This is a genomic window from Streptomyces cellostaticus, from assembly GCF_001513965.1.
GTDB classification, from domain to species: domain Bacteria; phylum Actinomycetota; class Actinomycetes; order Streptomycetales; family Streptomycetaceae; genus Streptomyces; species Streptomyces cellostaticus.
Genome location: NZ_KQ948054.1, coordinates 8,439 through 50,547, shown reverse-complemented (window position 1 = coordinate 50,547; position 42,109 = coordinate 8,439). Strand labels below are relative to the sequence as shown.

The 42,109-nt window shown below is 67.5% G+C and carries 38 protein-coding genes and 5 pseudogenes; 25 read left to right on the top strand and 18 right to left on the bottom strand.

All coding sequences use genetic code 11. From position 1 onward, the window contains the following. Window positions 1-285 (top strand): hypothetical protein (locus AQI88_RS38960; protein WP_067009662.1); only part of this gene is annotated, 285 nt, incomplete at its 5' end. A 38-nt stretch (window positions 286-323) separates the two neighbouring features. Beyond that, window positions 324-1,201, top strand: a protein-coding gene (locus tag AQI88_RS44305; RefSeq protein ID WP_398697566.1) for an IS5 family transposase whose coding sequence is annotated in 2 segments (ribosomal slippage) — window positions 324-671 and window positions 674-1,201 — 876 coding nt in all. Because the reading frame shifts where the segments join, the coding sequence is not laid out codon by codon here. 7 nt (window positions 1,202-1,208) lie between these two features. Here the strand turns inward: AQI88_RS44305 and fxsT (AQI88_RS38945) are convergent. Both fxsT (AQI88_RS38945) and AQI88_RS38940 read right to left on the bottom strand, forming a co-directional pair. Then, complete coding sequence (gene fxsT / locus AQI88_RS38945) at window positions 1,209-3,605, bottom strand: FxSxx-COOH system tetratricopeptide repeat protein (protein ID WP_244184550.1); 2,397 nt, start codon at window positions 3,603-3,605, stop codon at window positions 1,209-1,211. Between the two features lie 66 nt (window positions 3,606-3,671). Further along, a pseudogene (locus tag AQI88_RS38940) lies at window positions 3,672-4,061 on the bottom strand (LexA family protein); the annotation flags it as partial. On the opposite strand from AQI88_RS38940, the gene nrdR reads away from it, so the two are divergent. Further along, window positions 4,060-4,554 carry a transcriptional regulator NrdR gene (gene nrdR / locus AQI88_RS38935; protein WP_244184549.1) on the top strand — a complete coding sequence of 165 codons (495 nt, stop codon included), beginning with the start codon at window positions 4,060-4,062 and terminating at the stop codon, window positions 4,552-4,554. The pseudogene AQI88_RS38940 and the gene nrdR sit on opposite strands and share 2 nt — an antisense overlap. After that, a pseudogene (locus AQI88_RS44300) lies at window positions 4,555-5,077 on the top strand (vitamin B12-dependent ribonucleotide reductase); the annotation flags it as partial. Between the two features lie 750 nt (window positions 5,078-5,827). Here AQI88_RS44300 and AQI88_RS48905 read toward each other — a convergent pair. From AQI88_RS48905 to AQI88_RS38920, 3 genes and pseudogenes are all read right to left on the bottom strand, one after another. Beyond that, entirely contained in the window at window positions 5,828-6,031 is a 204-nt protein-coding gene (locus tag AQI88_RS48905; RefSeq protein WP_317933069.1) for a hypothetical protein, read from the bottom strand. 112 nt (window positions 6,032-6,143) lie between these two features. Continuing rightward, window positions 6,144-6,389, bottom strand: a pseudogene (locus AQI88_RS48900) (helicase associated domain-containing protein); the annotation flags it as partial. 61 nt (window positions 6,390-6,450) lie between these two features. After that, a complete protein-coding gene (locus AQI88_RS38920) occupies window positions 6,451-6,993 on the bottom strand; it encodes a hypothetical protein (RefSeq protein WP_208616031.1) in 543 nt (180 codons plus the stop codon). Window positions 6,994-7,052: 59 nt separating this feature from the next. Between AQI88_RS38920 and fxsT (AQI88_RS38915) the strand changes: the two genes are divergently transcribed. The 3 genes from fxsT (AQI88_RS38915) (at window position 7,053) to AQI88_RS44290 (ending at window position 12,312) form a co-directional block, all read left to right on the top strand. Next, window positions 7,053-10,109 carry an FxSxx-COOH system tetratricopeptide repeat protein gene (gene fxsT / locus AQI88_RS38915; protein ID WP_079058097.1) on the top strand — a complete coding sequence of 1,019 codons (3,057 nt, stop codon included), beginning with the start codon at window positions 7,053-7,055 and terminating at the stop codon, window positions 10,107-10,109. A 292-nt stretch (window positions 10,110-10,401) separates the two neighbouring features. Further along, a complete protein-coding gene (locus AQI88_RS38910) occupies window positions 10,402-10,929 on the top strand; it encodes an NUDIX domain-containing protein (RefSeq protein WP_067009644.1) in 528 nt (175 codons plus the stop codon). Window positions 10,930-11,745: 816 nt separating this feature from the next. Then, on the top strand, window positions 11,746-12,312 hold the full coding sequence (locus AQI88_RS44290) for a BAR domain-containing protein (protein WP_244184548.1): 567 nt from the start codon (window positions 11,746-11,748) through the stop codon (window positions 12,310-12,312). Here the strand turns inward: AQI88_RS44290 and AQI88_RS38900 are convergent. Together AQI88_RS38900 and AQI88_RS38895 are read right to left on the bottom strand one after the other, a co-directional pair. Next, entirely contained in the window at window positions 12,230-13,060 is an 831-nt protein-coding gene (locus tag AQI88_RS38900) for an IS5 family transposase (RefSeq protein ID WP_244184547.1), read from the bottom strand. The genes AQI88_RS44290 and AQI88_RS38900 overlap by 83 nt on opposite strands. Window positions 13,061-13,369: 309 nt before the next feature. Next, on the bottom strand, window positions 13,370-16,234 hold the full coding sequence (locus AQI88_RS38895; RefSeq protein WP_079058095.1) for a toll/interleukin-1 receptor domain-containing protein: 2,865 nt from the start codon (window positions 16,232-16,234) through the stop codon (window positions 13,370-13,372). Between the two features lie 726 nt (window positions 16,235-16,960). On the opposite strand from AQI88_RS38895, the gene AQI88_RS38885 reads away from it, so the two are divergent. After that, window positions 16,961-18,244 (top strand): AlbA family DNA-binding domain-containing protein, encoded by a 1,284-nt coding sequence (locus AQI88_RS38885; RefSeq protein WP_079058094.1) that lies wholly within the window; start codon window positions 16,961-16,963, stop codon window positions 18,242-18,244. Window positions 18,245-18,297: 53 nt separating this feature from the next. Here the strand turns inward: AQI88_RS38885 and AQI88_RS38880 are convergent, their stop codons facing one another. Together AQI88_RS38880 and AQI88_RS38875 are read right to left on the bottom strand one after the other, a co-directional pair. Next, complete coding sequence (locus AQI88_RS38880; RefSeq protein WP_067009624.1) at window positions 18,298-18,639, bottom strand: hypothetical protein; 342 nt, start codon at window positions 18,637-18,639, stop codon at window positions 18,298-18,300. After that, on the bottom strand, window positions 18,639-19,313 hold the full coding sequence (locus tag AQI88_RS38875; RefSeq protein WP_067009621.1) for a hypothetical protein: 675 nt from the start codon (window positions 19,311-19,313) through the stop codon (window positions 18,639-18,641). The genes AQI88_RS38880 and AQI88_RS38875 overlap by 1 nt, the downstream gene beginning before the upstream one ends. Window positions 19,314-19,588: 275 nt before the next feature. Between AQI88_RS38875 and AQI88_RS38870 the strand changes: the two genes are divergently transcribed. Next, on the top strand, window positions 19,589-20,098 hold the full coding sequence (locus AQI88_RS38870) for a hypothetical protein (protein ID WP_067009617.1): 510 nt from the start codon (window positions 19,589-19,591) through the stop codon (window positions 20,096-20,098). On the opposite strand, the gene AQI88_RS38865 is transcribed toward AQI88_RS38870, so the two are convergent. Then, on the bottom strand, window positions 20,075-21,373 hold the full coding sequence (locus AQI88_RS38865) for an NsdA family TPR-like regulatory protein (protein ID WP_244184545.1): 1,299 nt from the start codon (window positions 21,371-21,373) through the stop codon (window positions 20,075-20,077). The two genes, AQI88_RS38870 and AQI88_RS38865, sit on opposite strands and share 24 nt — an antisense overlap. A gap of 196 nt (window positions 21,374-21,569) precedes the next feature. On the opposite strand from AQI88_RS38865, the gene AQI88_RS46920 reads away from it, so the two are divergent. The 5 genes from AQI88_RS46920 to AQI88_RS38850 all read left to right on the top strand — a co-directional run bounded on the left by AQI88_RS46920 (window position 21,570) and on the right by AQI88_RS38850 (window position 24,745). After that, window positions 21,570-21,713, top strand: a complete 144-nt coding sequence (locus tag AQI88_RS46920; RefSeq protein ID WP_167357511.1) for a hypothetical protein — start codon at window positions 21,570-21,572, stop codon at window positions 21,711-21,713. Window positions 21,714-21,732: 19 nt separating this feature from the next. Continuing rightward, the gene (locus AQI88_RS46310; protein WP_159050508.1) at window positions 21,733-21,894 is read left to right on the top strand and encodes a cupin domain-containing protein; all 162 of its coding nucleotides are present in this window, start codon (window positions 21,733-21,735) and stop codon (window positions 21,892-21,894) included. Window positions 21,895-22,076: 182 nt separating this feature from the next. Then, complete coding sequence (locus tag AQI88_RS38860) at window positions 22,077-23,153, top strand: tyrosine-type recombinase/integrase (protein WP_067009612.1); 1,077 nt, start codon at window positions 22,077-22,079, stop codon at window positions 23,151-23,153. Continuing rightward, entirely contained in the window at window positions 23,150-23,473 is a 324-nt protein-coding gene (locus AQI88_RS38855; protein WP_067009609.1) for a helix-turn-helix domain-containing protein, read from the top strand. Before AQI88_RS38860 ends, AQI88_RS38855 begins: the two co-directional genes overlap by 4 nt. 237 nt (window positions 23,474-23,710) lie before the next feature. Next, on the top strand, window positions 23,711-24,745 hold the full coding sequence (locus tag AQI88_RS38850; RefSeq protein ID WP_208616029.1) for a hypothetical protein: 1,035 nt from the start codon (window positions 23,711-23,713) through the stop codon (window positions 24,743-24,745). Between the two features lie 281 nt (window positions 24,746-25,026). Here AQI88_RS38850 and AQI88_RS38845 read toward each other — a convergent pair whose 3' ends face one another. The 4 genes from AQI88_RS38845 to AQI88_RS38830 form a co-directional block, all read right to left on the bottom strand. Continuing rightward, entirely contained in the window at window positions 25,027-26,037 is a 1,011-nt protein-coding gene (locus AQI88_RS38845) for a pentapeptide repeat-containing protein (protein WP_067009606.1), read from the bottom strand. A 440-nt stretch (window positions 26,038-26,477) separates the two neighbouring features. Then, the gene (locus AQI88_RS38840) at window positions 26,478-27,092 is read right to left on the bottom strand and encodes a hypothetical protein (protein ID WP_067009603.1); all 615 of its coding nucleotides are present in this window, start codon (window positions 27,090-27,092) and stop codon (window positions 26,478-26,480) included. Further along, complete coding sequence (locus AQI88_RS38835) at window positions 27,089-27,997, bottom strand: recombinase family protein (protein WP_067009600.1); 909 nt, start codon at window positions 27,995-27,997, stop codon at window positions 27,089-27,091. Before AQI88_RS38835 ends, AQI88_RS38840 begins: the two co-directional genes overlap by 4 nt. 179 nt (window positions 27,998-28,176) lie before the next feature. Further along, window positions 28,177-29,313, bottom strand: coding sequence for a pentapeptide repeat-containing protein (locus AQI88_RS38830; protein ID WP_067009597.1), 1,137 nt, complete (start codon window positions 29,311-29,313; stop codon window positions 28,177-28,179). Window positions 29,314-29,660: 347 nt separating this feature from the next. Here AQI88_RS38830 and AQI88_RS38825 point away from each other — a divergent pair, with 347 nt between their 5' ends. The 10 genes and pseudogenes from AQI88_RS38825 to AQI88_RS38790 all read left to right on the top strand — a co-directional run bounded on the left by AQI88_RS38825 (window position 29,661) and on the right by AQI88_RS38790 (window position 38,875). Continuing rightward, window positions 29,661-30,431 (top strand): hypothetical protein, encoded by a 771-nt coding sequence (locus tag AQI88_RS38825; protein ID WP_067009594.1) that lies wholly within the window; start codon window positions 29,661-29,663, stop codon window positions 30,429-30,431. A gap of 305 nt (window positions 30,432-30,736) precedes the next feature. Continuing rightward, window positions 30,737-30,874 (top strand): annotated as a pseudogene (locus AQI88_RS49215) (hypothetical protein); the annotation flags it as partial. A gap of 13 nt (window positions 30,875-30,887) precedes the next feature. Continuing rightward, window positions 30,888-32,171: a DUF4158 domain-containing protein gene (locus tag AQI88_RS47225; protein WP_208616028.1), complete on the top strand. Its 1,284-nt coding sequence runs from the start codon at window positions 30,888-30,890 to the stop codon at window positions 32,169-32,171. Window positions 32,172-32,281: 110 nt separating this feature from the next. Beyond that, on the top strand, window positions 32,282-33,763 hold the full coding sequence (locus tag AQI88_RS47220) for a Tn3 family transposase (RefSeq protein ID WP_208616026.1): 1,482 nt from the start codon (window positions 32,282-32,284) through the stop codon (window positions 33,761-33,763). A gap of 212 nt (window positions 33,764-33,975) precedes the next feature. Continuing rightward, on the top strand, window positions 33,976-34,815 hold the full coding sequence (locus tag AQI88_RS38815) for a hypothetical protein (RefSeq protein ID WP_067009591.1): 840 nt from the start codon (window positions 33,976-33,978) through the stop codon (window positions 34,813-34,815). After that, window positions 34,812-35,639 (top strand): hypothetical protein, encoded by an 828-nt coding sequence (locus AQI88_RS38810; protein WP_067009588.1) that lies wholly within the window; start codon window positions 34,812-34,814, stop codon window positions 35,637-35,639. Before AQI88_RS38815 ends, AQI88_RS38810 begins: the two co-directional genes overlap by 4 nt. After that, window positions 35,639-36,205 carry a hypothetical protein gene (locus AQI88_RS38805; protein WP_159050507.1) on the top strand — a complete coding sequence of 189 codons (567 nt, stop codon included), beginning with the start codon at window positions 35,639-35,641 and terminating at the stop codon, window positions 36,203-36,205. The genes AQI88_RS38810 and AQI88_RS38805 overlap by 1 nt, the downstream gene beginning before the upstream one ends. Beyond that, on the top strand, window positions 36,192-36,965 hold the full coding sequence (locus tag AQI88_RS38800) for a 3'-5' exonuclease (protein WP_079058092.1): 774 nt from the start codon (window positions 36,192-36,194) through the stop codon (window positions 36,963-36,965). Before AQI88_RS38805 ends, AQI88_RS38800 begins: the two co-directional genes overlap by 14 nt. Window positions 36,966-37,026: 61 nt before the next feature. Further along, a complete protein-coding gene (locus AQI88_RS38795) occupies window positions 37,027-37,863 on the top strand; it encodes an IS5 family transposase (RefSeq protein ID WP_079058091.1) in 837 nt (278 codons plus the stop codon). Between the two features lie 178 nt (window positions 37,864-38,041). Further along, a complete protein-coding gene (locus AQI88_RS38790) occupies window positions 38,042-38,875 on the top strand; it encodes a hypothetical protein (protein WP_067009582.1) in 834 nt (277 codons plus the stop codon). A gap of 56 nt (window positions 38,876-38,931) precedes the next feature. Here the strand turns inward: AQI88_RS38790 and AQI88_RS38785 are convergent, their stop codons facing one another. After that, the gene (locus AQI88_RS38785) at window positions 38,932-39,132 is read right to left on the bottom strand and encodes a hypothetical protein (protein WP_067009580.1); all 201 of its coding nucleotides are present in this window, start codon (window positions 39,130-39,132) and stop codon (window positions 38,932-38,934) included. Between the two features lie 356 nt (window positions 39,133-39,488). Here AQI88_RS38785 and AQI88_RS46305 point away from each other — a divergent pair, with 356 nt between their 5' ends. After that, window positions 39,489-40,016, top strand: coding sequence for a single stranded DNA-binding domain-containing protein (locus tag AQI88_RS46305; protein WP_159050506.1), 528 nt, complete (start codon window positions 39,489-39,491; stop codon window positions 40,014-40,016). 491 nt (window positions 40,017-40,507) lie between these two features. Here the strand turns inward: AQI88_RS46305 and AQI88_RS46915 are convergent. The 3 genes and pseudogenes from AQI88_RS46915 to AQI88_RS38770 all read right to left on the bottom strand — a co-directional run. Further along, window positions 40,508-40,687, bottom strand: a pseudogene (locus AQI88_RS46915) (SPOR domain-containing protein); the annotation flags it as partial. Between the two features lie 7 nt (window positions 40,688-40,694). Continuing rightward, window positions 40,695-41,018, bottom strand: a complete 324-nt coding sequence (locus tag AQI88_RS38775) for a PadR family transcriptional regulator (RefSeq protein ID WP_079058098.1) — start codon at window positions 41,016-41,018, stop codon at window positions 40,695-40,697. A gap of 105 nt (window positions 41,019-41,123) precedes the next feature. Next, a partial coding sequence (locus tag AQI88_RS38770; RefSeq protein WP_067009572.1) for a helicase associated domain-containing protein occupies window positions 41,124-42,109 on the bottom strand: 986 nt, incomplete at its 5' end.

Sequence of the window (42,109 nt, the reverse complement as noted above, 5' to 3'; positions counted from 1 at the left end):
TTCTATCCCGAGCTCTTCGCCGATACCAGCCGGGCGGGCCTGACTCTGCTGGGGGTGGCGGAGGGCCGGACCCAGCAGGGGGCCGCACTGATCTCGTTCTGGTTCCACTTTGACTGGCGTCTGCCGTCCGGAGCTGCCGCGCCGTTTGACGTGGTGGACCTGGCTGAGCTCGCCGAGGACGGCCGTATTGCCACGCTGCGCATCGTGTACGACACCGTTGACGTGCGTCCGGCGTTCGAACGCGAGACCGGCAGTTCGTGGCGGCCCACCACAGATCAGAGCTGACGGGCTGCTGTCCACCCTGGCCGTGAAGCGATCTTCAGATGTCTCGGGGCGATCTGACGGATACACAGTGGGAGCGGCTGGAAGCCGTGTTGCCGCCGATACCGAAGATGGGCCGGCCGCCGCGGGATCGGCGGCAGGTCTTCGACGGGATCTGGTGGCGGGCGCGGACGGGCTCGCCGTGGCGGGATGTGCCCGAGCGGTACGGGCCCTGGGAGACGGTGTATGCGGTGTTCCGGCGCTGGCAGATCGACGGCACCTGGCCCCGCATCTTGAAGAAGCTGCAGGTCAAGGCTGATGCCGACGGCATCATCGAGTGGGAGGTCTCGGTCGACTCCACCGTCTGTCGAGCGCACCAACACGCCGCCGGCGCCCGCAAAAAGGGGCTGACGATCCGGGCCGGACGCGTCCGGACGGCCTGGCGGCCGAGCCGGACGACCATGGTCTCGGCCGCTCCCGCGGTGGGCTGACCACCAAGATTCACCTCGCGGCGGACGCTTCCTTCCACGTCCTTGCGGCTGTCATCACCGCGGGCCAGCGGGGCGACGCACCGGTCTTCGAGCGGGTCATGGAGAAGATCCGCGTCCCTCGGGTCGGCGTTGGACATCCGCGCACTCGCCCGAAGCACGTCCTTGCGGATCGCGCCTACTCCTCGCTCCAGATCCGCTCCTACCTGCGCAAACGCGGGATCGCGCACACCATCCCGGAGAGGCGCGACCAGGCCGGCCACCGGATCCGTCGTGGGTCGGCCGGTGGCCGCCCGCCCGGATTCGACCGCGAGATGTACAAGCGCAGACACAAGGTCGAGTGCCGGATCGGTCTGTTGAAGCAGGCCAGAGGCGTCGCGACCAGGTACGACAAGCTTGCCGTCCGCTACGAGGCCACCGTCCAACTCACCCTCATACGGCAAGCACTGTGACCACATCTCAAACACGCCCTAGTCGCCTAGTCCTGAACCATTGCTTCTCGCCTTTGCCTGCCAGCGGGTGAGGTTTCTGCGTGCCTCGACGGTGTGAGGGTGGTTTTCGCCGAGTGCGCTGATCAGGTCGGGCAACAGGTCGGCGAAGGCGGTGGCGGCGCCGGCCGGGGTCGCTTGCCTGTCCCCGCCAGTAGGCGAGGTTGTTGCGTGCGACGAGGGTGTCTGGATGGTCTTTGCCCAGTACGCGGATCTGGTCGGTAAGCAGCTGGGCGAAGGCGGTGGCGGCGCCGGCCGGGTCCCCTGCTCTTCCCCGCCAACGGGCGAGGTTGCCTCGGGTGCTGAGGGTGCCCGGGTGGTCTTCGCCCAGCGAGCGGATCTGGTCGGCGAGCAGATTGCTGAGGATGGCGATGGCCAAAGTCGGATTTCCTGCCTCACCGATCGAGCGGGCGAGGTTGCCTCGGGTAGTGAGGGTGTGAGGGTGGTTTTCGCCGAGTACGCGGATCTGGTCGGTAAGCAGCTGGGCGAAGGCGGTGGCGGCGCCGGCCGGGTCGCTTGCCTGTCCCCGCCAGTAGGCGAGGTTGTTGCGTGCGACGAGGGTGTCTGGATGGTCTTTGCCCAGTACGCGGATCTGGTCGGCGAGCAGGTCGCTGAGGGTGGCGGCGGCCCAAGCGGGTTCCCCTGCCGCACCCAACGCGCCGGCAAGGTTGCCACGTGTGGCGAGGGTGCCCCGATGGTCTTTGCCCAGTACGCGGATCTGGTCGGCGAGCAGGTTGCTGAAGGCGAAGGCGGCCCCAAGAGGGTTCCCGGCGTCAGCTATTGATCCGGCTAGGTCGTCTCTGGCGATGAGAGCGTCAGGGTGGTCAGGGCCGAGCCGGGAGATGACGGCGTCGGTCAGGTATCGGAAGTGGGCACAGGCTGCGGCGACGTGGCCGGCATCACCCAGGCTGTGCCCGATGCGGTAGAGGACCGTGTGTGTGTCCGGCTGGTACAGCGCTTCTTCCGCACAACTGGTGAGCGCTGCCGCGTTGGCGCGCAGGGTCTGGGCGAGGCCGGTGTCGTTTTCGATTGGGGGCCAGGCGGCGTGGAGGGCGTCTGCGGCGGTACGGGCAGCGCGGTGGTACTGGTCGGGCGTGAGGGTGTCGCGGACGGCGCGCTGGACGAGTTGGTGGACACGGACCACGGTGTCGGACGCGGTGGGGGTGTGCTGGATGAGGCTGAGCCGGCGCAGGGCGGCCATAGCCAGACGGACATCCCGCTCCGGCATAGGCTCCCCGTCCGCTGGCATTTGATCCACTGAGGCATCGGGGATGCGGCGGTGGGCGAGGTAGGTGCGGGCGGGAGCGCTAGTGAGGACGGCCTCAGGGATCCCATTGGCGCTCAGGAAGGCAGCCAGATGTAGCAGGGGGCGGGCGAGGCCGACCGGGCGCAAAAGGTCTGCGTGCTCGATGGACAGGGACCAGGTGGCGGCGACGGTGAGGGGCTGGCCGTCGGGGAGGCTGTCCGGTGCTGCATCACGTAGTCGGGCACTGCGGTCGGCGAGCAGTTGTCGGTAGTCGGCTGCGCTGAGGCCGGTGTCGGTGAGGTAGGCGGCAGCCTGAGACAGGGCCAGGGGGAGGTCCCCGAGATCGTCGGCGAGCCGGGCGAGCTGCTCGGGATATTCAAGGTGGGGGAGGGCAGCGGTGAGGTAGGCGAGAGCGTCGGTAGGGGTGAAGACCCCAACGTCGATGCGACGGCGGCCAGTGGTCAGGGCGGCGTCCTGGCGACGGGTCGTGACCAAGATCCGGCCCGTGGGACTGACCGGTGGCCACAAGTCGTTGAGGTGAACCGGATCGGTCACGTCATCCAGGACCAGTAGCCACCGGCAGACGCGCTGCCCGGTCTTGGGCTGCAGCCAGGCAAGGAACGCTGAGGCAGCCTGGACGGGGTCGTCGAGTGCCGTATTGCCGAGGAGTTCAGCCGCAGCTGCGGCGTAGCCAGAGACCACAGCGCTGCGGCTGGTGGCGGTGATCCATACGAGTACGTCCAGATTGCCGGCCTGCCAGGCCGTGCGGGCGTAGTGCGCGACGAGCTGGGTCTTGCCGACTCCGCCCAGCCCTACCACCACGTCGGCCGGGGCGGTCTCGGTGACGACTGCGGTGCCTTCGGCGGCGAGTGCTGTTGTCAGGCGGGCGGCTTCGGCGCGGTCCTGGAAGCAGCCTGCCTGTGGGGGGATGGTTCCGACCTGGTGCGGCCACGTGGCCGCAGGCCGGGGTGCCTCGTAGTGATCGTGCTGGATCTTGCCCGCGACGGGGCCGTAAAAGGTGCCGTTGCGGAAATCGACAACGTCACCGCCGCCAACGCGTGCCTCCGCAGTGCCCTCTTGAGACTGGTGCTCGTCATCACCCACCCCCCGATCCTGCTGCATGGGTACTCCTCTGCGCAGCCATCAGCAGCAGTGGCGGCGAAGAGATTGCCGCTGCTTCTACCCGGGCGGCGAGCGCCCGCAGGCGAAGTCGCAGCCGCGGATCTCGTAGGCGCGCGGGCGGTGCGGGTCGCGGCGCAGGAAGCCCTTGCGCTCCAGCGCCATCAGCTGGTGCGCGACCGAGGACGTGCTGGAGAGCCCGACGGCCTGGCCGATCTCGCGCATCGACGGCGGGTAACCGCGCCGCTGCACGGAGTCCCTGATGACCTCGATCACCCGGCGCTGCCGGTCGGTGAGTCCGGAGCTGTCCGCCCGGATGCCTGGAGGTCGGCCCGGCAGGGAGCGCTTGTGTCCCTCGGGATTCGTGGCTTCGTTCATTGCATGTACCGGCTCGACTCGGCCCTGGGAGCGGTCTTGGGCAGTGATGGTGGCACTTCTGCCGAGCAGGTTGGAGTTCATGCACTGCCCCTTCTGCAGGCACCCCGACAGCCGCGTGGTCGACAGTCGTACGACCGACGACGGCACGTCGATCCGCAGGCGCCGTCAGTGCCCGGACTGCTCCCGTCGTTTCACGACCGTGGAGACGTGTTCGCTCATGGTGGTCAAGCGGTCCGGAGTCACCGAGCCGTTCAGCCGTACCAAGGTCATCAACGGTGTGCGCAAGGCATGCCAGGGGCGGCCTGTCACCGAGGACGCACTCGCCCAGCTGGGTCAGCGGGTCGAGGAGGCGGTGCGGGCTACCGGAAGCGCCGAGCTGACCACCCACGACGTGGGCCTGGCCATACTCGGCCCGTTGCAGGAGCTCGACCTCGTCGCCTATCTGCGATTCGCCTCCGTCTACCGGGCGTTCGACTCGCTCGAGGACTTCGAGGCCGCCATCGCGGACGGAGGGTCTCGCGGGGGACGTCGGCGGCTGAGCTGTCTCGTGGATCAGGTTCTGAGGAGGACGTAGATGACAAGATCAAGACAGTGTGTGTGCTGGGCAGCATCCACCGAGGGGCTGCGTATCGAGCGCATCCACACCACCCCCGGCGTGCACCCGTACGACGAGGTCGAGTGGGCGCGCCGTGACGTCGTCATGACCAACTGGCGCGACGGCTCGGTGAACTTCGAGCAGCGTGGCGTCGAGTTCCCCGACTTCTGGTCGGTGAACGCGGTCAACATCGTCACCAGCAAGTACTTCCGGGGTGCTGTCGGCACCCCGCAGCGCGAGGTCAGCCTCAAGCAGCTGATCGACCGCATCGTGAAGACGTACCGGAAGGCCGGCGAGGACCACAAGTACTTCGCCTCGCCCGCCGACGCCGAGATCTTCGAGCACGAGCTGGCGTACGCGCTCCTGCACCAGATCTTCAGCTTCAACAGCCCCGTCTGGTTCAACGTCGGAACCCCGCAGCCCCAGCAGGTCTCCGCCTGCTTCATCTTGTCCGTCGACGACTCCATGGAGTCGATCCTCGACTGGTACAAGGAAGAGGCGTCCTCCGTGCGGCGCCCGCGGTGTCTCCGTAAGTGCTCCTGCGGTGCGTACGCGCGCGCGTGTTTTCACAGGTGGCGGGACGACTCAGCCGTGCGGAGGTATGCGAGTGCAACACGCGCGAGCTGTCGATGTATCAGCCAATCCCCACATCTAGTGGTTGGATTGCTACAGCAGCCCACAAGTTGTGGTCCTTCGGGTCTGAGAGGCCTCCGCGAACACCTATGCTTGGGGCTGCTTCCTCTCGGAGGTCCCACCGAGTCGTTCGCCTCGGTGCGAGGCGAAGTTCCTGAGCCTGGTTCAGGAACCCCTACGGGAACCGAAGGGAGGGGCGAGATGGCCGTGGAGGAAGCTCCGGGCGATCGCAGCGTGCGGTCTGGTCGTCGTCTGTTGATACGGCAGGCGCTGATCGACTGGTCGCCGGTGATCGCCAAGGTTGTCTACGAACTGCTGCAGTCCTTCTGGTCCTGACCAGGAGAGGGTACGGCCGGCTGGTGGGCGCTCACGCAGTGAGCCCGACCGCGAGTTGGACGGCCGGGCTCGTGACTGCGGCGCCTCAGGGGCCCGATTGCTGGGGTAGGAGCCAGCGTCGGGCCCTTCGGGGTCTCCCGATCCTGTAGAGGTCCGTGAGAGTCCCCTCGAGTCCCGGATGGTCCCTGGGCGTCCCTTGCATCGTAGGGCATCTGCTCGACGTCACACCGCATTGGGATGAGACGAACGTCCCGATCACTGCGCGCGGCCGCCCGGAGTGTGCTTACGCTGCCGCCCACTCCAGTCCGAGGTGGGCGGGGGCGGTGAGTTTGGCGCGTCGGGTCTTGGTGTTGGGCAGGAACACTCCGAGCTTGCCCTCGGTCCGGTCCGGCAGAGTCTCTACGTGGGCTCTGGGGACCTTCACCGAGCCCATACGGGCCTTGTACTGGTCCAGTGCCGCGCCGCGACGCCCTTTTCGAAGGCGCACAAGGCCGCCTTGGGCGCCTTGGCGGGGGATTCCTGCTCCGGTGCAGTGATACCACGCCGATTGCCTCCAGGAGCGCGCGCTGCCCGTCCATCAGGCCCTGCCAGACGGCGTGCTCACGGTTCTTGCGGAGCCATCGCCCGACGTCCATTCCGTGCACGGTGACGCCGGGCAGGACGTCGGCCTGGTCCTGGTCGCGGCCCAGCTCGCGCAGCGCGGCGTAGTGCCGCTGCCAGTTGGCTGGCCGCTTGGGGTTCCAGTGCTTGTCGACCGCCTCCAGCGCGGTCTTCCACTCGGGGTGGTCGTCAAGGGTGCCGGGGCGGCTCCCCAGCTGGCTTGAGCGCGGGCGTCGGCAGATCACGGCCGTGATCCGTCATGGCCCCGAGGCCCGGTTGCCTCTGCTCGGTCTCGCCCGCCGGACCTCAGCCGGAGATGGAGGTGCTTCGCATCAGGTCGGCCGCGCCGGCCACCGTTCCCAGTACATCGGCGGTTTCGACCAGGGCCTGTCGTACCTTCTCCAGCTCTTCGCGGAACTGCTCGGCTTGGTCCCAGGCTTGCTCGTGATCCAGGGCGGACCGGTCGGCAGGGCGGGCGGCTTCCCAGGTGCCCAGCTGGATGTGCCAGCGAGCCAGGAATGGGCGCAGTGCATGGTTCAGGACGGTCACGGCCAGGACGCCGAAGGAGATCTGAGAGTGCTTCGAGGCGGGGGCCACCTGTGGGCCGTAACGGCGCAGGATGTCTCGGGTGATGGAGAAGAGGCTGTACAGGGAGTTCGTCGCGTCGCGCAGCGAGCCTTGGCCAGGCTGGAGCGGAACGACCGCGATCCGGGTGACCAGCTCCACGTACAGCTCCCACGCTGCTTTGCGTTCGGCGTCGTCGGGTTCCCACTCGCCGCTAATCTCTCCGACGAACGGGATCGTGATCTTTACTTGGACCCGCTGGGGCATCTTCAGCGGCATCTTCATGCGCCCCAACCTTTCCAACGCAGGCGATCTCCACATTTGCCACCAGGGCAGTGCACGGCATGCCGTCTACCGGGACTTTCTCACGGGCGTATGCAGGCAGCAGCGAAGACCCATGGGGCGTTCGGGTGAGGCTGGGCGGGCTGACAGGTGCTCGGGGAAGGCCTGGTGATGTGTCAGGAGAGTGGGTGTTCGGTGGCGCAGGGGGCGGGCCGTGCGATGCGTTCTTCAGTTACGCACGGACCGACAGGGAGCGAGTGCTGCCGGTGGTGGAGGGCCTACGTGCAGCCGGGCTGAAGGTGTTCCTGGACGAGACGGGCATCGATGAGTTCGAGGGCATCACCCCGGCGATCCAGGCCGCGTTGGCGCAGGCGCGGTTGTTCGTTGCGTTCTACTCGACGACCTATCCGACCCGGCCGGCGTGCCAGTGGGAGCTGCTGACGGCGTTCCGGGCCGCGACCGCGCTTGGGGAAGCCAGCCAGCGGATTCTTGTGGTCAACCCCGAGGAGCGGGCGGACCATATCGAGCCGGTGGAGCTGCGGGACGCACGGTACGCGACTGTCGGGGGCGAGGAGGCGCTGGGTCGGCTCGTGGAACGGCTGCGGGCGAAAGCGGGGCAATCGACCAGTCCGCTGGGGGATGCCGTCGTACAGGAGCGTCCGGTGTGGCGGCCAGCCGAGCACACCGGCTCGCCCCGCTTCGTGGGCCGGGTGACCGAGTTCTGGCAGTTGCACAGTTACCTGCACGCGCTGGAGTACGCGGCCACCCATGATGAGGCCAGCGCCGGGCAGGCGGTGATCGCCGGACTGGGAGGGATGGGCAAGACACTGCTCGCTGAGCAGTACGCCCATCGCTTCGGCTCGTTCTACCCGGGGGGCATCTACTGGTTTGCCGCCGCTGCGAGCCACGACCCCGGCACCAATCCCGAAGAAGCCCAGGAGGAGGCCCGCGCTCAGCACCACCAGCAGATCGCCCGGATCTTTGGCATCGACCCGGCCCAAGCCACCTTGGAGGAGATCCGCGAGACCGCACGCCGCCACATCGAGCAGACCGGCAAGCCATGCCTGTGGGTGGTCGACGACATCCCTGGTCGGCTTCCGCTGGAAGTGGTCCGCGAGCTGGCCTGCCCGCACCCGCTGGGTCGCACTGTGATGACCACCCGCTGGCGCGGCTACCAGCTGCCCGCCGTCGACGTCGACGTGCTGCCGCGCGACGAGGCATGGCGGCTACTCACTTCCGCCCGCGCCCCCGCTGGCCTGGAGGAAGAGGCCGCGGCCGGCGATCTGGTCGGCGCACTTGGCTGCCACGCGCTGGCGGTGGACCTGGCCCGTGGCTGCATCGCTGACCAGCCCAGCCTGACCTACCAGCAGCTGCGCGCCGATCTGGCCGACACTCAGCACGGCGATGCCTTCCAGGACCTAGTCGACGACATCGAAGCCCAAGTTCCCACCGGCCACACCCGCGACATTGCCGCCACCTTCACCCGAAGCCTGAGCCGCCTTGATCGCGCCGCCCTCACTCTGATGCGCGCTGCCGCCGTACTCGCCCGCGCGCCCATCCCCGAAGCACTTCTCCACGCCATCACCGCCGAAGCCACCGGCAGCGAGGACACTGACACGGACCGCGCCCTGCGCCGGGCACTCAGCGCAGTCCAACGCCTCTCCGTCATCCGCCAGGACAGCACTGATCCCCCCACCTGGTCCGTCCACGCCCTGGTCGCCCGTACCCTTCTCCTCCAACGTCAGTCCTCCGCCGCTTGGCAGGTTCTCTGCACTGCGGTCGTAGCTGCCACCACCCGGCTGATGAAGCAGGCTTACAGCCCGGGACGGCTGGACCACCTCGCCGCCATCGCACCTCACGCGCGCGCCCTCACTGACCTCTTCGACACTCCGAACGCCCTGGACCTACTGGAGGCCTTGGCCCGGTACGACTACAAAACTGGCCAGCCCACCAGCGCCGCTCACCACTACGTACGCCTCGAGGCAGCGCAATCCCGCATCATCGGTCCCGACCACCCCCGCACCCTCGAAACCCGCAACGCCCTCGCTGGCGCCTACGAGCAAGCGGGACGGCTGAGCGAGGCCATCCCGCTGTACCAGCGGACTCTGGCGGACCGGGAGCGCGTCCTCGGCCCTGACCACCCCGACACCCTCATCTCCCGCAACAACCTCGCATACGCCTACCGAGTTGCAGGCAGGCTGGACGATGCCATCCCGCTGTTGAAACGGACCCTGGCAGACATGGAGCGCGTGCTCGGGCCCGACCACCCCAGCACGCTCCACTCACGCAACAACCTCGCCTACACCTACGAGGCAGCGGAGCGGCTGGACGAAGCCATCCCGCTGTACCAGCGGACTCTGGCGGACCGGGAGCGCGTCCTCGGCCCTGACCACCCCGACACCCTCATCTCCCGCAACAACCTCGCCTTCGCCTACCTGGGGGTCGAAAGGCCGGACGAAGCCGTCCCGCTGTTCGAAAGAATCCTGGCCGATGCCGTGCTGGTGCTCGGCCCAGACCACCCCGACACGCTCGCTTACCGTGGCAACCTCGGCCGCGCTTACCGGGAGGCCGGACGGCTCGAGGAAGCCATGCCGCTCCTGCAGTCCGCCCTGGTGGATATGGAGCGGGTACTCGGTCCCGACCACCCTGACACTCTCACCTCCCGCAACAACCTCGCCTACGGCTACGAGGCGGCGGGAAGACTGGACAAAGCCGTCCCGCTGTACCAGCAGACCCTGGCGGGCCGGAAACGGGTCCTCGGCCCCGACCACCCCGACACCCTTGCCGCTGGCGATGACCTGGCCTATGCATACCAGGGCACGGGAAGGCTGGATGAAGCCATCCAGCTGTTCAGGCAGACCTTGGACGACGCCGTACGGGTGCTCGGCTGGGAGCATCCGCTGACGAACACGATCAACCGTCATCATGCTTTCGCACTGGTCAAACAGCTCTTCGGCGAGCACATTGCCCCCCGAGACTGCGACAGAGCCCCGCAACCGAGCTCTGGTGAACACATCTCTGAGGGCGACATAGAGCAGTCGGAGTCCTCAGATGTTCAGGATGACCCCGAAGGTGAGGCGGATGACTCGGGTACCGACGGCGGCAGAGAAGGTGGTTGACCGGGAACAGCAGTCGGCTACCGCCTGATGTCTGGGTCGTGATCGCCGGCAAACGTTGCGACTCCATACACCGGGCCTAGGGACGTCCTGATTCCGGGGCTGTCCGAACCCGGGCCAGGTCAATTCGGTGGTCCGACGGCGGCGGCGAGCTGGTTGCGAGCTCAGCGCTCGAGGTCGCCGACCCGGTAGACAAGCGGTTCGACCTGGTCACCAGACGACGCCTATCGAGCGCCGCAGCGCCGCTGTTCAATAAGAGGCTCGGACATGTGGCGGCTGCGGGAGGGGCGGACCTATGGGCTGGGTACGGACGGCGACAGCGGTGGTCCATCACGGTGCGTTCGTCTCCCTGTACCGTGACTCGGTACTTCGTCCGGATGGGCGCCCTGGTACGTACGAGCACGTCACGGTCAATGATGGAGTCCGAGTTGTGGCCCTCGACGACAACGGGCGGGTTGTGCTGGTCGAGGACGACTTCTACCTCCAGCGACGGCGCGTCCTGCACCTGCCCGGCGGCGGCTGCGGCGGCCAGTCCCCTCAGGAAGCCGCCCTCCGGGAGCTGGAAGAGGAGACGGGACTGGTGGCTGGCGACGTGCACCAGCTAGGGGTGATCGATCCCATGCCGGCCGTTACGTCGGCGCGCACGTTCCTCTTCCTGGCGACCGATCTGCGCCCCGGGCTGAGGCGCCGGGATGCCACCGAGATCGGGATGACCCAGCAGTGGCGCCAGTTCCAGGATGCCGTTGAGGCTGTACGCAACGGTGAGATCACCGAGGCCGGGAGCGTCGCTGCGCTCCTGCTGGCCCAACCCGCTCGGAGATAGGGTGACAGGCGTGGACAAGGAGCCGTTCGAAGTCGTTTAGCCTGCGCTTCGCGGCGCGCTGATCGGCGGCCGCCTTCCGCAGATTGAGCCAGGTGTGATCTTCGAGAGCGGCAACCTCGGACGATGGTTGGAACGGCAACGCGAAGACCTGGGCACAGCTGTCTGAATAGCAGCACCGGCGGCTGTCGACGCGGGGCATGACACCCGCTGAGCAGCCCGCGCATGGCTTTATCGATGACTCACGACAGCAGTTGTTCACGACTGCGGGAGGCGCCTGCCGCGCCGGGATGCCGATGTCGACGAGAACGGGAGGCAGTACGCCGCCGTGGCCCGAACGATGGCGCCGATGCTGTGCCACGGGCTGCCTGGCCCCGTAGCCAGCGCTTTTCTCCCCGGCCACCGGGCTTCGATGAAGATGCCGACGGCAGAGAGTGCCTCCAGCGGCGGAGCGGTGCTGTCCATCGTCGTGGACAACAGCTCGACGTCGGCCGACGGGGTGCCTTCCAAACTGCTGTAGAAAGGCTGCTCCTCGACGCTTACAGAGCCACGCGCAAGAGCACCGGCCGGGGCGGCCGTGACCAGGTCTCGCCGATGTCCTGAGTGGCACCGATCTGCCAATCACTGCGACGGGTCCGCCGCTCAAACTCGAAGACCACCCATACGGCCTCCCGCGGCAGGCCACACTCGGCGATTCTGAGTGCGTTGTGGCAAAGGGAGTCCCTGTTCGATGAGCAGGGGCTTCTTTGTGTACGGGGCATGATCGCGGAGGTGTAGGGGCAGGCAGCGGACGGCTTGTTGTTGATCGAGGAGGTCGCGATGCCGTCGGTGCTGGGGTTGATGGAACAGCGTGAGGCGCGGGCGAGGCAGGATCTGGAGTCCTGGACGGAGGTCCTGGAGCAGGCTCAGGCGGAGGTGGATGCCGCGCGGGAGCGAGTCGAGCGGGCCCGGGTGGGGCGTGAGGAGCTCGTGTCGGTGCTGGCCGGGGAGAGCCTGGTGACTACGCCGGTTTCCGTGCCGTCTGGTGGTGAGATGGCTGCCGCCGTGGGGTCGGGCGGCTTGGGCGCGGGTCATGGCGAGCGGCCGCCGGTGTGGCGGTCGGGCATGGGTGAGGAGGTGCTCAGCGGCCTGTACCGGGAGGTGTTCGCCGCGGTGGTGGCCGCTTCGGGGCCGGTGAACGGGGTGGAGTTGACGCGGGCGGTGGGCCGCGAAGCGGAGATCAAGAACGAGGTGGAGAAGATCCGTCACCGTGCCTACGTGCTGGAGAAGCGGGGCTGGCTGGTGCGGGCGAGGGACGGACGGTTCATGCCCGCGCCCGGAGCAGTCGGCCGGGACGCTTCTCCGGCCAGCGCGGAGCGTCCCCGGCCAGGTGCCGGGACAGCCTGATCACGGCGGCCCACCACACCATCTGGGCGTGGTGGTCGAGGCGGCGTTCGTGGTCGCGGTTGAGGCGGCGTGAGCGCGACAGCCAGCTCAGCGTGCGCTCCACCACCCACCTGCGGGCCAGTACGACAAATCCGCGCTGCCCGTCGGAGCGGCGCACGACCTCGACGCGCACCCCGTGACGGGCGAACGCCTCGGCCAGTGCGGGGCCCTGGTAGGCGCTGTCGACCCACACCAGCTTCAGCAGCCGGCCCGGCTGGTCCATGAACGTCTCCAGCAGCGCGGGGGCGGCCTTGGAGTCGTGCACATCGGCCGTGGTCACGGTCACCTCCAGGAGCAGACCGTCGGTATCGGTCAGGATGTGGCGCTTGCGCCCGTCACGCGACTTGCCGCCGTCGTATCCGCGGCTGTCCTCGCCGACGGTCTCGGAGGCGTCCACCGACTGACTGTCGATGACTCCCGCGCTGGGCTCAGTGTTGCGGCCTGAACGTTCCCTCGTCGTGCGGCGCAGGCGTTCGTGCAGTTCACGCACGTAGCCGCAGGCCCGCCAGCGGCGGAAGAAGTCGTAGACCGCCCGCCAGTACGGGAAGTCGACCGGCATGGCCACCCACTGCACGCCGTTGTCGACCAGATAGCGCACAGCGTCGAGCATCTCGCGATGGCAGTACGCCTCCGGACGCCCGCCCCGCTTCAGGAGCCAGGCCGGCACCGGCATCGCGGAGCGGACCTCGGCCCACTCCGCATCCGTCATGTCACTCGGATAGCAGCCTGCCCGCCGTCCCGGAGCGATCGAACCGAACCGGTGCACGTAGCAGTCACACCCAGGGGTGACCGCAGTAGACGCAGCCACAGTGGTACTGCTCAACTGATCAGGCAACGGGATTCCTTGGTCGTGCTGGTGTTGTAACCGCGTCACTACCAAGGGGCCCGTTCTCTCATGCCCGCGACCGCACCCGAACCTCAGTCCAGACGACCACCCGCTGCCGCTCGAACAAGATCCGGTTTGCCACAACGCACTGAGGCTTGGGGACGGACGTGACGTAGCAAGCGCCTGGTCGGTTCAGCGACGGCAGACCGGCTGATACGGCTGGCTGGTCAGAACGGACGCCCACTCCGCATGCGTGAGATCTCGACCTGCTTTCGCGCACAGACGCCGGACCCAGGACCCGGTGTCGACGTCCCAGATGACGACTTTGTCGGATCCGGTCGTCGCCAGCAGCCGGCCGTCGGCGCTGAAGACCGGGCCGCGAAGATGAGCCGGGGCCGACTGTTGAGGAACGGCCAAGGTCACCATCCGTTCTCCTTGCGCGATCGACCAGAGGCTGACGCCACCGTTATCCGACGCGAGCATGCGGCCGTCCGGGCTGAAGGCGACAGCAGTACCGAGCGTGGTATGGACGGTGAAAGTGGCGCGCCTCGCGTTCGCAGCGAGATCCCAGAGGACGACGCTGAAGTCGCCGCCGATGGCTGTATTCGCGCTCTCCAGGGCGTTCCAAGCAAGGACGTCGCCCTTGGGGCTGAAGCTCAACTGGTAAACCGGTTCGCCACTGGCGCTTGAGAACGCGCTGGCCTGAGTCTTGGTCGCGATGTCCCAAAGGATGATCTTCTGGTAGCCGTATCCTCCCGTTGCCAGGACACGGCCGTCTGGGCTGAATGCAAGACCATGCACGCTGTAATCCGTGTACTGCCTAGGAGTGAGCGTGGCGAGCCGGTGTCGCGTGGCCACATCCCACAAGATCACAGCACGGTTGGCCGCCGTGGCGAGAGTGCGTCCGTCCGGGCTGAAAACAGCCCCCGTGCTCTCAGGGTCGGAGGGCGCAACGCCGGTCAGGGTCGCCACCTTGGCGCCGCGAGGAACATCCCAAAGAAGAACGTTCGTTCCCGCGATAGTGACGAGAATGCGCCCATCGGGGCTGAAAACAGGATGCCCTCCGGCGACTGGCGTCTCGGTCAGTCGAGCTCGTCGGGGGATGTCCCAGAGAATGGCCCCGGCAACGGTTGGGATCGCCAGGATGCGTCCGTCTGGGCTGAATGCAGGACTGCCGTAATAGCTCTTTTTTGCGCCGGGTGCCATGGCCAGAATCAGCGGGTTCTGCGGAGTGATATTCCAAACGATGATTCGGCCGTCTTTGCCCGAGGAAAGCAGTGTGCGTCCGTCGGGACTGAAAGCGATGTCGAGGACGGCACTGGTATGGCCGCCGGTCAGGCTGTCGAGCTGGGTCCGTTTGGCGACGCTCCAAAGGCTGATACTGGCGCTGTTGTCGCCGGCAGCTAGGAGTCGCCCGTCGGGACTGAAAGCGACGGCATGGACATCGCCGTCGCGTTGCCAGGTGGCCAGAGGAGTACGTTTGGCGACGTCCCAAAGGATCAGCTTGGCGTCGTGGCCCCCCGTGGCGATCATTCGTCCGTCCGGGCTGAAGGCCATGTCGAACACTCCGCGGGTGTGACCGCCGGCCAGATTCCCCAGCAGAGTGCGCGTGCCGACGTCCCAGAGGGATATACCCATTGCCAGGGTCCGTCCGTCCGGACTGAATAGGCAGGTGGTTCCGCTTGCGTCGTAAACCAAGGTCGCCAGTTTCTTGTGCGTTGCGGTATCCCAGAGAGTGCACTTGTAGGAGATGGTCGTCTCGTCAAAGCCGGGGAGAGCGAGGGTGCGGCCGTCCGGGCTGAAAGCAGGGGTTCCGGCTTCCATGCCGCCGCCGAACGTGGCCCTCTTTGTCCCCGAGGCCAGATCCCATACGACGACCCTGTCAATTTCCGCAACAGCGAGAGCTTTCCCGTCAGGACTGAAGATCGCCGAATAGGGGGTACGGCTGCCGCGCAACGTACGAGGGAGGTTGTCGGGATGGGCCAGGTCCCGCAGGAAGAGGTGACTGCGCTGTCCACCTGACGAGACGACGGTGCCGCCGTCAGGGCTTAGCGCTAGGTCAGTCACCGCCCGGCCTGGCCCGGCGAGGAAGCGTTCCACGTGTTGGCTACGCTGAAGCTGTCTCAAGAGGTTGGCCCTGGCCTCGGCGGTGCCGCTGACCTTGAAAGCAGCTGCGCTGAGCAGCATCGCTGTCTGCAGGTCGCTCTGGCTCCTCAACTCGGCGGTCGCCGCTAACTGCCGCGAATTGGCGATGGCGAGCCGATCCAGAGCCATTTGCCGCTGCTTGAACGCGACGACTGCCGCTCCACTTGCGGCGAGCGCCAAGGTGGCGAGGATGGCGACCGCGGCACGGATCACCCGGTTTCTCCGCCGGTGCTGCCGTACGTCCTCACCTTCCAGCTCATCGACCTCCCGACCATGGATTGGCGCTGCCAGTTGGGCAATGCGGACGCGGAATTCTGCGTTCTGGATGTCGAGTTGGTCCTGGCCTCGCACCCGGCCAAGGTCTACATATCCGGGCTGGTCGCTGAAGACGCTGTGAAGCTTAGGAGGAAGCACGGTGACGCCGTGCAGTTCGGCTGGCAACGCGGCGGGTTTTCTATCGCCAGAGTCGCAGTCTTCGATCACCCACTTGAAGTCGCGGGATTCGTTGTCCCACTCCATTTTCCCAGTAGTGAGCACGAGGAGCAGCTTGCGGCCTGTGGGGTCGCGCTCCAGCCAGCAGGTGATCTCTTTGTCAATCCACTTAGACTCTTTTGCTTCTGGTGACACCAGAAGGATAAGGAATCTGGATTCCCTTAGTACCCGCTCAATGGACGGCCACAACTCCGGGCTTGCCGAGAGGCTCGTCTCGTCTCGGAAGACCCTGAGCGCTCGGAGCCGGTACCAGGGACGCGCGAAGGCGTGAAGGCCCTCGCGCAGCGCGGACGCAAGGGCAGCGTCCGGCGTTCGGCAGTAGGAGATGAATACGTCGTAGCTAGCCTGTTCGAGGGGCGAACGATTCCATGGTGCCGAGAGCCGCTGGAGCCTTGAAATCAGCGCCGACCGCAACACCATGAAGTGGCTCCGCTAGATGATCGATTCCGGTGGATTGTCTGCGAAGACGAAATGAGGGTTTCCAATATTCGACCAGGTGGCGAGTTGGGCCACCACCGCACCTACGTGCCTATTATCCATGCTGGGGTGCTGTATTCCATCCAACACCAGTCTCGTGTTACTCAGGTTGAACTCGCGGTGTCCGGTGGTCTGATCACGTTGTTATCCATGATCAGGCCGGTGGGCGGCAGGGCAGCCTTCTTGCTCGACGAGTTGGTCAGGGCGAAGCGGAAGGCTGTCACGATCGTGTGTGTGGTACCTCCAGCAGCGAGAGGTCCTGGCCGATCTCGGCTACAGTGGCCTTCCATTCACCGCAGCCAGCCTCGCGCCATATGGCGAGCCCCCGTCGGCCGTTCAGGACGCCGCACGAGCGCATCGTGGCCACGATGCGCCGCTGGGCAGCCGTCGTTTGATCGCACACGGCGGCGGGGCCCGCGAAGGCCAGCTGGCTTGCATGCGAACTTCACCAGAGCGGCGCCGGTGCCTTCGCCGCTATCGCCGCCAACCGCATCGACCTTGCCCTGCCGGACGAGGTCGATGAGAACACGACCGCCAGTCGGATCAAGGAAGCCGTGGCGGGTGCCGTGCCGCGGGTCGCGGAATTCCGAGGCACAGCACCCGCCCGCTTCGTTAGTTTGACCAGGTGAATCCTTCGAACCACACTGCGTCGGCGGGCCGGCGGTCGGCATGACGACTACGACATCTCTGTTCGTCTGCCGCCCCGCGGACGTGACTCTGGAGCGCGTTCGCGAACTGGTGGCCGTCGGCCAGCCCGAAAGCCTGACCTTGGAGTACAAGGAAAGCTACGCCTCCAAGATCCCCGACTCGGTCGCGGCGATGGCCAACAGCTACGGCGGCCTGATCCTGGTCGGGGTCACCGAGCGGAACGTGCCCGATCGGCTCATCGGCGTTCCGGAACCCACGATCGTCCAGATCGTCAGCGGTTGTCACCAGAAGCTGGAGCCGCCGTGGGTGCCGGAGATCATCCCGGTGCCCCTGCCGGAGACCGACGGTCTGATGGTCCTGGTCGTCCGTGTCGACCCCGCGATGGCACCCCGCCCACTCCTGATCCAAGGTGCCGCCCCGATCAGGCTGCACGGACGCAACGCGGTGGCAGACCGGTCGCGACTCACCCAGCTCATCACCGAACCGGCCCCTCAGACCGCGGCCGCCGGGCTGCGGCTGTCGCCGGTGGAGCTTCCCCGAAACGACCAAGCGCAGGAGACAGCCGACTTCCTCCTGCGCACCGGGATGTTTGTTCCGGTTGACGCCTCTGCCACCTGGCGCCCGCTGTCCGAACGCGGTGTGCAGGCCTTCACCGACGCGCTGAACAACTCCCCTCTGCACCACGCACTGTTCCACTGGTGCGCGTCGCTCGGCGACGGCGGCATGAACCCGTTCCACCGGTCCGGCTTCAACCGGGCCCGCAAGGTCCGGCTGCTGTGGCAGGGCGGCCCCAACCCGGCCTTTCCCCTCGAGGCCGTAGCCAAGATTGATCTGCCCGACGCTTACGGGACTCCCGTCTCGCATCTGCAGGTGTCCGTGGAAGTCAGGGCGGGCTTCCTCCATGCCCTGGGAAGCCGACCGGCCCTGTCCGTTGCCCGCCTGCACGAGCTGGTCGACGCCCTGGCTGCCTCCCTGGTCGATGAGGAGGTCGTCGGTGCGGTCGCCGCTCTTGCCGGAGTCGACTCTCTCTTGGTGCCCCAGCCCCTTGGGCTGGACTTCCTCAGCGGCATCGACGTGCCGGACCTGCTCGCCGGGAACGGCCTGACCCCCGTGCGGGACGCCGGGACCTCGCGCGGAGCCAATCTGCTCGCCGACCCCGGCGTCGACCAGCGCGACCCCGCAGAGCGCCGCGCCCTCATCGACAGCTGGCTCCAGCAGATCAGCCTCGATGCCGGTCTGCTCGGCATGGAGCAGGCCTTGGAGCGGCTCCATGCCGCCCCACCTGCTGAGCCGGTGCTCTCATGACCGCCGGGCCGGCCCTCTCTTCGAAGGACCGGCCCGGCTCGTGTCTGGCATGGTCAGCGGGCGCTGCGATCGATGAGCGGGCCGTGCTTCCAGCAGACGCCCTTGGTGTCCTCATGGCGGGCCATCCACACCATGCTGGGCCCGTCCTCGGCGGCGGCTTGGGCGATGTGCTCCACTAGCGTCGTGCAGAGGTCGGCGGCTTCGTCTTCCTCAAGGTCGCCGGTCGGGAACCCGGCCCGCGCGTCCTGCCGGACTTCCTGACCGCTGCGCAGGGCCAAGGTCAGGAACGCGGGCTGCTTCACGTCCCACCACACCTGTTCGATGATGTCGCCCCGCACCAGCCGCGTGCCGAGCGGCTCGCTCCACAGCTCCACCCACACGTCCACGGTGGCCATCAGACCTGGCCTCCCGCCCTACGCCGGGTTTGCTGCAGGCCTATCGCTTCGGCGACGTCCTCGGACAGGCTCTCGTAGGGCAGGCCGGCCTTCTCCACGATCTGTCGGACGGTCTCCGCCCGGGTACGGGGCAGGACATCGAGAATGGCGGCCTCCAGCCTGGTGAGACGGCGTAGGAACTGCTCCATGTCGACGCGGCCGTCGGGCCGCCGGATTTGCTTCCAGACGAAGGCGTACTTCGACGCCCAGTCCTCCAGCTCAGCCCACTCCAGCCGGGTCACCAGCCCCGGCGGCGTCGACTCGCCCGCGTAGTCGTTGCCGTGCAGGCCCCACGGGCGCAGATTGTGATGCCGGGCATGGGAGGGGCTGCGGTAGGCCCACAGAAAGGACGTGTCCGCCGTCCCACGGTTGCCGGGGTCCACGACGACGGACCCGGGCGGCAGTTCGTAGGCGTAGGCGATGTCGTCTGCGGCCTTCTCCACCTCACCGTAGTGGTTGGCCCCGGGCACGAGCTGAACCTGCCCGCACCAGCCGATGTTGCTCACCACCGGATCGAGCGTGGCACCCGGCAGGATGCCGCGGCGATGGGCGATCCTCTGGTCCCACACCCCACGGACCTGCGCGCACTCCTGGAGATACTCGTTACGCCGCCGCTGCTGTTCGTGGTCGGTCATCGGCCCCTCTTCCCGTAGATCGGCCAGAACCTCCCGTTGTACCGACTCCACAGCCAGCGGGTGCGCGCCCCCACAGAAATTGGCCTGCAATGTCCCACAGACCAGCCGCTTCGGGGCTGCCGGGGCTACGCGCTCAGCCACCGTCACGGGGCCGCCCGGCGGGACGGCTCCCGAAGTCGTCGCGCCGGGCGGCGGGATGACGAGGGCCAAGGCACGTACTGCGCCCTGGCCACGGCGTACTCAGGTGTTCCGACGTCATCAACCGGAAGGCGGCCATGAGCCTCAGCGAGCAGCAGAAGAAGGAAGCGACGCCGGCAAACTATGGCTACCCGGGAGACCTCTGGTACGCGATGGCCCGTCTCCACGCAGCCCACCCCGAGCCGGTCGGCCACAGCGTGCCGTTCGAGCGGCCGTCGGCGCTGCTGTCGATCACGGAGCCGGACGACCTCGTCCTCGCGGCGCGGGTGGGACTCTCCGGGACACAGACGATGGGCCACCTTCACGACCTGATCGATACGGTGACGCGCGACCTCGCCGGGGACAGTCGGATCGGCGTCATCGCTCTCGTACCCGACGTCGCGCTGGAAGTCATGGTCGGCAAGCAGCAGGAACTGCCGCTGCACACCGGCCACATCGCAGGCCTCACCCAGCTCCTGCGGGACTCCCTCGGTACCCTCGGTGCCCACAGCACACCAGGGAGCGGCCCGTGCTTCCACTGCGAGGGGACTGAGCGTGCCCGCCCGCTGTGGGAGCGGTCGCGGTCAGCCGGCTACGACGTCGCTTAGTTCCCGTACAGCGCGCTCGCGGTGGTGCTGTGCGGGGATCGCCTCGAACAAGTCCAGGGCGCGGCGGCGGACCAGGCCGGTGCGATAGTCGACGGGCAGCGCCGTCAGGGCGTCGACCGCACGGCGGCACGCCTGCTCGGTGTCGCCGTCGTGATGGGAGCACGCCGCCGCGTCGATGTTCAGCAGGGTGCGCGTCATGGTGCTGGTCGGCGCGGACAGCTCCAACGCCCGCTCTTGACTCTCCCGGGCGCGGCGGGGGTCCCCGGGCGTGGTCAGCGTGTGGCTCAGGTGCACGTTGTGCTTCTGCTCGGAGTACGTCAGCCAGGTGTCCGACCGCTCGGAGTCGGGGAGCCGATTCATGAGGGCGTCGGCTGCGGTGAGCACGGCGCGGGCTTGCTCGCTCTGGTGGTTGAGGGCGTAGGCGCGGGCGGCGACGGCGGCCGCCAGCACCGCGGCGGCGGTCGGCCTGGTGCCGGCCGCCTGCCGGGCTTGGTCGGCGAGGTCTGCTGCCGCCCTCGGAGCGCCGTAGTTGAGCGGCACCATCGCCTCCCGGGCGAGGACCCACGCGTGCAGCTGGGGGTCGCCGGATTCGGCGGCGGCCCGGGCGGCGGTGGCGAACCAGGAGCGGGACTCCCGCCGGCTGCCCAGGTCGTGTAAGACGATCGTGGTCATCCCGGCCATCTGCCCAGCAGTCCGGCACAGCCGCGCCCGGACCGGTGCGGGCTGCGGGACGGTGAGGAGCGGACGTAGGGTCGTGAAGTCGGTGACCAGGTCGGCCAGCACGCGGGTGGGCGCTTGTCCGTGGTAGCCGTACCCGTAGCTCTCGGCGGCGGCCTCGAGGTCGGCCAGGTCCTGGGGAACGTTGGGGGAGAGGGTCTGGTCGACGTCGGTCCGGGCGGCAGTGAGCGCGGCGAGGGCCGGAGCGGTGAGGCCGGCGGCCAGCGCGCCACGCAGCAGGTTGCGGCGCTTCATCGGATCTTCTCCATGGTCGGACTCCGTGCTGAGAACGGCGGTGTCCTCCCAGGGTTGCGCAGCAAGCCCCAGTAGGGCACCGGGAATGCGCAGTCCGCCGGCGATTCTCTCGACAGTCGTGAGGGCGGTGACAGCTGTGGTGCCCCGGGCGATCTGGCTGACCCGCTCGGCTTTCAACGCGCACGCTTCGGCGATCCGGTTGAAGGAGATCCCCACGTCGTGGGCCATCGCGAACACCGTGGTGAAGTCCCGCTCACGCAGGGCCCGGACGAACGCCGGGTCGGCCAGCAGGCGTCGCGGCACTTGGGCGGGTGACGGCGGTAAGTCATCCACAAGTCCCCCAGAACTTTCGTGGAATGACAGTGCGTCAGCCCAACGACCATACCCACCGTGGGGGCCCCATCACGGGGTTATCGCCCGTGTTGTTCGCGGCTGTACTGGCGGTGTTCGCGGCCGCGGCTATCCAGGGCCCGGCCGCCCGATCAGGAGGAGGGTCCTTATGCAGAGTCCCGCCACGCCCCCGCCCGCCGTGCCGTCGACGGGCGGCCTGGTCCGCTCCCGTCGGCTGATCGTCGCCGCCCGGGGCCGCAACGCCATCCCCTCGGACGGCGGCGGCACCGGCAAGAGCGACGGCAACGACTGACGATCGGGAGCCCTACGCGATGACACCCATGTCCATCGCGGCGTGCCTGGGCGAGGACTTCCTCGCCCAGGCACTGCACCGCGAACACCGCCACGTACCCGGCGCCCTCGATGTCGCCGGAATCATGACCTGGGACGACCTCAACCAGATCCTCGCCTCCCACCGGCTGGAACCGGGGTGAGCAATAGTCGCCGAGTTCCCGGCCTCGTCCACGACCGACCGGCGTTCTTGAGAGTGCCTGTACCAGGACTTGTTACCTCGTCCGGGTGACCGGAGCCGGTTCTGACCCAACCTCGCCCCGAGTACGCAAGCCTCATTGCTGATGGGATTCCTTCAGTCTGGGTGAAGTCGAGGAGGCGTGGGTTGGCTCTGGCCGTCGTACGCGACCTGCGCGAGTACCGGGCCCCGGCGAGCGAGGAGGAACTCGCCCAGTTCGAGACCGATGTACTGGCGGGGTTCGTACTCGCACGAGCGTCGGCCGGGCTGGTCGACAGCACCATCCGCAACGACACCAACCACCTGGACCTGATTCGGGACTGGTTCGGCCGCCCGCTGTGGGAGATGCAGCCGCCTGACGCCGACGTCTACTTCGGCAAAGTGCTCCGCGACGCCAAGCCCTCGACCCGGACCGGCCGGGCAGGGGCGCTGGCGGTGTTCTTTCAGTTCCTTGAGCTGCGACACAAGGTCGAACTGCACAACCTCACCGGCCGTGTGGTCGAGTGCCCGCTGGACGAGATGAACCGGCCGCGGGCCTCGGTGGAACCGCAGCTGCGCATCCCGCCCAGCGAGGCGGAGATCGAGGAGCTGTTCGCCGGATGGCGCGAGGAACTCATTTCCTGCCGCAAGTTCGGCCCGGCCGCTCGCAACTACGCGGTTGCCCGGCTGGCAGCCGATGTGGGGCTGCGGATCAACGAGGCGCGGATGCTCGACCTGGACGACGTCCGGTGGGAGCTGGGCCGGTTCGGCAAGCTCAACGTCCGCCATGGCAAGGGCTCCCGGCGACGGGGACCGAAGCCGCGGCTGGTGCCACTGATCAATGGCGCCGACCGCAACCTGCGGTGGTTCATCGAGGACGTCTGGGGACACTTCGACGCCGACCACACCCGACCTGGTGCCCCGCTGTTCCCCTCCGAGCGCAAGAACCAGGACGGCTCCTGCGCTCGGGCGACCGCCGACGTCTACCGCAGGGCGCTGGCCGGCGCTGCCACCCAGCACCTCCCGACCTGGGCCGGGAAACTCACCCCGCACGTGCTGCGGCACTTCTGCGCTTCCCAGCTCTACCTCGCCGGCATGACCCTGTTTGCCGTCCAGGAGCTACTCGGACATACCTGGACAGGCACCACGGCCCGGTACATCCACGTCCACGGCACCCACGTCGAAGACGCCTGGGTCGCCGGACAACAGCGCGCCACCGACCGATGGAAAGGACTGGCCCGATGAAGTGGAACCTTCGTCTGGCAGCCGCCAACCGCGGCATCTGGAAGGCCAGCGAACTCCAGCGGATGCTCGCCAAACGCGGTGTGGTGATCAGCGCGGGGAAGATGTCGGGCCTGTGGTCCGGCCAGCCGAACACCGTCAAGCTCGACGAGTTGGACGTCATCTGTGTGGTGCTCGGCTGCGGCGTCGAAGAGCTCCTGCTGCCCGAGCCGGAGAGGGTGCCGGATTCGACGCCAGCGACCGATGAGCAGACCGTCGCCGTGGGCCAGCCCCGCGCCGTCACCCCGCGTCCTCGCACGGGAAGGTCCCTGCCACCCAGATGAACTGCATGCACTGCGGCCAGCCGCTGCCCGAGGGATCGCGGCGAGACCGGGCTTACTGCGACAACAAGCGTCGGGGCCTGGCCTCCTACTATCGGCGCAAGTCCGGCGTCCCGCCCCCGCCCCGCTGGCAGCATCCGGCCCTGACCTCGAATAATCCCGCGCTCCGGTCGGCCGCGGGCCCACGCCCAGCAACTCGGCGAGACCAACGGCTGGTCACTATCACTCGTCCGGTGCGCGATGGACGGCCTGACGACCGTACTGGAGGACCGCCTGCCCGGCGAGCCCGTGAGGGTCACCGACGTCCGTACTCGAATACCGCGGCACGCTTCCAGCTGCCGGGTCGCCGAGGTACTCGCCGATCTGGACCTTCTGGACGACGACAGCGCCTTGGCGATCCGCTCCTGGGTCGACCACCGCACCAGCGAACTGCCCGTCGGCTTCGCCAGCGACGTCCGTGCCTGGCTGCTGGTCCTGCTCGACGGTGACAGTCGCGCCAGGCCCCGGTCACACACCTGCCTATACGTCTACTTCGGGTGCGTCAGACCCCTGCTGGAGAACTGGGCGGCCACCCGCGGGCACCTACGGGAGATAACCGTCGCCGACGTCACCACCGTCCTGGCCCCGTTGCGCGGATGGCAGCGGCGCAACGCCATCGCCGCGCTGCGCTCGTTGTTCCGCTTCGCCAAGAAGCGCGGCCTGATCTTCGCCAATCCCACCACCCGGCTCAAGACCGAAGAGATCGAGCGCAACCTGCTGCCCATGACCGACGCCGAAGTGCTCGCCGTCGAACAGATCGCCGTCACCCCGGCACAACGACTGATCGTCGCCCTGGCCGCCGTCCACGCCGCCCGCGCCACGGCCATCCGACACCTCACCCTGGACAACCTCGACCTGCCCAACCGCCGCATCTCCATCGCCGGACACACACAACGACTCGGCGAACTACCCCACCAGACCCTGCTGGCCTGGCTCAACCAACGCCGCACCGTCTGGCCGAAGACCCCCAACCGGCACGTCCTCATCAACGCGAAGACCGCCCTGGGGACCGGGCCCGTCAGCGCCGAATACCTCAAGCGGCACCTCCTGCACCAGGGCGTCTACCTCGAACGCATCCGCGGCGACCGGGTACTGCACGAGGCACTGACCGTCGGCGCCGACCCGCTGCACCTCGCCCTGGTCTTCAACCTGTCCCACACCACCGCGAGCCGCTACGCGACCATCGCCCAGGACCTGCTCGACGACCAGATCGAGCAGGCCGCCGAGAGTGAATGAGTATCCTGCCGATACAGCGGCGACGAACCCACCGCGCTTTCGAGCCCGCCAGCAGAAGACCCCGTGGGTTCCCGGTGAAAGTCCCTCAGTCACGCTGAACTCACGGCCGACGTGCCATTAACGAACGTGTCACCAGCCCCAAACCGCGGAACTACTCCGCCGACTTCGCAGGCCGGGGCAAGTTTGGCTGTTCCAGGACCAGGCCGTGGGCGGCTGCGAGCGCACCTCGGCGAAATGACCTCCTATCAGGATCCCCGCCCGTTGCTATGTTCCGGTCTGACTCAGCCGCTTCCGCCGCAGCCCTGGCTGAGACCGGGCCCTGGCTCTGAGTCGGCGATCCTGGCCTTGATGCGCGGATCGTCGGCGATCTCCGGTGGTAGGGCCGTCCGGGAATCCAGCCTCACGGCGGTCAGCTGAGCAGCCGTCACCTGGGTGGTCTTACGGGAAGTCCAACCGGAGGGCTTACCGTTGACGGCCCGCTGGAGGGCCGTGCGCAGATCCGCCCCCCGCAGGTCCGCATTCGTAAGGACGGCGCCACTGAGGTCTACACCGCGCAAGTCCGCATCGTGCATGTCCGCGCCGAGCAACGAGGCCTTCGCGAGCGAAGCATCCACTAGGCTCGCCTCTCCCAACCGGGCGTGCTCCAAATGGGCATGGCCGAGATCGGCCTGGTCCAGCCAGTCCCAACGCAGGTCGGCGCCCGCCAGGGCCGCGCGGTCGAGGACCGCCCCGACTAGATAGGCGCAATGAAAATCCGAGCCGGGGAGGTTGGCACGGCTGAGGTCCGCGCCGCTCAAGTTGGAGTTCGGCAGGCGGGCCCGGTCCACTCCGGTCAGATCCTCCTCGATGGTTCCCTTGCGGCTGGCGCTGCGCACGGCGATGTGGGGCAGGTGGGCTTCACGCAGGTCAACCTCTGAACTGCCGTCTTGCTCTGGATTGCGCCGCGCCAGGACCTCGAAGGCGGCCTGCACGTCGGCTTCGGGGCGGCCGGAATAACCGGCACTCCCCTTTCCGGCCAGCCGCGAGTGAGTGCGGATGTACGCGGAGAGGACGTCCACGACGGATGTCTGATCGCGCGGGGAGTCCTTCATGATGCGCTGAAGGGCGTAGATACCACCCAGTCGGACGTCTGCCGAGGGGTTGCCGAGGTTATCGACGGCCGCCGTATAGCGGTCGGTGATCTGTCCTCCTTTGGTCGTCTCCGTTTCGTTACGATTGATCCACACGCTGACGACCAGGGCAGCGATGGCGGCGAGCGCCGTCACTGTGCCCCCCACGACGGTGCCGAGCACCTCGAGACGACGCGTCCAGCGTGGGGTCGGCTCGCTGTCGGCCTCCGCACGTCGCCGCCGAGGGGCGACACGGTCTCGACGTCGCAGTCGTGCGGCAATGCGGCGGAGCCGTTGCGATCTGCCCTTCCCAGAAGCTCCTGTCACCACAGCGTCATTGCACCCGATTGCCGAAGTCGAGCACAGAAATTCCGTACGTAACGCACGACCTTTCATACGGCCGGCCGCAGGTGAATGAGTATGCTGCCGATTCAGCGGCGCCGAACCCACGGCAATTTCGAGCCCGCCTGCTGAAAACGCCGTGGGTTCCCGGTGAAAGTCCCTCAGTCACGCTGAACCCACGGCCGTCGTGCCGTTAACGAACGCCGAACCAGGTGACAAGTAACTCGCCAGTAGCTTTCAGATCGAAGGCCATCGGGCCGGTTTGCGCACCTGGCCGATCGTCAGGCAAGGCCGGGTGGATCGCCGTTGAGATATCGGCGAGCGGCGGTGACGAACGCGCGCTCGGCCTCGTCGTACATCTCCCGAACCCGGGCCGGAGGCACCGCTTCGCCCTCTGCCACCAGTACTCGTTCGTTCACGGCATCCGGCGGCACGATCTGGCAGACGTAGATGAGCGATCGGCCGATCCTGGTCAGGGAGTCAAGGAAGCCGAGCAGTTCGTCAGGGCCTTCGAGCGTGACCAAGGCTGCCGCCTTGTGCAGAGCGTCGTACGCTTCCGCGACCGCGTCGATGGCCTGGGAACGCTCCTCCTCGGCCTCAGTACGGCGGGCGCCGCTCTCGTTGTCGCGATTCCTGACCAGGTGGCAGAACAGGGCAGCGTCACGGGCCCGGGCGTCGGCGTCGCGGAGGGTCCTCACGGCGGCGAGCAGTTCGAGGAAGGCGGCACGCTGAGCGGTCCGGCGATCCTGAGCGTGCTGGGCGCGGGCGGTGACTCCGGCTGCGGCAACAGGGCTGCGGGCCGCCCGGCCTGCGGCGCGGGCCTGCCAGTAGACGGCCGGAAGGCCCACCGCTGTGATGGCGACGGTCGCGACAGCCGCGACGCCCTCAATGGTCATGACCGTGATCCCGTCTGATTCTCCGGGGCATTCACTGGCTGTTCGTCCTCAGCAAGGATGCGGTAGACCGTGGCGACCGAGGGGCGCTGGCCCTTGTTCTTGCCGGCGGTGATGACGAGCTTCTGGGCGATCTGCGGTACGGGCACGCCGTTGGCGCGCAGGCTGCGGGCATAGTTGGCCATGTCGTCGTCGATGACCTTGGGCCGCCCGCCGTGACGGCCGCGCTCGCGGGCGGACGCCTGGCCTTCAAGGGACTTCTCCCGGATGTACTCGCGCTCGGATTCCGCCATGCCGGCGAAGAACGCGAACAGGGCGGCGCCGTGCCCGGACGGGTCGTAGACCCCTTGGAGGGGGCCGGTGAGGAGTTCGAGCTGGATGTCATGGTGGCGCAGGTCCTCGGCGATGGCCAGGAGCTCGGCGGCGCCGCGTCCCAGCCGCTTCATCTCGTGCACCGTGAAGATCACCCGCTGGTGAGGGACGGCCTTCTTGATGGTGCGGGCGAAGTCCATCGCCTTGACGAATTCCGGCCGCACCTTGATGCGGGTGCTGATCTTCTCCGAGAAGACCGGGTCACACCCGGCTTCCACCAGGGCGTCGAGCTGGCTCTGGAGCTCCTGCTGGGCGGTACTGCAACGGGCGTAACCCACCCTCGTGGGCTTCGTGGTGGCCTCCGGCGCGACGGCGTCGACGGCCGAGCCCACCTCCCTCACGTGGCCGGGGCCACGGTCAGCGGGGGTCTTCACCTCCAGCTCGGCGCGGAGCTGGGGCACCAGCATGAAGCGCGGGGTGTGGTACTTCGGGGCGACCTTTCCACCGCGCGTGCGGCAGGTGCTTCCGGCGGGCACTTCACAAGTGGGGCAGTCGAACTGTTCGACAGCGACTGCCGGTTCGGCGAGCTGAGGCATGTCGCAGAACCTACCGTGAGGCGCATTGTGCGAAAGCTGTTTTGCGAGAAGTTATGAGAACGGAGATCGCGGGCAAATCGGGCGCGGTCCGATGGGGGTCCCTGATCTCTCAGAACTACTCATTTCTGCGAACGCGAACCGTGAGGCTGTCGCGCAGTCATACCGGTTCATCCGGCTCGTTACGCTCCCCCCCTGTGCGGCAGGCGCAGGCCTACCGGCGGGGACTCACCTACAACATCATCAAACTCCGGAGGCCTCGGCCACCATGCCCGGGGTCGTCGTAGATCGACCGTGCCGCCACTGAACTGTGCAAGGCAAAAGTCCACCCTGCTGCCAGTGAACCGAGCCTCCGAGAACTCCACCGCGCCGCCGGAGAACGTGGCGGAGAAGTCCACCTTGCCGCCGGAAAACGTGGCACCCGAGAAGTAAACCGTGCTGCCAGCGAACCGGGCCCCGGTGAAGTCTACCTCACTACCAGAGAACGTGGCGGAGAAGTTCACTGTGCCGCCGGAGAACGTGGCGCCGAAATCCACCTCGCCGTCGCTGAACTCGGCGTTCCGGAAGTCCACTTTGCCGCCGGAGAAGGTGGCGTCCCGAAAGTCCACCTCGCCGCCGGTGAACCGGGCCCCGGTGAAGTCCACCTCACTACCAGAGAACGTGGCGGAGAGGTCCACTGTGCCGCCGGAGAACGTGGCACCTGAGAAACTCACCGTGCCGCCAGAGAAGCGGGCACCGGAGAAGCTGCCGCCGTCGAAGACCGCACCAGTGAAGTCGAAGTCGTAGCCCTCCCACGAGGTTCCGGACCCGCTAAGCCCATCCTGCAGATGATCACGGATGGCGCGGATCACCGTGTGGCGGACCTCGCGGTTGGCCTGCCACGTCAAGTGCTCCGCCGTCGGCGGTGAAGTGGTTGCTTCAGTCGTGTAGGGCATGCGAAGGAAAGCGCTCAGCACGTCGATACAGGTCTGTCGGCGTTCAATCCAGTCGTCGGCCAGTCCGGCCATTGCGTGGATGCCAGCCAGTTGACAGGCGGGCTCCTCGTGCCCGAGCAACCCGGCGGCCGTCGCGAATCGCTCATTCAGCAGCCGAACGCGCTCATGTCCCAATTCTTCCTGGGCGCTCTGGCGAAGTTGTCTGGCAGAGAACCAGGCCGCCAGCGCCGCGATCGCACCACCAATCAGCGCGCCTCCAAGACCGCCGACCAGGGGTGCCCACCAGGGGCTGGTCGATGGCGTTCCCTGGCCGGGAGGCTGAGGGGGCAGGCCTGCCGTGAGGACGAGCCCGACGCTGTCCACAATGCAGGTCAGCATCGTCATGGTGCCACCGTAGACCAGGCCGTTCAGATCACGGGGATGACCTGCCAGGCCATCAGGCTGGCGGCGTATAGCGGAGGCCAGCCCCGGCCAGCCCAAACGGTCGTGGCCGACTTGCCTCACGACCCTCGGATAGTCATGAGGCAAGTAGCGGAATGCCTCGATTTCCCACATGGCCTACAGGCGATCCGAGTCCGAGATAAACGTGGTCTCACGGTGTGTCCCTGCCGGGCTCCGAAGTCGGTTCGTGTGCACCATGAGGTGCTTCTGAAGGACGATCCGTTGGCGATGACTCTCAGCCGACAACCTCCCCGGCGAACTGGAGGCGGCGAGCCGAGAAGGGATGCTGGGTGACGAACGACGAGTTTGATGCCTTCCTCCGGTACCTCGCCGAGGAATACCTTGAACGACGCCTTCCGATAACTCGGCGCAGACTCCGGCATCACTTCGAGGATGAGATTGGCTGGACGCTCGACCAGTTGCGTGAGGCTCACCAGGCGTTGAACTATATCCACGACGCCATGCCGCGGGACGAGGACATCTACGAGACGTTCACGCTCGATGCGCTGACGGAAATCATCGAGCACGCCAGCCATGGTGTCCGCTTCCAGAACCGCTTGGCTGAGGACGCTGGGCTGATGGAGGTCATGGACGAATACTTCACTGACCTTGCTTCGGGCCTCCGCGCCGACCACCTGCCAAGTATCGAGGCGGACATGCTCTCTACGCTCGGTTTTCCACGGGTTGGTGCACACTTGCCAGCCTTGATCTGCGCTCTCAAGATCTTTAGCCAAAAGCGGCCTGCTTACCTCAACGAGGTCTCTGTCAGTCAACAACTCCGAGATCTGCAGGAACGTCTCGACCAGGCCCGCCAGGAACACCGTGCAGCGGCTCGATCTGACGAGGAAGAACCGCCGCTCCAGAAACGGAAGCGTAAATGGTGGACGGGACTTGGCAAGGTTGTCGCTGGCAGTGCCATCTCGATTGCTGACATTGGGCTGGGTGCCGGGCTGATCCCCTTCGAGGTCTCACCGGAGACGCGGTCATGGGGAGCACTCTCGTCGGCGACTTTGGGTATCGGGCAGGTTATGGAGGGTGTGGGTGCGATCCGCGGAGAGTGAGTTACTTCTCGCCTCCGAGAGTCGGCGAAGTTAGAGCGGGATATCGGCAGGTTCGCGTGCTCCAGCGGGGAGAGCCGGGCCACGTCCTCGTCCAGCACGTCGTGCTCGTGCTGGGAGGCGGGCATCGCCCTCAGCGCGGAGACCGCGCGGCATCCAGGTAGCGGATGGTCCGCAGCACGGCGGCGTGCTATCAGGTCCGACCACCGCACCGGGCTGGTTCTCGGATTTCCGCGCCCGCCGTACGACGGCGGCTCTACCGTCCGGCCCGACGGGTGATCGCAGGGGCGTGCGGAAGGGGCTGAGCAGTGGGGCGGGATCTGGGTCTGGACGGGGTGGTGGACCACTTCACCCTGTCCGGCGACGAGGCGGCCTGGTTACGGAACAAGACCGGCGCCACGAGGCTGGGCTTCGCCGTTCAGCTCAAGTTCTTGACCTGGCGCGGCCGGTTTCCCCCGGATGCGCCTGGAGCTGCCGCCCGACGCGGTCGAGCACGTCGCCAAGCAGGCCGGCGTCGCCGCGTCCGAGCTGGCCTTCTACGACTTCACCTCCCGCGCGGCCAAGCGGCACCGCAGCGAGCTGCGGGATCTGACCGGCTGGCACGAGTGCACCAAGACCGACCTGGTCAAGCTCGTCTCGCACCTGGTGGACGTGATCTGGCACGACGAACGCCGCGAGGAACAGGTGCGGGCCGAGCTGCTGCGGCAGATGCGCGCGGACCTAATCGAGCCGCCGACCGCGGTCCAGGTCGACACGATCATCCGCTCCGCACTGCACCAGGCCGACGAACGCGCCGTCGCCGAGGCCGCCGCGCGCCTGGCGCGGGCGGAAGGCTGCACCCGCCGCCTGGACGCGCTGGTCTTCACCGACCTGACAGGCGACGGCCCCGCCCAGGATGACGCGACCGCGCAGGACGACGAAGACGACGTGGAATCGGTGCTCGCGGACATCAAGGCCCATCCGGGCAACGTCAGCCTCAACTCGCTGCTGGACGAGATATCCAAGCTCAAGCAGGTCCGTGCCGTCGGCATCCCGGAGAAGGTGTTCACCGGGATCGGCGTACAGGTCATCAACGCCTGGCGGGCCAGAGCATCGGCCTCCTCGCCCAGCCACCTGCGCCGCTTCGCCCCCGAGGTGCGGCACGTTCTGCTCGCCGCCCTGCTGTTCCAGCGGCAGCGGGAGATCACCGACACCCTGGTGGAGCTGCTGAACTCCACCGTGCACCGCATCAACGCGCGGGCGGAGAAGAAGGTGACCGAGGCGTTCGTCGCCGAGTTCACCAAGGTGAGGGGCAAGGCGGGGCTGCTCGGGCGGATCGCTGCGGCCTCGCTCGGCGCCCCCGAGGGATCGGTGCGCGAGGTGGTCTATCCGGCGGCCGGCGGGGAGAAGACGCTCAAGGACCTGGTCGCCGAGATGAAGGCGACCAACGCCGCCTTCGCCCGCTCCAAGCGGGAGGTGTTCAAGTCCTCCTACAGCAACCACTACCGCGCCGGGCTGATGAAACTGCTGGAGGTACTCGACTTCCGCTCCTCCAACGACCGGCACAAGCCCGTCATCGAGGCCCTGGCCCTCATCGAGCGGCAAGGACTCCTCCACCACCTACCTGCCGCTCGGCGAGACCGTCCCGCTGCAAGGCGTGGTCCGCAAGGACTGGATGGAGTTCGCCCTCCACACCTCCGACAAGGGGACCCAGCGCGTCATGCGCACCGTGTACGAGGCGTGCGTCTTCCAGACCCTGCGTGACCGGCTGCGCTGCAAGGAGATCTGGGTAGTCGGCGCCGACAAGTGGCGCAACCCCGACGACGATCTCCCCCGACGACTTCGAGACCCGCCGCGCGGAGTACTACGAGAAGTTGAACAAGCCGCGCGAGGCGAAGGTGTTCACCGCCCAGCTCCAGCGCGAGATGCGCGAGGCACTCGGCGCCCTGGACACGAAACTGCCGAAGCTGCCGTGGGTGACGATCAGCGGCAAGCACCGCAACGGTGCGATCAAGCTCACCGAGCCCGAGCCGCAGAAAGAGCCGAAGAACCTGCGCCGCCTCAAGAAGGCGATCCGCAAGAAGTGGGGCACCATCGCCCTCATCGACATCCTGAAAGAAGCCGCCCTGCGCACCGGGATGCTCAAGGCCCTGGCCCCGGTCGGCACCCGCGAAGCCATCGACGAGGTGAAACTCCTCGAACGCCTGCTCCTGATCGCGTACGCGTACGGCACGAACTCGGGGATCAGCTCGGTCGCGGCCGGCGAGCACGGGCACAGCGAGGAGGAACTGCGCTACACCGCCCGCCGCTACCTGACCGCCGTCGGCCTCAAGGCCGCCGGCGTCGAGATCGCCAATGCCACCTTCGCCGCCCGCCAGGAAACCGTCTGGGGCCAGGGCACCACCACCGTCGCCTCCGACTCCACGCACTTCAAAGCCTGGGACCGCAACATCTTCACCGAGTGGCACTCCCGCTACGGGGGCCGCGGAGTCCTCGTGTACTGGCACATCGAGAAAGGGTCGATGGCCATTCACAGCCAGCTTCTCAACTGCACCGCCTCCGAGGTCGCCGCCGCGATCGAGGGGATGATGCGGCACGCCACCGCCATGAAGGCCGAGGGCAACTACGTCGACTCGCACGGCCAGTCGGAAATCGGCTTCGGGCTGACGAGGCTCCTGGGCTACGACCTGCTGCCCCGCATCAAGCAGATCAACAAGGTCAAGCTCTACCGGCCCGGCCGCGAGGACGAGGACACCTACGACAACCTTGCCGACGCGATGACCCGCCCGATCCGCTGGGACGTCATCGAGAACAACTACGACCAGCTCATCAAGTACGCCACCGCGATCCGGGTCGGCACCGCCTCCACCGAGGCCATCCTGCGGCGCTTCACCCGCACCGCCTCCCACCCCGTGTACCAGGCCATGCTGGAAGTCGGCAAAGCCCAGAAGACCATCTTCGTCGCCCGCTACCTGCGCGACCGCGACCTCCAGCGCGAGATCCAGGAGGGCCTCAACGTCGTCGAGGGCTGGAACGGCGCCAACGACATCATCTTCTTCGGTAAGAGCGGCGAACTCTCCTCCAACCGCCGTGACCAGCAAGAACTGTCCGTTCTCGCGCTCCATCTCCTGCAAACGGCGCTCGTCTTCGTGAACACCCTGATGATCCAGGACATGCTCGCCGACCCCGAATGGGCCGACGTCCTTACCGACGAGGACAAGCGGGCCCTGACCCCGCTGTTCTGGATGCACATCCAGCCCTACGGCGAGGTGCGGCTGAACATGGGCAGCCGCCTCCAGCTCGCCCACCCTGTCCCGCAGGAAGCGGACCCCGAGCCGGAGCCCGCCGCGGCCTGATGCGATGTCAGTGCCCCGCGCCACACTGGCCTCCTCGCCGACCAGCAGGGGGCCAGCGTGGCGTTCAGGGCCTCGAACGAATCGTCACCCGTGGGTCGACCACGGGCCGGGAGTTCCGAGCCACGCGCTTCGCGGTCGGGGACTGGCTCCTGGCCAAGTTCGGGCCGCCGGCGAAGCCCGGCTCCCGCTACGCCACGGAGGCGCAGCTCGATGTGCTCACCGCACGACTCAAGCTGTCGCCCCACACGCTGCGCAAGTGCCGTCTGCTGGCCTACCGATGGAAGCCGCAGCAGCGCCAGCCCGTCCTGGACTCCCCGGTGTACGTCTCGTTCACCACCATGTATCAGGTCGCCCTCAGTAGCGGCCCGGGTGACTTCGACGAGGAGCAGTTCGAGGAGAAGGTCGGCGTCCTGCTCGGCCTGATGACACTCGCCGAGCAGCACGACATCCTCGAAGTCACCGAGACCGACTATCTCAAGGCCGTCCGCAAGGTGATCCCGCCCAGCCGCCGTCCCGGTGCACAGTCCGAACGCAGGGCGGTCGTCACTGCAGTCCACCAGTTCGAAGCCCACCAGCCCGAAGTCCGCGAGGCGATCCTCGGCGCGGTGAAGGCTGATGAGGACGCCACCCGCACCGTCGCCGCCTCCTACCTCGTGCAGCGACCCGCCCTTGCCCGCGCTGTGCTCCGTGAGGACCCGGCCCTGATCCAGGCGGCCGCGCAGGAAGCCGCCCTGCACGACCCAGGTGCTGAGGCATCGGACGCCGAGCCGGGGGAGATCGTCTTCCGCGAACTCGTCCAAGTTCTCGGAGGTAACCGGCCCAGCGACGAACTGCTGCTGGCCGAGTGGCGGCAGGACTTCGCCCGGGCCGTCGGCCGCTTCACGGCCTTCGTCTCCGACTGGTACCCGGCCGACAAGGTCGCCGCCAACGCCGACGACGACCTACTCAAGCTCGTCACCTATCTCGCCGACGACGTAGCCCAGTGGGCTGCCACCATCACCAACGCGCGCAAGCCCGGCGGCCTGCGCCTCGTAGAGAGCACGACCGCATGAACAACGACGCCCCCGACGACAACGCGCCGTTCTTCTTCGACCGCTACCCACCCGACACCGCTCACTGGCTGGCCGGCATCTGCGACGAGGCCAACGCGAAGGCCGGTGACAGCTCATACGAGTTCCGCAAGATCATGTGCGAGCTCATCTCCATGAACCTTCGTAACGGCGTCACCCATGCGTTCCGCGTGGCCGAACAGATGATCGTCGCCAATGCCCCCGCTGCCAAGTACCTTGAGCAGCAGTACCTGAAGTACGACCAGGCCCGTTCCGCGGTCATCGAGACGGGCCCGGACACCAGCGACGGCAGCGCGGGCACGACCGGTACCCCGGACGGCACGCCGGGACAGAAGGTACCCGGCACAGACGTTCAGGACACGAAGGGGACCAGTGACCCCGAACCTGGGGCTGGGACTGCAGGAAAGACGGGGCCCAGCGTGACGGTGACTGGAGGCTGCGGTGGCGGCCGCATCGCACAGGACGACCAGAACACCGGCATCGGCCACCAGGGGACTCTCTTCATCGTCCACTGGTCCGATTTCAGGGCCAGCATCCCTGCGCGCCGCAAGAAGGCTCAGACCGAGCATCGGCGCCTGTACGACATCCAGTCAGATGTGGCCCGACAGATCCGCGTCCAACACGACGAGCTGGACTTCCTCGACCGGGCTGAGGCAGCTGACCCCGTTCTGGAGGATCTGATCAACACACACCGCACCGAGACGAGCATCGCCGGCGTGCTGCGCGCCGCCGGCCGGGCGCCGGAGGACCTCGGTCTCACCAAGGACACGGTGACCTGGCTGGACACCCAGCTCAAGGCGGTCTAGTGCCTACGCTCACCAGATGTCCCAAGTGCGGGGCAGACCTCGGCCCCTCCCGCGTACGCGGTGAGGGGCCCTGGAACCAGGGCTGGCGCAGGAGACTGAGCAGCAACCAGCAGTTCGTGCCGCGGGGTGAGCTGGAAGGCGACGTCCTGACTCCGTGCGGCCACATCGTGGAGTTGCGGTACGGGCCCCTGTCTCGCCTCAACATCGAATTCCGTGAGCGGGTCTACGGCACGATGGTCTGGCTCTTCTACGCCTGCGACGCCCACCGCAGTGGCCGCCTCCGCCTCGGCTTGGTCCCCGGACGACCGCACGTCAACTTCGCCTGGAGCAGGCCCCGCGAGACCCTCGACGCCTGCCGCCGACCGGTCCACCTCGACCTCGGAGAATCCGAGCAGGCCGACGGCCTGCACTTGGTCTTGCGGATCAACCGATGCCATCCGAAACAGCCCGGCCGCCTTTCGGGCAGCGGTGTCCTCTATACCGCGGAAGCCTTCCACAACTGGATGGCGCACGGCCTCCCCCTCACCCCCTTCACCTCCGAGGCCCCTGACCATGCCGTCGCCTGACCTCCCACCCCAACTGGGCCATCTCTTCACACGCACCGTCGACACCAGAGCCGTCCACTTCGTACGGCCCGGCGACACCGAACGGCCGACCTGGGCGGTCTACGAGGACACCCGCTACCTCGACACCGTCCACGCCCAGTTCGACACGGGCCGCCACTGGCACGTGCAGTCTCTCCGAGAGCAACACTTCCGCCTCGACGACGCCATCCGCGCGATGCGCCGGCCCGCCTCATGGCGGGCACACCACGAACGCGTCCGACAGTGGGCCCGCGGCATCCTCACTGATCCCCGCATGGTCGTACTCGACGTGCAGACCACCACGCTCACCGATCCATGGGCCGTTCAGATCGGCCTGACAGACCGCCACGGCAACGTGCTCTTCAACGAACACCTCAACCCGCTCGCCGACATCGCCCCCGCAGCAACAGCGCTGCACGGCATTACGCCGCAGCAAGCTGCGACCGCACCGCCCTTCGCCGTGTTCGTTCCGCGCCTTGCTCAGCTCCTGAACCGCCGCCGCTGCCTCACCTACAACGCGGCCTTCGACCGCGCCGTCCTAGAGCGCGAGCTACACCGGTACTTCCGCAGTACAGCGCGAGCCCGGGACTGGCTGAGGCGGTGCACGTGGATGGACGCGATGCGGCCGTACGCCGCATGGAAGGGCCTGTGGTCAGCCCACCACCATTCCTACCGCTATCAACCCCTGGGCAGCAGCTACGAGGCCGTCACCAACTGCCGACTTCTACTAGAGGGCGTCTGAAAAGCCTGTCGGCGGGCAAGTCGCCTGGTAGCGGGGCGGTGACGCACTTTCGGGGGCTGGGGTGTGCGGGCTGCGTACCCGTTACTCGACGGATCTGTCTGATCCGGAGTGGGAGATCCTCTGTCCGCTGGTTCCGGCGGTCAAGCCTGGTGGACGGCCGGCGAAGCACGCTCGGCGAGAGATCCTCAACGCGCTGGCGTACTGGCTGCGAGCCGGTTGTGCCTGGAGACTCTTGCCGCATGACTTACCGCCGTGGCAGACGGTTTACCACTACTGGCGGCGCTGGCAGAAGGACGGCGTGTGGGAGCGGATGCTGACGGCGCTACGCGAACGCGAGCGGGTGCAGCTGGGCCGGGATCCCACTCCCAGTGCCGCCATCGTGGACAGTCAGAGTGTCCGGGCCAGTGAGCGCGGTGGCCTGCACGGCTACGACGGTGGCAAGAAGATCAGCGGCGTCAAGCGCCACCTGCTCGTCGACACCCGCGGCACCGTCCTGGTCACCTGCGTGAGCCCGGCCAGTGTGGGTGACCGCGATGGCGCCGTGGTGCTGTTCGCCCGGGCTGCCGACACCTTCCCGCGCCTGCGGCACGTGTGGGCGGACCAGGGCTACCGCGGCGCCGACTTCCACGCCTGGGCCCTGGAGGCCACAGGTATCACCGTGGAGGTCGTGCGGCGCCGCGACGGTGGTTTCCGCTCGACCTGGGCCCGGGTGGGGGCACCGCCGCCAGCAGTGCCCCAGTTCGCGGTGGTCCCGCGCCGTTGGGTGGTGGAGCGAACGTTCGCTTGGCTGGGACGCTGCCGCCGCCTGTCGAAGGACTACGAGTACCTGCTCGTCTGTTCGGAGAATGCCATCTACCTCGCTATGGCCATGCTCCTGGTACGTCGCCTCGCAAGATAGGCCCGCCGACAGGCTTTTCAGACGCCCTCTAACCACACTCGAGCAGGTCAGGTGACAGGCGGCCAGCCGATCTGCGAAGCCGGCCGAGAAAAGCACCGCCGTGAGCCCCGCGAAAACCACTGCCATGACGACGGTTGGCCTGCAACCATCAGGCAAGGGTTCGATCAGGCGAGGAACGATGGCCAACTTCTCATTCGGCTCGAACGACTACAGCGTCAACATCCGGGCACAGCACAACGTCAACTTCATCCCGGGCTGGGACACACACCGGCTCGCTCTGACCTTCGAGGTGACCGCCCGCGGCAACTACACCGTGGACGCGCCGTTCCTTGTCTCCGGCACCCTCTGGGCGCACGAGACGCCAGGCCCCGCGAGCTGGATCGGCGTCCTCCACACGCCGCGGCCGGTCGGGCTGAAGTCCTTCGCCGCAAACCTCACGCTCGAGACGAGCGTGACCGACCAGCAACTGCGCGGACTGGAAAGGACGCGGGCAGGCAACGACCTGGCCCTGCGCGCCGAACTTTCCTTGACCGCCCTGACAGAGACGAAGCACTGGCCCGTCGCTGACGATCAGGAGATCATCCGCGTCCCGCATGCGACGTGGAGTAACGCCCTCACCCAGCTCGATGCCGGCGCGTTCGTCGACGTCCTCATCCCGGTCACCACCGTGGAGGCCCGAGCCACCGCCGCACGCCGCATCCGCGAGGCAAAGACCGCAATCCGCGATCAGCGCTACGAGCACGCCGTCGCCCTCGCCCGTGCGGCCCTCGATCCCGTACGTGAGGCCTGCAACACCAAGAAGCTCCACGACCAGGCGGTGCAGAAGAAGGCCGGGGAGCGGGACCAGGAGGAGCGCTGGGCGATACTCATCCAGAGCGCCTATGCCCTGTTCAGCGGCGCACCGCACGACGACGCGGGCACCACCGAGAACTTCACCTGGACCCGCACCGACGCCATCGCGGCTGTCGCCACCGCCGCCGGCCTGCTCGCCCGGCTCGAGGATCGCCCGTAGCGGACCGACGACCGCAGAGGCTGCCGTCGGCCACGCTCTGGTCCCTCTGTCGGCTGTCAGCGCGACTGGATCCAGAGGCTGCCGTACGCGACGACGGCGCCGCCGACCGCGGTTGCGGCCCCTCGGATCAGATGCAGGCCGGCCTCGTTGCGGAGCCGCCGGGCGTACTTGGCCCACCGGGTCCTCGATGACCCGCCATCGGGCCTTGGGAGGGGTTCCGGGTCCGGGCTGTTGCCCGTACGCTCGGGCTTGGACATGAGCTTCTCCTTCGTCGGGGATGTTCGGTCTTCTGCAGACGGCTCCCTGCCCACCAGGGGGCCGTCGCCGTTTCCGGCGACAGCCGTGCCGTTGTCCACCCATTGAGATTTTCGACGTCTCGCGGGGTGAACGAGAACCAACGAAAGCACCTCGAAACCCGCTCTGACCAGCGGAAACAGTGGATTGTCGAAAGAAGTCCATCTGTGTCAACGAGACGCCAATGCGGGTTCTACTCAGGTCCTTGCAGGTCTTTGTGACATCAACATGCGCAATCCCGGGCTCACCTGGGGTGTCATGCCGAGCATTCATGAGGAATCACGTGTCGAACTGAGTTGAAGCGTGCCAGAGTTGGCGGATGCCTCAGATGCTGCGGATGCCCAGCAAAGCCGACCTGCCTGATGGGACCAGACGTGACTTTGTAGCCGAGCTGTTCATCCACTTCAAGGAAGCAGGGCGTCCAACACCCGCCCGCATCGCGGCGACGACCAGCTCTATGCAGGATCCGCTTCCTGTAAGCCGGGAAACCATCCGCCGGCTCCTCAAGGGGCAGACGATCAGCACGTGGGAGAGAGTCGACGCGGTCCTGCGCGCCCTGTGCGAGATCGGTGGGCAGGACCCTGACCGCAGACGCTGGCCGGAATCGGACAACTGGAACGACGACGATCCGACCACCTGCAGGGAGCGCCTGCGCCAGTTGTTGAACGACGACATCGACGGCGTCGAACCGGAGAACGCCCCGGCCCCCGTCCCACCCGCGCGATCCAACTCGGGTTGGGGCGGTACTCGTACGCAACCCCCACAAGATGATCCATGGGCCACGACGCCCAAACCGGCCCCGACAGCTCCAGCCAATGGCGGCTACTCCGACGAACCGCCTTTCTAGGCGCGTGCTTGTGTGGTCCGCCAACAGCAGGTGATTAGCCGTGTTTCGCTGGCGGGGAAGTGACGGGGTTTCTGCGGCGGCTCCTGCTGCCTGGGACCTCATTGGACACGCTGCGGGCGCGTCGCGAAGCGAAGGGTCCAGGCGCAGGACGGTCCGCTGCGCAGGGTGACCCGCAGTAGCCAGGCCACCCGCGTGCGCAGAGGCCGTTCACCAAGGTCGGCCCACTCGGCCATCCACTCTTCGCACCAGCGGTCGCGGGCGTCCGTAGGCAGGATGTGAGCGAGGGCTTCGAAAAGAAGCCGTGCCCGCTGCAGGCGCCGGCGCGTGTGCTCCTCTGCGCCGTGAGTGGGCTCTTCTCTGGCACTTTCGGTAGATTCCTCAGCCAAGGGCGGTATCTGCCCGAGCGACCGGCGGATGCCCGAGGCGTGGCCCCGCACGATGTCCCGCCCAGAGTCAGGACTATCGGCGCTGGCACCTGTGTTACCTCGACCCGACAGGCCCTCCACCCAGTAGAGCTGCCGATGGCCGCGGGTGTCGAGGCTGTCGCTGACCTTCTGGGCTTCGTCCCGGGTGGCGTACCGGCCGACCCGGTACCGGTGGCCGTTGTCGTCCTGGCGGATCACTAACCAGGGGAGGACTGCTCCGCTGGCCTCGTTGCTGGCGCCGTGCATCTCCGCCTCAACTCCCCAGGCCATCAGCAGGGCGGAGGCGTGCAGAGGTAGCGCCCCCCTGGTAGGCGGCAGCGAGAGCGACGCGGGCGGACTCGGCACCACTTGGGGTGAAGCGGTAGTAGCGGCGGCGGGGCCGGGGCGGATCGGTCTTCTCGATCTCGCCCTGGTCTTCCCAGAAGGACTCAAGCCAGCCTGCGTTCTCCAGGCGGGCGAGGATGGGATGGATGGTGCCGGTGGGAAGGCCTGCTGCTTGGGACAGCTCCAGACCGTAACGGGCCTCGAGAGGGCTCTCCAGCAGGGTCCGCAGCACCAGTTGAGTCTGGAGCGTCATGCGCGGCGTCTTTGCCATGCCAGAACTCTAGTATGGGAGCCACCTGCACAACAGCAGAACGCGGCATCTGCCTCAGGCAGATGCCGCGCCCCGAACTGTCGCCGCCTACGCCCACCGCATCCCGATCGCGGACAGCTGCTCCACCCGCTCCGGGGACAGCGTCGCGGCCCTGCTCCGCTGGTTCCCGATCCACGACCCGAGCCGGAGCTCTCGCTCCTCCTGGTCCTCGCCGACGACTCGTTCGACGTGCTTCCTCGGCACCCGCAGATGCCCCTCGCGCTCGAAGAACTGCCGGGCGGCCGCGTAGTTCATCGCCCACTTGTCGGCCTGCGTACGGCGCGGCCGGGGCTTCTCGTCTTCGGCCGCGGGCTCGATCCCGAGGATGTGCTCACACATCCACTGCTGCACGGTCGTCAGCTTGTCCCAGCCGAACCGCACCAACTTCACCCACCGGCCAAGGTCCTCGCCCTGGTGCACGACCTCGCCCGACTCCATCGGCAGCTCGCCGCCAGCCTCCAGGTGCAACCGGACGAGATGGAAGGCACGCTGCCACTCCACCGGCCAGGCCGGGCACCACGAGGGGTCGATCTCCTCCAGCTGCTCCCGCCGATCCTCCGACAGCGCCCCCGCCGACGATCCCGCCGGCAGGCCCTCGGCACGCCGTTGCTCGATCTCGGCGGCCTTCCGTGCGGCGGCCCGCGCGTTCTTCAGAAAGATCCCCACCTTCGCACCCCGGAAGGTGGCGTCCAGCGGCGCCAACAGGTGCCCGTTTTCCTCAGCCCACCCGCGCGCCGCGGCGAGGCCCTCCTCCCACGCGACGTCGTAGTGCGACCACACCATGCCGAGGCGCTCCAGCTGCTCGACACGCTCTTCGGCCAGCGTCCCGCGGGCGTAGAACCTCCCGTTGTCGGCGATCCACTGCCCCAGCGGGAAGTTGGCGAGCGAGGCCGGCCACCCCTCAGCCTGAGCCTCCTCACCCGTCGGCACCCGGTACGTGAACGGCACCTTGAGGTCGCCCACTTCGCGGGCGTAGATGACGGCGGCCTCGATGCCGCGCCGCCAGTGCTCGTGCTCCGGGTCGAGGACCCGCA

Coding starts and splice junctions, on each gene's coding strand:
- fxsT (WP_244184550.1), bottom strand. CDS start 3,605: ATGCAGCAGGATCGGGGGGTGGGTGATGACGAGCACCAGTCTCAAGAG.
- nrdR (WP_244184549.1), top strand. CDS start 4,060: ATGCACTGCCCCTTCTGCAGGCACCCCGACAGCCGCGTGGTCGACAGT.
- AQI88_RS38920 (WP_208616031.1), bottom strand. CDS start 6,993: ATGAAGATGCCGCTGAAGATGCCCCAGCGGGTCCAAGTAAAGATCACG.
- fxsT (WP_079058097.1), top strand. CDS start 7,053: ATGCCGTCTACCGGGACTTTCTCACGGGCGTATGCAGGCAGCAGCGAA.
- AQI88_RS38910 (WP_067009644.1), top strand. CDS start 10,402: ATGGGCTGGGTACGGACGGCGACAGCGGTGGTCCATCACGGTGCGTTC.
- AQI88_RS44290 (WP_244184548.1), top strand. CDS start 11,746: ATGCCGTCGGTGCTGGGGTTGATGGAACAGCGTGAGGCGCGGGCGAGG.
- AQI88_RS38900 (WP_244184547.1), bottom strand. CDS start 13,060: ATGACGGATGCGGAGTGGGCCGAGGTCCGCTCCGCGATGCCGGTGCCG.
- AQI88_RS38895 (WP_079058095.1), bottom strand. CDS start 16,234: ATGGTGTTGCGGTCGGCGCTGATTTCAAGGCTCCAGCGGCTCTCGGCA.
- AQI88_RS38885 (WP_079058094.1), top strand. CDS start 16,961: ATGACGACTACGACATCTCTGTTCGTCTGCCGCCCCGCGGACGTGACT.
- AQI88_RS38880 (WP_067009624.1), bottom strand. CDS start 18,639: ATGGCCACCGTGGACGTGTGGGTGGAGCTGTGGAGCGAGCCGCTCGGC.
- AQI88_RS38875 (WP_067009621.1), bottom strand. CDS start 19,313: ATGACCGACCACGAACAGCAGCGGCGGCGTAACGAGTATCTCCAGGAG.
- AQI88_RS38870 (WP_067009617.1), top strand. CDS start 19,589: ATGAGCCTCAGCGAGCAGCAGAAGAAGGAAGCGACGCCGGCAAACTAT.
- AQI88_RS46920 (WP_167357511.1), top strand. CDS start 21,570: ATGCAGAGTCCCGCCACGCCCCCGCCCGCCGTGCCGTCGACGGGCGGC.
- AQI88_RS46310 (WP_159050508.1), top strand. CDS start 21,733: ATGACACCCATGTCCATCGCGGCGTGCCTGGGCGAGGACTTCCTCGCC.
- AQI88_RS38855 (WP_067009609.1), top strand. CDS start 23,150: ATGAAGTGGAACCTTCGTCTGGCAGCCGCCAACCGCGGCATCTGGAAG.
- AQI88_RS38850 (WP_208616029.1), top strand. CDS start 23,711: ATGGACGGCCTGACGACCGTACTGGAGGACCGCCTGCCCGGCGAGCCC.
- AQI88_RS38840 (WP_067009603.1), bottom strand. CDS start 27,092: ATGACCATTGAGGGCGTCGCGGCTGTCGCGACCGTCGCCATCACAGCG.
- AQI88_RS38835 (WP_067009600.1), bottom strand. CDS start 27,997: ATGCCTCAGCTCGCCGAACCGGCAGTCGCTGTCGAACAGTTCGACTGC.
- AQI88_RS38830 (WP_067009597.1), bottom strand. CDS start 29,313: ATGACGATGCTGACCTGCATTGTGGACAGCGTCGGGCTCGTCCTCACG.
- AQI88_RS47225 (WP_208616028.1), top strand. CDS start 30,888: ATGCGCCTGGAGCTGCCGCCCGACGCGGTCGAGCACGTCGCCAAGCAG.
- AQI88_RS38810 (WP_067009588.1), top strand. CDS start 34,812: ATGAACAACGACGCCCCCGACGACAACGCGCCGTTCTTCTTCGACCGC.
- AQI88_RS38800 (WP_079058092.1), top strand. CDS start 36,192: ATGCCGTCGCCTGACCTCCCACCCCAACTGGGCCATCTCTTCACACGC.
- AQI88_RS38790 (WP_067009582.1), top strand. CDS start 38,042: ATGGCCAACTTCTCATTCGGCTCGAACGACTACAGCGTCAACATCCGG.
- AQI88_RS38785 (WP_067009580.1), bottom strand. CDS start 39,132: ATGTCCAAGCCCGAGCGTACGGGCAACAGCCCGGACCCGGAACCCCTC.
- AQI88_RS46305 (WP_159050506.1), top strand. CDS start 39,489: ATGCCTCAGATGCTGCGGATGCCCAGCAAAGCCGACCTGCCTGATGGG.
- AQI88_RS38775 (WP_079058098.1), bottom strand. CDS start 41,018: ATGACGCTCCAGACTCAACTGGTGCTGCGGACCCTGCTGGAGAGCCCT.